46 protein-coding genes, 1 other RNA gene and 3 pseudogenes (1 of these 50 running past the window's edge) are annotated in these 57,671 nt (G+C 38.3%); 22 read left to right on the top strand and 28 right to left on the bottom strand.

Features of this window, described 5'->3' with window-relative positions:
* Together pnp and rpsO are read right to left on the bottom strand one after the other, a co-directional pair.
* Window positions 1-1,000: the start of a polyribonucleotide nucleotidyltransferase gene (pnp, locus tag ACFIK4_RS08405; RefSeq protein ID WP_375638359.1), read on the bottom strand. The gene continues 1,193 nt to the left of window position 1, outside the view; only the first 1,000 of its 2,193 coding nucleotides appear in the window; it begins with the start codon at window positions 998-1,000; its stop codon lies off the left edge, out of view.
* A 248-nt stretch (window positions 1,001-1,248) separates the two neighbouring features.
* Complete coding sequence (gene rpsO, locus ACFIK4_RS08400) at window positions 1,249-1,518, bottom strand: 30S ribosomal protein S15 (RefSeq protein WP_375611819.1); 270 nt, start codon at window positions 1,516-1,518, stop codon at window positions 1,249-1,251.
* Between the two features lie 312 nt (window positions 1,519-1,830).
* Here rpsO and ACFIK4_RS08395 point away from each other — a divergent pair, with 312 nt between their 5' ends.
* Window positions 1,831-3,459: an MFS transporter gene (locus ACFIK4_RS08395; RefSeq protein ID WP_375675748.1), complete on the top strand. Its 1,629-nt coding sequence runs from the start codon at window positions 1,831-1,833 to the stop codon at window positions 3,457-3,459.
* A 458-nt stretch (window positions 3,460-3,917) separates the two neighbouring features.
* Here ACFIK4_RS08395 and truB read toward each other — a convergent pair whose 3' ends face one another.
* The 24 genes from truB to ACFIK4_RS08275 all read right to left on the bottom strand — a co-directional run bounded on the left by truB (window position 3,918) and on the right by ACFIK4_RS08275 (window position 29,897).
* Window positions 3,918-4,880, bottom strand: coding sequence for a tRNA pseudouridine(55) synthase TruB (gene truB / locus ACFIK4_RS08390; RefSeq protein WP_375675747.1), 963 nt, complete (start codon window positions 4,878-4,880; stop codon window positions 3,918-3,920).
* A 4-nt stretch (window positions 4,881-4,884) separates the two neighbouring features.
* Window positions 4,885-5,292 (bottom strand): 30S ribosome-binding factor RbfA, encoded by a 408-nt coding sequence (rbfA, locus tag ACFIK4_RS08385; protein WP_375613309.1) that lies wholly within the window; start codon window positions 5,290-5,292, stop codon window positions 4,885-4,887.
* 121 nt (window positions 5,293-5,413) lie between these two features.
* Window positions 5,414-7,933 carry a translation initiation factor IF-2 gene (gene infB, locus ACFIK4_RS08380; protein WP_375611815.1) on the bottom strand — a complete coding sequence of 840 codons (2,520 nt, stop codon included), beginning with the start codon at window positions 7,931-7,933 and terminating at the stop codon, window positions 5,414-5,416.
* Window positions 7,930-8,565: an RNA-binding protein gene (locus tag ACFIK4_RS08375; RefSeq protein WP_375611814.1), complete on the bottom strand. Its 636-nt coding sequence runs from the start codon at window positions 8,563-8,565 to the stop codon at window positions 7,930-7,932. Before ACFIK4_RS08375 ends, infB begins: the two co-directional genes overlap by 4 nt.
* Window positions 8,566-10,179, bottom strand: a complete 1,614-nt coding sequence (gene nusA, locus ACFIK4_RS08370; protein WP_375675746.1) for a transcription termination factor NusA — start codon at window positions 10,177-10,179, stop codon at window positions 8,566-8,568.
* A gap of 68 nt (window positions 10,180-10,247) precedes the next feature.
* Window positions 10,248-10,877: a ribosome maturation factor RimP gene (gene rimP, locus ACFIK4_RS08365; protein WP_375675762.1), complete on the bottom strand. Its 630-nt coding sequence runs from the start codon at window positions 10,875-10,877 to the stop codon at window positions 10,248-10,250.
* Between the two features lie 127 nt (window positions 10,878-11,004).
* The gene (locus ACFIK4_RS08360) at window positions 11,005-11,706 is read right to left on the bottom strand and encodes a tRNA (guanine(46)-N(7))-methyltransferase TrmB (RefSeq protein WP_375675745.1); all 702 of its coding nucleotides are present in this window, start codon (window positions 11,704-11,706) and stop codon (window positions 11,005-11,007) included.
* A complete protein-coding gene (gene metK / locus ACFIK4_RS08355) occupies window positions 11,703-12,971 on the bottom strand; it encodes a methionine adenosyltransferase (protein ID WP_375613312.1) in 1,269 nt (422 codons plus the stop codon). Before metK ends, ACFIK4_RS08360 begins: the two co-directional genes overlap by 4 nt.
* A 130-nt stretch (window positions 12,972-13,101) precedes the next feature.
* Window positions 13,102-13,515 (bottom strand): helix-turn-helix domain-containing protein, encoded by a 414-nt coding sequence (locus ACFIK4_RS08350; RefSeq protein ID WP_375611810.1) that lies wholly within the window; start codon window positions 13,513-13,515, stop codon window positions 13,102-13,104.
* Window positions 13,516-13,663: 148 nt separating this feature from the next.
* Complete coding sequence (lnt, locus tag ACFIK4_RS08345) at window positions 13,664-15,298, bottom strand: apolipoprotein N-acyltransferase (RefSeq protein WP_375613313.1); 1,635 nt, start codon at window positions 15,296-15,298, stop codon at window positions 13,664-13,666.
* Window positions 15,261-16,286, bottom strand: a complete 1,026-nt coding sequence (locus ACFIK4_RS08340) for a hemolysin family protein (RefSeq protein WP_375675744.1) — start codon at window positions 16,284-16,286, stop codon at window positions 15,261-15,263. The genes lnt and ACFIK4_RS08340 overlap by 38 nt, the downstream gene beginning before the upstream one ends.
* Before the next feature lie 109 nt (window positions 16,287-16,395).
* Window positions 16,396-16,863, bottom strand: coding sequence for an rRNA maturation RNase YbeY (gene ybeY / locus ACFIK4_RS08335; RefSeq protein WP_375611807.1), 468 nt, complete (start codon window positions 16,861-16,863; stop codon window positions 16,396-16,398).
* Window positions 16,860-17,984, bottom strand: a complete 1,125-nt coding sequence (locus tag ACFIK4_RS08330) for a PhoH family protein (protein ID WP_375675761.1) — start codon at window positions 17,982-17,984, stop codon at window positions 16,860-16,862. The genes ybeY and ACFIK4_RS08330 overlap by 4 nt, the downstream gene beginning before the upstream one ends.
* A 159-nt stretch (window positions 17,985-18,143) precedes the next feature.
* Window positions 18,144-19,520: a tRNA (N6-isopentenyl adenosine(37)-C2)-methylthiotransferase MiaB gene (gene miaB / locus ACFIK4_RS08325; protein WP_375611806.1), complete on the bottom strand. Its 1,377-nt coding sequence runs from the start codon at window positions 19,518-19,520 to the stop codon at window positions 18,144-18,146.
* Window positions 19,521-19,551: 31 nt separating this feature from the next.
* The gene (gene rimI, locus ACFIK4_RS08320; protein WP_375611805.1) at window positions 19,552-20,043 is read right to left on the bottom strand and encodes a ribosomal protein S18-alanine N-acetyltransferase; all 492 of its coding nucleotides are present in this window, start codon (window positions 20,041-20,043) and stop codon (window positions 19,552-19,554) included.
* Window positions 20,043-20,729, bottom strand: coding sequence for a tRNA (adenosine(37)-N6)-threonylcarbamoyltransferase complex dimerization subunit type 1 TsaB (tsaB, locus tag ACFIK4_RS08315; RefSeq protein WP_375675743.1), 687 nt, complete (start codon window positions 20,727-20,729; stop codon window positions 20,043-20,045). Before tsaB ends, rimI begins: the two co-directional genes overlap by 1 nt.
* A gap of 736 nt (window positions 20,730-21,465) precedes the next feature.
* Window positions 21,466-22,494 carry a YeiH family protein gene (locus tag ACFIK4_RS08310; RefSeq protein ID WP_375675742.1) on the bottom strand — a complete coding sequence of 343 codons (1,029 nt, stop codon included), beginning with the start codon at window positions 22,492-22,494 and terminating at the stop codon, window positions 21,466-21,468.
* A 49-nt stretch (window positions 22,495-22,543) separates the two neighbouring features.
* Entirely contained in the window at window positions 22,544-23,149 is a 606-nt protein-coding gene (recR, locus tag ACFIK4_RS08305; RefSeq protein WP_273790577.1) for a recombination mediator RecR, read from the bottom strand.
* A gap of 30 nt (window positions 23,150-23,179) precedes the next feature.
* Window positions 23,180-23,503, bottom strand: coding sequence for a YbaB/EbfC family nucleoid-associated protein (locus tag ACFIK4_RS08300; protein ID WP_375606797.1), 324 nt, complete (start codon window positions 23,501-23,503; stop codon window positions 23,180-23,182).
* A gap of 14 nt (window positions 23,504-23,517) precedes the next feature.
* Window positions 23,518-25,458, bottom strand: coding sequence for a DNA polymerase III subunit gamma/tau (locus ACFIK4_RS08295; RefSeq protein WP_375675741.1), 1,941 nt, complete (start codon window positions 25,456-25,458; stop codon window positions 23,518-23,520).
* A 223-nt stretch (window positions 25,459-25,681) separates the two neighbouring features.
* An RNA gene (gene ffs, locus ACFIK4_RS08290) (signal recognition particle sRNA small type) lies at window positions 25,682-25,779 on the bottom strand.
* 1,581 nt (window positions 25,780-27,360) lie between these two features.
* A complete protein-coding gene (locus ACFIK4_RS08285; RefSeq protein ID WP_375675740.1) occupies window positions 27,361-27,768 on the bottom strand; it encodes a hypothetical protein in 408 nt (135 codons plus the stop codon).
* A gap of 537 nt (window positions 27,769-28,305) precedes the next feature.
* Window positions 28,306-29,169 carry a prephenate dehydratase gene (locus ACFIK4_RS08280; RefSeq protein ID WP_273790573.1) on the bottom strand — a complete coding sequence of 288 codons (864 nt, stop codon included), beginning with the start codon at window positions 29,167-29,169 and terminating at the stop codon, window positions 28,306-28,308.
* Entirely contained in the window at window positions 29,166-29,897 is a 732-nt protein-coding gene (locus ACFIK4_RS08275) for a 3-deoxy-manno-octulosonate cytidylyltransferase (protein ID WP_375632301.1), read from the bottom strand. Before ACFIK4_RS08275 ends, ACFIK4_RS08280 begins: the two co-directional genes overlap by 4 nt.
* Window positions 29,898-30,001: 104 nt before the next feature.
* Here ACFIK4_RS08275 and ACFIK4_RS08270 point away from each other — a divergent pair, with 104 nt between their 5' ends.
* Window positions 30,002-30,565 carry a c-type cytochrome gene (locus tag ACFIK4_RS08270; protein WP_375634582.1) on the top strand — a complete coding sequence of 188 codons (564 nt, stop codon included), beginning with the start codon at window positions 30,002-30,004 and terminating at the stop codon, window positions 30,563-30,565.
* A gap of 926 nt (window positions 30,566-31,491) precedes the next feature.
* Here the strand turns inward: ACFIK4_RS08270 and ACFIK4_RS08265 are convergent.
* Complete coding sequence (locus tag ACFIK4_RS08265; RefSeq protein ID WP_375638369.1) at window positions 31,492-32,286, bottom strand: molybdopterin-synthase adenylyltransferase MoeB; 795 nt, start codon at window positions 32,284-32,286, stop codon at window positions 31,492-31,494.
* A gap of 87 nt (window positions 32,287-32,373) precedes the next feature.
* Between ACFIK4_RS08265 and gshB the strand changes: the two genes are divergently transcribed.
* The 11 genes from gshB (at window position 32,374) to ACFIK4_RS08210 (ending at window position 44,925) form a co-directional block, all read left to right on the top strand.
* Entirely contained in the window at window positions 32,374-33,321 is a 948-nt protein-coding gene (gene gshB / locus ACFIK4_RS08260) for a glutathione synthase (protein WP_375611796.1), read from the top strand.
* A 133-nt stretch (window positions 33,322-33,454) separates the two neighbouring features.
* Window positions 33,455-34,501, top strand: coding sequence for a PstS family phosphate ABC transporter substrate-binding protein (locus tag ACFIK4_RS08255; RefSeq protein WP_375611795.1), 1,047 nt, complete (start codon window positions 33,455-33,457; stop codon window positions 34,499-34,501).
* A gap of 75 nt (window positions 34,502-34,576) precedes the next feature.
* A complete protein-coding gene (pstC, locus tag ACFIK4_RS08250) occupies window positions 34,577-36,037 on the top strand; it encodes a phosphate ABC transporter permease subunit PstC (RefSeq protein ID WP_375611794.1) in 1,461 nt (486 codons plus the stop codon).
* Complete coding sequence (gene pstA, locus ACFIK4_RS08245; protein ID WP_375611793.1) at window positions 36,034-37,323, top strand: phosphate ABC transporter permease PstA; 1,290 nt, start codon at window positions 36,034-36,036, stop codon at window positions 37,321-37,323. Before pstC ends, pstA begins: the two co-directional genes overlap by 4 nt.
* A gap of 51 nt (window positions 37,324-37,374) precedes the next feature.
* Window positions 37,375-38,133, top strand: coding sequence for a phosphate ABC transporter ATP-binding protein PstB (pstB, locus tag ACFIK4_RS08240; RefSeq protein WP_375611792.1), 759 nt, complete (start codon window positions 37,375-37,377; stop codon window positions 38,131-38,133).
* Between the two features lie 21 nt (window positions 38,134-38,154).
* Entirely contained in the window at window positions 38,155-38,877 is a 723-nt protein-coding gene (gene phoU / locus ACFIK4_RS08235; protein ID WP_375638370.1) for a phosphate signaling complex protein PhoU, read from the top strand.
* A 549-nt stretch (window positions 38,878-39,426) separates the two neighbouring features.
* Complete coding sequence (locus ACFIK4_RS08230) at window positions 39,427-40,260, top strand: cell wall hydrolase (protein ID WP_375613326.1); 834 nt, start codon at window positions 39,427-39,429, stop codon at window positions 40,258-40,260.
* Between the two features lie 177 nt (window positions 40,261-40,437).
* On the top strand, window positions 40,438-41,685 hold the full coding sequence (locus tag ACFIK4_RS08225; protein ID WP_375613327.1) for an aminopeptidase: 1,248 nt from the start codon (window positions 40,438-40,440) through the stop codon (window positions 41,683-41,685).
* Between the two features lie 271 nt (window positions 41,686-41,956).
* Window positions 41,957-42,832: a bifunctional DNA-formamidopyrimidine glycosylase/DNA-(apurinic or apyrimidinic site) lyase gene (mutM, locus tag ACFIK4_RS08220; protein WP_375675736.1), complete on the top strand. Its 876-nt coding sequence runs from the start codon at window positions 41,957-41,959 to the stop codon at window positions 42,830-42,832.
* Window positions 42,833-42,917: 85 nt separating this feature from the next.
* Window positions 42,918-44,312: a M20/M25/M40 family metallo-hydrolase gene (locus ACFIK4_RS08215; RefSeq protein ID WP_375611787.1), complete on the top strand. Its 1,395-nt coding sequence runs from the start codon at window positions 42,918-42,920 to the stop codon at window positions 44,310-44,312.
* Window positions 44,305-44,925, top strand: a complete 621-nt coding sequence (locus ACFIK4_RS08210) for a ribonuclease D (protein WP_375632307.1) — start codon at window positions 44,305-44,307, stop codon at window positions 44,923-44,925. The genes ACFIK4_RS08215 and ACFIK4_RS08210 overlap by 8 nt, the downstream gene beginning before the upstream one ends.
* Before the next feature lie 250 nt (window positions 44,926-45,175).
* On the opposite strand, the pseudogene ACFIK4_RS08205 reads toward ACFIK4_RS08210, so the two are convergent.
* Window positions 45,176-45,618, bottom strand: a pseudogene (locus ACFIK4_RS08205) (integrase); the annotation flags it as partial.
* Window positions 45,619-46,032: 414 nt separating this feature from the next.
* Between ACFIK4_RS08205 and ACFIK4_RS08200 the strand changes: the two are divergent.
* The 9 genes and pseudogenes from ACFIK4_RS08200 to ACFIK4_RS08160 all read left to right on the top strand — a co-directional run.
* Complete coding sequence (locus ACFIK4_RS08200) at window positions 46,033-46,362, top strand: hypothetical protein (RefSeq protein WP_375638372.1); 330 nt, start codon at window positions 46,033-46,035, stop codon at window positions 46,360-46,362.
* 1,028 nt (window positions 46,363-47,390) lie between these two features.
* The gene (locus ACFIK4_RS08195) at window positions 47,391-48,224 is read left to right on the top strand and encodes an outer membrane protein (RefSeq protein WP_375621215.1); all 834 of its coding nucleotides are present in this window, start codon (window positions 47,391-47,393) and stop codon (window positions 48,222-48,224) included.
* A gap of 335 nt (window positions 48,225-48,559) precedes the next feature.
* Window positions 48,560-49,393: an outer membrane protein gene (locus ACFIK4_RS08190; RefSeq protein WP_375675732.1), complete on the top strand. Its 834-nt coding sequence runs from the start codon at window positions 48,560-48,562 to the stop codon at window positions 49,391-49,393.
* Window positions 49,394-49,873: 480 nt separating this feature from the next.
* The gene (locus tag ACFIK4_RS08185; protein WP_375675730.1) at window positions 49,874-50,332 is read left to right on the top strand and encodes a hypothetical protein; all 459 of its coding nucleotides are present in this window, start codon (window positions 49,874-49,876) and stop codon (window positions 50,330-50,332) included.
* A 431-nt stretch (window positions 50,333-50,763) separates the two neighbouring features.
* The gene (locus ACFIK4_RS08180) at window positions 50,764-51,645 is read left to right on the top strand and encodes an outer membrane protein (protein ID WP_375621217.1); all 882 of its coding nucleotides are present in this window, start codon (window positions 50,764-50,766) and stop codon (window positions 51,643-51,645) included.
* A 221-nt stretch (window positions 51,646-51,866) separates the two neighbouring features.
* Window positions 51,867-53,549: pseudogene (locus tag ACFIK4_RS08175) on the top strand (hemagglutinin repeat-containing protein); the annotation flags it as partial.
* 20 nt (window positions 53,550-53,569) lie between these two features.
* Window positions 53,570-53,974: a hypothetical protein gene (locus tag ACFIK4_RS08170; protein WP_375675728.1), complete on the top strand. Its 405-nt coding sequence runs from the start codon at window positions 53,570-53,572 to the stop codon at window positions 53,972-53,974.
* A gap of 172 nt (window positions 53,975-54,146) precedes the next feature.
* Window positions 54,147-54,623, top strand: coding sequence for a hypothetical protein (locus ACFIK4_RS08165; RefSeq protein WP_375675726.1), 477 nt, complete (start codon window positions 54,147-54,149; stop codon window positions 54,621-54,623).
* Window positions 54,624-54,750: 127 nt separating this feature from the next.
* Window positions 54,751-57,671: pseudogene (locus tag ACFIK4_RS08160) on the top strand (hemagglutinin repeat-containing protein); the annotation flags it as partial.

Genomic DNA, 57,671 nt, shown 5'->3' with positions numbered 1-57,671 from the left:
TTACTTCTGATTGGATAGGGCGTACGGTAGAAAGATTGCGTCCATCAATCCGCTTTTGGGTATCAAGAATGTTTCCGCGAACAATTTTTGCTTGCAACTGTTTAAATACGGTTGCAATTTGATCTGCACTAAATTGACAGTCTTTTTCTGGTTCTGGCATAAATTTATTGAGGATTTCTGTCTTTAGTGCATCAATTGCAGCATAACGTTCTTGCTTATCAGTAATTGTGTAAGCCTTTCGTATATCCTGTTCTGCCATTTTCTGCATCGCTTTTTCAAGCTCAGAAAGATCTTCAGGAACAAAATCACGAGGATCTTTTGCAGCAACTTCAGCAAGCTTTATAATGGCATCAAGGACAGGTTGAAGGCCTTTGTGACCAAACATTACGGCCCCCAACATGATATCTTCCGGTAATTCTTGTGCTTCTGATTCAACCATCAAAACAGCACTTTCTGTTCCAGCAACAACAAGATCAAGTTTTGATTCAGGCATTTCATCGATATGAGGATTAAGAATATATTGTCCATTACAATAGCCAACGCGGGCACCGGCTATAGGCCCCATGAAAGGAACACCTGACAGGGTCAATGCCGCAGAAGATGCAATCATCGCAAGGATATCGGGATTGTTTTCGAGATCATGCTGTATAACGGAAACAATAACTTGTGTATCATTTTTATATCCCTCAACGAAAAGGGGACGAATTGGGCGATCAATCAAACGTGAAACCAAAGTTTCATTTTCACTTGGTCGACTTTCACGTTTTAAATAGCCCCCAGGTATTCGACCAACAGCATAGGATTTTTCTTGATAATTAACGGTGAGTGGAAAAAAGTCCTGGTCTGGTTTTGGGATTTTGGCCGATACAACGGTAGCTAAGACAATCGTTTCTCCATAGGTAGCAATCACTGCACCATCAGCTTGACGCGCTATTTTCCCTGTTTCAAGGGTGAGCGGACGCCCGGCCCATTCAATTTCTATCTTGTGCGTTTTGAACATTTTTTATCCTTAATGACCAGTGTTTAAATCTTTGATTGCTCACATTCTGGTTTTGCGTAGCATACTTCCAAGATCTGGGGTGGACAACATACTTTTTATCTTTGTTGCAAGAAAAGAGAAGTAAACTGCTTAAATGCGAAACGATGAGCAGTTCTATCCCATAATAACTTATCAGTTTTTAAAATTTTTAATTAAAAGCAACACGTTGAAAAAATGGGTGTTTTTTAAATATCACTTCCATTTTTCTTTTAGCGACGCAAACCTAACTTCTTTATAAGTGTCTGATAACGATTTTGGTCAACTCCTTTAAGATAATCAAGAAGACGCCGACGTTGAGATACCATCTTCAAAAGACCACGACGAGAATGATTATCTTTTTTGTGAGATTTAAAGTGGTTTGTTAAATTAGAAATACGTTCAGAAAGTACAGCAATTTGCACTTCTGGTGATCCTGTATCACCAACTTTGTTTGCGTATTCTGCGACAAGAGCTTTTTTACGTTCAGCTGTAATCGACATCGTATTATCCTTTCCAAAAACGAAGAAACATAAAGCCACCCATAGCCGAGATGTCGTTCAGCTAGGGTCTGTGAGAAAACAGGAAAAGTCGAAGACTCTTACCTAATTTCGTTCTTATATAGGAAAGAAGATTAAAATACTAGTCCTTGACAGCATTTTGAAGTCTTTCTTTAAATAAAAGCTTTTGTTTTGAAATATTGATTTAAATAGAGTTTTATGAGAAGTGTTTTAAACAATTATGCATCCTTTTGATACAAAAATTATTGTGTGTGTATGGTAAAAAAATGATAAATACCGATTTGGAGGGAAAAGATGCAGAGCATTTCAACGTTAAAACTTTTTCGTAATTCGGTATTTCGAAATTTATGGTCATCGACTCTTATTTCTAATTTAGGGGGATTGATACAGGCTGTTGGAGCAGGGTGGTTAATGGCGTTGATTAGTTCCTCGCATTCCATGGTTGGGCTTGTTCAAAGTGCGACAACATTACCACTTGTTATGTTTTCTTTGATGGCAGGGGCCTTAGCCGATAATTTTAATCGGCGTCAAATTATGTTGTGCGCGCAAATTATGATGATGGTCATATCCATGAGTTTAGCTGTTTTAGCCTATTTGGGATTTCTCACACCTTGGCTTTTGTTATGTTTTACGTTTTTGATTGGATGTGGCACAGCTTTTTATAATCCTTCTTGGCAAGCAACGATAGGAGATATTGTGAGCAGGGAAAATATTCCTGCTGCTGTTAGTTTGAATAGTGTTGGCTTTAATTTGATGCGGAGTGTTGGTCCTGCTATTGGTGGTGCCATCATTGCAACTTTAGGGGCATCGGCTGCTTTTTTGTTTAATGCTATAAGCTATATTCCTCTTATTGGTGCGTTGTTTTTCTGGAAGTTGAATTATGAAAACAACTCATTACCACGAGAAAGGCTATTAGGAGCTGTCTCAGATGGTTTGCGTTATGTTGCGATGTCACCTAATCTGCTGAGTATTATGGTTCGAGCGTTCCTTTTTGGTATAGGAGCAATTTCTATTTTAGCACTTTTGCCAATTGTTGCGCATAAAGTTCTTGGAGGAAGTGCCCTTCTTTATGGTACATTGCTCGGTTGTTTTGGGTTAGGAGCCATGACCGCAGGTATTATTAATGCAGTTGTACGGCATCATTTTCGTTCAGAAACAATTATTGCAAGTGCATTTATTGGTTTTGCCTTTTCTTGCTTTTTATTGGGAATCAGCCGTTCACTGATTATAAGCCATATTGCTTTATTTCCTGCAGGGTTATGTTGGGTTTTGGCCTTATCATTGTTTAATACATCTGTACAACTCTCTACACCACGCTGGGTTGTTGCACGTTCTTTAGCACTTTATCAAACGGCATCTTATGGGGGGATGGCTATTGGAAGTGCAATCTGGGGAGTTTTGGCTGATGGTTATTCTCCAACAATTGCTTTGAGCGTTTGTTCTCTATTCTTGATTTTTGGTGCTCTTGCAGGGGTAAAATTTAGAATTCAAGAAATTCCTCAGATAGATTTAAATCCTCTTGATCATTTTAGAGAGCCGGAATTATTACTCGACCTCAAAGCAAGAAGTGGCCCGATTATGATAATGATCGATTATAAAATTCATGAAAATGATCTTGAAGAGTTTCTCAAAGTGATGTCGCGTCGACGCCATATTCGATTACGTGATGGTGCGCGTCAGTGGGTTCTTTTACGAGATCTTGAAAGACCTGAATATTGGACAGAGGCTTATCATATGCCAACATGGGTAGATTATTTACGCCATAATCATCGTCGCACAAAAGCGGATGCAGAAGTCAATAAGCGTCTGCGTCATTTAAATTGTGCTCCTAACGGTATAAGAGTGCACCGCATGATTGAACGCCAAACAATACCTCAAGCCAATGAGATGCTTTTAAAAGTTTCCTCTGATCATCTTCCTTAGGGTTAAAACAGTTTTTGTAAATATTACATATATTAATATTATTTCGATCAATTTGTTAGCATAATCATAAAAAATTGCTATTTCAATATTTAATGAATTGATTTATAATGGTTATTTGTCATTTTTCATGTTGAGTGATAGTTCTGAAAATCTTAAGCTTTTCTCGTTTCAAATCTATTTAGAGTAAATCAGTCCATATCTTTGCTTGTACATTATAAACGAGGACTAAAGTATGAGTAAAAAACGATTGAAAAAGAAATAAAAAGCCTCTTATGAATCCTTTAAATGCAAGGATTGTTGCGACATTAAGAGGAAAAAGTGTGTGGTGGTGTTAGCTTATAGCACTGACTTAAATTTTGATATGAATACGGTAAATATAGACAATGAAAAGCACCATATTTTTCTTAATTGATAGAGAAAAATATCTTTCCGCAAAAGGTGGTTGGGAAAAGAATCGATTAAATTGTGAAAATCCGCTTTGGTTTAAATAGACCTTTGTCGAGAGTGCCAATAGCAAGAAGTTGTTCCTTATAGAGGACACAAATTTCCTCTTCATCAAGAGGTGCTTTGTGATGATTCAAGAGGATAGAATGGCCTCTTATAATTCTCTGTGCTTGAGTTTCATTAAGGATATAGTGAGGGAGGCAATCCAATGCGGCGCTTGTGTCAATTAAGAGCCCATCGAGTGTTGAGAAGTTTTTTTCAAAAGAACGATTATTCTCATCTGTAGTGTTTTTATTTGGCGGAATGGCCGCTTTTAGTTCCTCCCATGTAATGAGATCTTCTTCATCAAAAGGTGCGACGGCAATACGTCTTAAATCAGCAATATGCCCATAGCAACCGAGATCACGTCCCATATCGCGTGCTAAAGAGCGCACATAAGTTCCTTTTCCGCAGGTTATTTCAAAGACAGAATGCTCTTTGGTAGGCATTTCTAATAACTTGAAAGTTTCTATTTCCACTTCACGGGGCGGAATTTCAACAACTTCCCCTTCACGCGCTAAATCATAGGCACGATTTCCAGCAATTTTGATTGCTGAAAATTGTGGAGGTGTTTGCAAAATAACACCTGTATATTGAGGAAGAAGAGCAAGTATTTCTTTTTGTGTTGGACGTATGAGAGAAGTTTTCGTTATTTCTCCTTCTAAATCATCTGTTGAGCGCTCTTGCCCCCAAGCAATATGAAAACGGTAAGTTTTTTTGCCTTGCATCACGTAAGGGACGGTTTTGGTTGCTTCGCCCAATGCAATGGGAAGGAGACCAGAAGCAAGAGGATCAAGTGTACCCGCATGTCCTGCCTTTTGAGCATGGAAGAGCCATTTGATTTGTGAGACAGCTTCTGTTGATTTCATTCCTTTTGGTTTATCAAATATGACCCAGCCAGAAACAGGACGCCCTTTTTTCTTGTGTTGCCGCGCCATATCTTTAATCCTCATCTGTATCACTATGGTGAAGATCGCGTGCAACCTCAGGCGAGCGAAGGAGGGCATCAATTTTTGAAAAATTATCAAAACTATTATCAAGTCGGAAACGCAGTTCTGGCATATATTTCATTTGTCGCAACGCATGACTGATTTCTCCACGGAGAAAACGACTATGTTTATTGAGGGTATCAACAACATCGGTATGAGAAGCATTTTTAAGAGTGCTGAGAGGTGATACAAAGCAAGTAGCAATTTTTAAATCTGGTGACATGCGTACTTCAGAGACAGAAATAACAATATCTTTTAAGATATCATCAAGCAAAATATCACGCTGTAATATATGCGCTATTGCATGACGTACTTGCTCTGCTACTCTAAGTTGCCGTTGTGATGGCCCTGCATTTTTCATCAAAGTTTTATCCTTGCTACAAGATCTCTTTTTTGACCATTTAGATAAGGAAAAAGAGATATTGTGTATAAAACCTAATAACTTTTCTCATTTCACAACAGAGTAAAGTTATTGGATTATTTTATAATGTGCGATTAATATGTTCGATACGGAAGGTCTCAATGATGTCTCCTGCACGCATGTCTTCATAATTTTCAAAGGCTATCCCACATTCTTGACCACTTTGCACTTCATTGACTTCATCCTTAAAGCGTTTGAGTGTTTTCAGCTTTCCTTCGTGAATAACGATATTATCGCGGATAAGGCGAACACCGGCTCCTCGTTCTATTTTACCTTCTGTAACACGACATCCTGCAACTTTTCCAATTTTTGTAATGTTAAAGACTTCTAGAATTTCAGCATTACCAAGGAAAGTTTCACGCTGTTCTGGTGAGAGTAATCCAGACATAGCAGCCTTGATATCGTCAACAAGATCATAAATGATGTTGTAATAACGAATTTCAATTCCTTGTGTTTTAGCAAAATCACGTGCCTGCTTATTAGCTCGAACATTAAAGCCAATTACAGCAGAGTTAGAAGCTTCTGCAAGAGAAATATCACTTTCGGTAATTCCTCCAGCACCAGAATGTACAATACGCGCACGAACCTCGTCATTTCCGAGTTTTTCCAATGCTGAAGCGATTGCTTCAATTGATCCTTGCACATCTCCTTTTATAATAAGAGAAAATTCCTTAACACCAGTCGTTTGCAATTTTGTCATCATCTGTTCAAGAGAACCACGCGAACCAGTTTGCCGCGCAACAGCTTTATCACGTGCTAATCGTTGCCGATATTCAGAAATTTCACGTGCTTTTGCTTCATGTGTGACAACAGCAAAACGGTCTCCGGCTTGTGGTGTTCCTTGCATGCCTAAAATTTCAATTGGTGTAGAGGGAACGGCCTCTTTGACATGGCGGCCATGGTCGTCAATCAAAGCACGTACACGACCCCATTCATTTCCAGCAACGATAATATCAGAAGGGTGTAATGTACCTTTTTGAACAAGAACTGTTGCAACAGACCCACGTCCGCGATCCAATTTGGCTTCAATGATAACGCCCTCTGCAGTTCGTTGAGGATCTGCTTTCAGATCAAGCATTTCAGCTTGAAGAAGGATAGCTTCGAGAAGTTTATCAAGATTTTGACCAGTTTTAGCAGAAACTTCAACGTCCAAAGTTTCTCCACCCATAGTTTCAACAAACACTTCATGTTGTAGAAGTTCTGTACGCACTTTTTGTGCATTCGCAGCTGGTTTATCAATTTTGTTGATAGCAACAATGATAGGTACACCAGCAGCTTTCGCATGATTGATTGATTCAATCGTTTGAGGCATAACACTATCATCAGCGGCTACAACGAGAACAGCAATATCAGTAACACGAGCTCCGCGTGCACGCATAGCGGTAAATGCAGCATGACCTGGTGTATCAATAAAGGTAATTTTTTGACCATTTTGTTCTACTTGATAGGCACCAATATGCTGCGTAATACCTCCTGCTTCGCCAGAAACAACATTTGCTTTACGAATAGCATCCAAAAGCGAAGTTTTTCCGTGGTCAACATGGCCCATAATGGTTACAACAGGGGCGCGCTGCTGCATGTTTTGAGGATTATCTGTTATATTAAAGATACCTTCTTCTACGTCAGATTCTAAAACACGTTTAACAGTATGGCCAAATTCAACAGCGATGAGTTCGGCAACATCTGCATCAATAACATCGCCAGGTTTCATCATTTGTCCTTGTTTCATCAAGAATTTAATCACATCAACAGAACGCTCAGTCATACGTTGTGCGAGCTCTTGAATAGTAATCGTTTCAGGAAGAACAACTTCGCGAGAAATTTTTTCTCTTGGTTCTTGATTTTGTGCACGCTTAAACTTTTCCTGTCTACGCCGCATTGCAGCCATTGAGCGCCCACGTGCGCTTCCTTCTTCATCCAGTGCACTATTCAGAGTTAACTTTCCGCGTCTCCGCTCATCAGCTCCTTTGACAACTTTGGGTACACGTATTTCTGATTTAGCAGGATTAGCACGTCGACTATGCCGTTCTTCCTCTTTATTGTCATCTATTTTGCGTTTTTCAACCACGGTTGTCTGTTTAGGGGCAATAGGAATATCTGTCTGTTCAATGAGAGGGGGAACAGGTGGAGTCTGTACTGGCGATATTTCTTCTTCTTGTTGGAGATGTATTTCTTTTTCTTTAATTTCTTGCTGTAAAATTTCTTCACGCTCTTTAGCGCGTCTTGCTTCTTCTTCGGCTTGTTCTCGCGTTATTTTTTCTTGGATATGTGCTTCTTCTAACGCGCGAAGTCTCGCTTCCATTTCAGTTGATGAAAGATTGCTTTTGGTCACAGATTCTTGAGGCTTTTTTCCCTCAAAACGCGGTTTAGAACGCTGGGGGGCCACATGCGGCTTTGTAATGGGCTGTAGGGTTTCAGCTTTTTCATCAGGTCGCGTAATTTTACGCCGTTTGGTTTCGACAACGACAGCCTTCGTACGGCCATGACTAAAATTTTGTTTAACCGTACTCGTTTCCAAGACAGACCTCTTGAGAGTTAGTGTCTTCTTGACGGTTGTTTTGTCGTTGTTATTTTCACTCATTGTACTTCCTTCACGGCTTGGGCCGTCATCTCACTAGACTTACTATGCTTGTCGTCACGATAGCTGATCAATTTACATGTTGTTTTGAGAAATCCTTCAGCAGCTTTTGTGTCCAGTAAGGCCGCGTGCATTACAGGATTAGAGCCAAAAGCCACTCGCATTTCATCACTTGTAAATAAAGATATGGTTTTTATAGTCCGATTTGTTTGTTGTTGTATTGAATGGATGGCCTGAGCAATTTTTCGTTTCCCATCTTCTGTTGTTTCTTTAGCATGAAGTACAAGAATAACTTTACCAGAGCGGATAGCAGCGTCAACCTTTGTTGCTCCCATAACAATTGCTCCCGCTTTTCGTGCCATGGAAAGGCTTGAAAGAGCGGCTTTTAGTAAAAGCGTATCAACAACATGCACAAGATTTGGTGCAACCTCAACATCTGTTTTAAAATTTCTATGAAAAGCTTTCTGTTTGATTGCTTTCTCAATAACAGCGTGATGGGCAGAAATCCAAACGCCACGCCCTGGTAAATTCGCTTTAAGATCAGGAACAATTTGGTTGTTTGGTCCAATAACAAAACGGATCAGCGTTTGTGCTGAAGCATTTTTTCGGGTCACAATGCAAGTCCGTTCATTCATTTAAAGTGTATCCACATCCAAATCATCTGTTTTTTCATCTTCTACAGGATTTTCTGTAACAAGATCAGCTTGGTCTATCCAGCCTGCTTGTACACGTGCGGCTAAAACCATAGCTTCTGCATCTGCGCGTGTAATGTCAAAAGGGGTTAAAATACCAGAAAAATTCTGTGTTTGACCTTCTTTACGTTCTCTCCAACCAGCTAAATCATCAACGGCATAGCCAGCAAAGTCTTCTATTGTTTTTACACCATCCTCACCTACAGCAACCAACATAGCACTTGTCATTCCAGGAAGTGTTCGCAATTCGTCAGAAACTCCGAGCTTTTTGCGTTTTTCATCGAGTTCTTTTTCTTGATGATCAAGATATTCGCGGGCACGACTTTGGATTTCAGCGGCGGTATCATGGTCAAAACCATCAATAGAAGCGATTTCTTCAAGATCAATATAGGCGATTTCTTCAATAGAAGAAAAACCCTCTGATGCCATAACCTGTCCGATCATTTCGTCAACCTCTAAGGCTTCCATAAACAATTTACTTCGTTCAGTAAATTCTTTTTGACGATTTTCAGATTCTTCCTTTTCCGTTAAAATATCAATGTTCCATCCTGTTAGTTGCGAAGCCAAGCGAACATTTTGCCCACGTCGTCCAATAGCAAGGCTAAGTTGATCATCTGGCACAATAACTTCAATCCGTTCAGCATCTTCATCAAGGATGATTTTAGAAACTTCAGCAGGTTGCAGTGCATTAACGACAAATGTTGCCGCATCAGGCGACCAAGGAATAATATCAATTTTTTCGCCTTGTAATTCAGCAACAACAGCTTGTACACGACTTCCTCGCATTCCAACACATGCTCCAACAGGATCAATGGAACCATCACGTGAAACAACGGCGATTTTAGCCCGTGAACCTGGATCACGAGCAACAGATTTGATTTCTATAATACCATCATAAATTTCTGGTACTTCCATAGTGAAAAGTTTTACCATAAATTGGGGATGTGTGCGTGAAAGGAAAATTTGCGGACCACGCGTTTCACGGTGTACATCATTGACAAAAGCACGAATGCGATCTCCATAGCGGAATGATTCACGAGGAATTAATTCATCACGGCGAACAATAGCTTCACCGCGCCCTAGATCAACGATGACGTTACCATATTCCACACGCTTAACTGTACCAGAAATAATTTCACCAACTTTATTTTTGAATTCTTCATATTGCTGATCGCGCTCTGCATCGCGTACTTTTTGTACAATAACCTGTTTAGCAGATTGTGCTGCGATACGTCCAAAATCCATAGGAGGTAAAAGATCAGCAAAAAAATCACCAATTTTTGCTTCTGCTTGACGTTTGAGAGCATCAGACAAAGTAATTTCCGTTGTATAGTCTTCAACGACATCAACGATTTTAAGCAGGCGCTGTAATTTAATTTCACCTGTTTTAGAATTGATTTCAGCACGAATATTGGTTTCTTGACCATAACGAGAACGTGCTGCTTTTTGAATAGCATCAGCCATCGCAGAAATGACAATTTCACGGTCGATTGACTTTTCACGTGCAACAGCATCTGCAATTTGCAGAATCTCAAGCCTGTTAGCGCTTGTAGCCATCAATTTTCTCCTTCTTTGTGCCACACGATGGGTATTTCCCAGTGATATTATTTTTTGAAATTGAGCGTCTATATAGAGTCGTTAGCGTTCTCTTCGGCAATGAATTGTTGACTTAAATCTTTATTTTGTTTCAATGCATCGCGAATAAGCTCATCGGTAAGCACTAAATGCGCATTTATGATATCACAAAAGGAAATAGGGGTATACATGGCTTCTCCATAAGCAGCTTTATCAGTGTTTAAAATAAATCCATCTTGCGTGATATTTGTAAGTGTCCCACGAAATTTTCGGCGCCCATCAATTGTTATTTTGGTTTCAATTTTTGCAAGATGCCCTTGCCAATGAAAAAAATCAGATTTTCTTACCAATGGACGATCAATTCCAGGTGATGAGATTTCTAAATGATATTTGCGTTCAATAACATTTTGTACATCAAGGAGGGGAGAAACAGTTCGACTAACAGTTTCACAATCTTCTATGGTCATAGAACCATCGGCACGTTCAACCATAATTTGAAGTGTTAAACCATTTTGACCAAGAAGTTTTACACGAACCAAACGAAAACCTAAAGGTTTAAACAATGGTATGACAAGAGCAGCAACCTGTGCTTCGATACCATCTTCTTCAAACAGGCGCGGTTCGTCAAGATTGCTTATTTTTTCAGCTTCGTTCATACATTTTATCCAAGTTGGTTTCATCAGTTTTATGATATTAAAAAAGAGCGGGTCCAACGGCCCACTCTTCATCATAAGACCAAGAATTTAACTATTAATACTCTTAAATTCAAAATTTTTCAAGTTGTTTATGAGAAAAGCGCTTGATCATTTATTTCTTGATAAAGGTAAGATAGGCAGGCGTTCGTCCTTCGCGTAAAGCTTTTGCTTCATAGCGGGTTCCACTCCATAGTGGATAAGGGAGTTTCCAGTCTTGAGGGCTTTCTGCTTTCCATTCAAAGTGATCATGTTGTGCACAATGGTACAAAGTCCAGTTTACATAACTGTCTATATCGCTAGCAAAGCGAAAAAATTTTCCTATTTTAAGAACACGAGCAAAACGGTTAAGATTTTTTATATTGATGAAGCGTCGTTTCCAGTGTTTCTTTTTCGGCCAAGGATCAGGATAGAAGAGGTCTATTCCATCAAGCGAGTTATCAGGGAGCCAATCAAGAAGGCGTGTAGCATCATCATTATAGAGGCGAAGACGATTTTGATGGTTTTGATGCTGTTCAAGAGACGATAATATTTTTGCCATGCCATTGATAAAGGGCTCGATGCCGATAAAACCGGTTTTTGGAAAATATGCCATTTCATGAAGTAAATGTTCACCTCCACCAAAACCGATTTCAAGTCGAATTTCTCTTACTTTGCTTGAAAATAAGGATGTAAGGTTTAAGGGAGGAGGGACATTTAAATCAATATTCAAACTGGGGAGAAGCATTTGTATACGTGTAAGCTGACTGTCTCGAAGTTGTTTTCCTTGTCGGCGTCCAAAAAATGCTTCACTCTTACGTATATTATGTTTAATCATGGGATTTGGATCATTGTTTGAAGCGTTTTCACGAGATCAGTTTTTTCCCATGAAAACGAACCATCGTGTTTTGGTTTACGACCAAAGTGACCATAGGCAGCTGTTTTCGCATAAATAGGTTTATTGAGGTCAAGATGTTTTCGAATGCCGGTAGGTGAAAGGTCCATTATTTTGCGGATGGCTTCTTCAATAACCTTTTCATCGACTTTTCCTGTTCCATGAAGATTAAGATAAATAGATAAAGGTTGTGCAATACCAATTGCATAGGAGAGTTGAATGGTGCATCTCTCTGCTAAATGAGCAGCAACAATATTCTTAGCCAGATAGCGTGCCGCATAGGCAGCAGAACGATCAACTTTTGTTGTATCTTTTCCTGAAAAAGCACCGCCTCCATGGGGTGCTGCACCTCCGTAAGTATCCACAATAATTTTGCGTCCCGTTAATCCGGCATCGCTTTGAGGGCCTCCAATGACAAATTTTCCTGTTGGGTTAATATACCAACTACATTGAGCTGCAATGGGAATGTCATGTAAAGCTTGGCGAATGTAAGGTTCAACCACTGTACGTACTTTATTGGAATCCCAGCTTTCATCAAGGTGCTGCGTTGAAAGAACAATGGATGTGACCTCTATCGGTTTTCCATTTTTATAACGTATGGTTATTTGGCTTTTAGCATCTGGTCCTAATTTTCCAGTTTCTCCCTCTCCTTTATGACGAGCTGCGGCAAGAAGTTTGAGAATTTTATGCGCATAATAAATTGGCGCAGGCATGAGATCAGGTGTTTCACGGCAAGCATATCCAAACATGATACCTTGATCACCCGCTCCTTCTTCACCATGCCGATCCGTAGCATTATCAACCCCTCTTGCTATATCAGCTGATTGTGGGCGCAAAAGAACATCAATTTTAACAGTTTTCCAATGGAAGCCTGCTTGTTCATAGCCAATGGTACGAATAGCACGGCGCGCTGCTGTACGAAAACGTGTAGGATTAATGAGTGGAAAGCTAGTTTCATCATAGATGAATTCTTTATTTTTATCTTTTTTTAATAGCGTATCGGGAACACGTACTTCACCAGCGATAACAACACGGTTGACACTGACGAGAGTTTCACAGGCAACGCGTACTAACCATGGATCAGTACCAGTCTTTTCAGCTTCTTTATAGATCATATCAACGATTTCATCGGAAATACGATCACAAATTTTATCAGGATGTCCTTCCGATACCGATTCGCTCGTAAAAAGATAATCTTGATGCGGCATAGGAACTCCTTCAAAAAAGAAAACCAACGATTTAATCAATTGCTTACTAAAGTCGTCACCATTTGCTAATTCTACAGCAAATAGTCAATGCAAATGTATATGAATAAAAGAGAAAAAATATAATTTTAATTTATAACTTATTTGTCAAATCTTCCTCAGAAAGTGCTTTTGCCAAGTCAATAATTTTTCGACGCACTTTAGCATCAGATATATTTGTAAAAGCGCGCATGAGCTGAATCCCTTCGCTGCTAGAACAAAAGTCTATAAAATTGTGTTCACTTTCAGCAAAACCCTCTACTTGTTGGGAGGTAATACCTTTATCAAAAAAGTAAGAAACAGGAACATCCATAATTTCCGCTATCGCTTGAAGACGGCTGGCACCAATACGGTTTGTTCCTTTTTCATATTTTTGGATTTGCTGAAAAGTAATTCCTAATTTTTCACCTAGTTTCTCTTGAGTGAGTCCTAAAATATTACGACGTAAACGGATACGAGTTCCAACATAGATATCTATAGGGTCAGGTTTTTTTCTAGTTTCGGTCATAATGCAACTCTTTATTTCCAGCATTTTTCTTCTAAACCAACATCATATTTATGCGCAGTTGATTTATCATATAATTAAAACAATATGTAATATTTTTTCCCAATATCACTGGTACACACAACACAATACCGTACAAAGGGCACTTGAATCATTTAAGCTGTTTTGTAAAACCAAAACCAATACGACACAATAGCATAAGGATGAATAAGATAAAAGTAGAGAAAGTTCTGTATTCATTGCTTCCTATAGGGGTAATGGATGATGGAACTTGTGAATCAATAATGCCCACAGCATTTTGTCGAAGAGCTACAACGATTCGTCCATAAGAATCAATAACAGCTGATATGCCATTATTGGCGGCCCGTATGAGGGGGATTCCCAGTTCAACGGCACGAAGCTGTGCTTGTTGAAGATGTTGATAGGGTCCAGGTGTTACACCAAACCATGCATCATTTGTAATATTAATAATTGCTTGAGGTGGGGAGCCTTTAAAAGTCATTTCATGGGGAAATATTGCTTCATAACAAATTAAGGGTAGATAAGAAAATCCGTTTGGCATTGTAACAATTTTGCGCACACTTGCAGCACTATATCCACCAATATTATCAGCAAGGGTACGCAATCCAATTTTTTTCAATAAATTCTGATAAGGAAGATACTCACCAAAAGGAACCAAATGAAGTTTATCGGAAGTATTTAAAATATTACCTTGAGCATTAATGACTGCAATTGTATTAAAATATTGTGTTTGGGAATGAGGTAGATCATTGCTGGCGCGTATTGCTCCAACAATAGCCCATTGTTTAGGTTTTAAAAGAGAGGCAATGCGCATTGTGATAGATGAATTATCATAGAGAAGGTAAGGAACGGAAGCTTCAGGCCATACGATAAAATCGGGTTCTGAATTTTGATCGGTTGTTGGCGTTGCACTTAGCTTCATATGTGCTTCCAACATAGATTCTCGTGTATTATCACGCAATTTTATATTTTGTTGGATGGACGGTTGAACAATGCGCACCCAATAAGCACTTTTTTGATCTTCAGTTGTGTTTTCTATAGTATGAAGACGATAAAACCCAAAACCACAGTGAATGAATATAAGTGATAAGCAAAGAGAAAGTGCCACTTTCTTTTTTTCATCCGTTAATAAAACAGTTGGCAAACTGTAGGCTAAGACAGCAAGAATATTCATTCCGTAAAGTCCTACGATTGCATCAGATTGCATGAACATTGGGGTTGGCATGGCTGTATAGCCAAGAGAATTCCATGGAAATCCTGTGAATAAAAACGCACGCAACCACTCGGATAATCCTAATGCAAAGGCTAAAACAAAAAAGCGTGCTATTCCTTTTGTCCATAATAAACCGACAATGAAACCAGAAAAAAACCAATAAAGAGAAAGGTAGAGTGGAGGGAATAAAATGGCTAATGGAACTGCCCAACCAAAAGAATCTGGATCTGTTAACAAAGCATTGCATAGCCACCAAAGGCCGCAAATAAAATAACTAAAACCAAATGTTCCACAGCTTAAAGCGTAAGTAAAAAAATGTTTTTTATTGTTTTTGGTGGCCCGTATTGAGTCAAGTAAAACAATAAAGAGAGGGAAAGTTAAAAAGCAAAGAGGCGTTAAATAAAAGGGTGGAAGTGCAAAAGAAGTAAGAGCACCACACAGAAATATCCATGCTTGGCGCTTCCAGCCTGTAACAGAGAACAAAAAAACGATGAAATTGTTTAAAAATACTGGACTATTCTTTAGGGATGGCATTGTTCTCAAGATTCTCATTTTTGGGAATGCGAAAAATGCGCAATCGTTTAATCCGGCGTTTATCAGCTTCTAAAATACGAAATCTATAGCCAGGTACAGCTTCGACAATTTCACCTTTAGCAGGAATGCGATCAAGAATTGAGACGATCAAACCACCAATAGTATCAACTTCATCACCATATTCCCCTACGATAAAATCAGGACCAAGAGCTTTCTCCACATCTTCTAGTTCAGTTCTTGCATCAACGAGCCATTTATTATTTGGTTCACGTACGATAGCATTGTCGACATTATCATGTTCATCTTCGATATCCCCAACGACTAACTCAACAATATCTTCCATTGAAACGAGACCATCTGTTCCTCCATGTTCATCAATAACTAAAGCCATTTGAGTTCGTGTAGTTTGCATCCGTGTTAATAATTTGCTTGCAAGCATAGAACTGGGAACAAAGAGAACTGTTCGGATCAAATCCAATTCACCGATTGGAGTATGCAAGTCTGTATGGTTTAATTGAAGCAAATCAGATTTTTGTTCGGTTTTTGTTGGGTTGATAATAAAGCGAGTGATGTAGTTAAGAATATCGCGGATATGGATCATGCCGCGCGGATCATCTAAAGTTTCAGCATAAACGGGGATACGAGAATGACCAATTTTTGCAAAACATTTAAGGGTTTCTCCAAGAGAGGTGTTTATTTCTAATGCTTCGATTTCAGAACGAGGTATCATAACATCATCCACGCGTGCTTCACGTAAGCGTAAAATGTTATGCAGCATAGTACGTTCTTCAGGTGAGAAGAGGGCGGGATCTTTTTCATTGTTAGTCGTGAGTGCAACGGTAAGATCATCGCGCAGTGACGTAGATGCACAATTACGACCCCGTAAGAATGAAAATAAATGATTCATCAGGGAATATTTCTCTGTATGATTCGTCTGCTGAGAGGGGTCTTTTTCATTATTAGAAGATGCTTGACTATTATTTTGTGCATTTATTTTGTTTGCCATGGTTTTGAAATCTTCTAGACTTTCTTTTTTATAATAGATAAATAAGAGGCTTTAAATGGTATGCTGGTAATATTGATTTTAAAAGTTAAATTTTATCATTGATAGACAATTATGCGTAAGGATCTTTTATGGAAAGCTTTTGAAGAATTTCTCTTTCGAGCTTTTCCATTTTATATGCTTCATCATCAGTTTCATGGTCATAACCAAGCAGATGCAAGATACCATGAACAATCATATGTGTTAAATGGTCTTGAAATGTTTTTCCTTCTTTCTCTGCTTCGAAAACAACAGTTTCTCGGGCAATAATAATATCACCGAGTATGGGACCAGGTCGATTTCCAGCTTTAAGTGGAAAAGCAGGAAAGGATAATACATTAGTAGATTTGTTTTTGTTGCGCCATTGTGCATTGATTTGTGCCATATGTTCATCATCCGTAAAAAGCAGGCTAATCTCGCTTACAACATTTGCCAATGAAACATGATGCATAGTTGCCATTAATGCTTTTTCAGTGATATTATAAAGCATTTTCTCATCATTCCACCCTGCGCTTTTAATCATTATATCAATAATAATCATGATGAATCAAATTCATTTTTTAATGCATCGCATGCGAATGATTTTTTTTTATTTTGTATTTCGGAATCACGATCATAAGCACGAACGATAGCAGCAACAAGTGGGTGGCGTACAACATCTTTTTCATCAAAATGCACAATTGCAATATTTTCTACATTTGAAAGAATGCGAATTGCTTCAATGAGACCTGATTTTTGCCCTGTAGGCAAATCAATTTGGCTTACGTCACCGGTAACAATCATACGTGTTCCTTCTCCAAGACGTGTGAGGAACATTTTCATTTGCATGGGCGTAGTATTTTGTGCCTCATCAAGAATAACAGCAGCATGGGCAAGTGTTCGTCCGCGCATAAAGGCGAGAGGAGCAATTTCTATGACACCAGAGGCTAAAATGCGTTCTATTTTTTCAGCGGGCATCATATCATAAAGAGCATCATAAAGTGGTCGTAAATATGGGTCGACTTTTTCTTTGAGATCACCGGGAAGAAAACCAAGATGTTCTCCAGCTTCAACAGCCGGACGTGAGAGAATAATTCGCTCAATGATACCACGTTCTAGAAGCATTGCAGCATGAGCAACAGCAAGATACGTTTTTCCTGTTCCTGCTGGTCCTACACCAAACACAAGTTCAGTATGCTCCATAGCACTTATGTAAGCGTCTTGTGTTGGAGTTCTTGCATGAATTATTTTTTTATGGGTACTCAACCGAGCTGCTATACGTTTCGTTGCAGATTTGTGTGTTATTGTGTCTTCTTTCTGCTTCTTTGGTATATTTGCCATAGCAATCGCTCCTTTTATATCTGATAAAGTGAGCTCTTGATGTGTTTTGGCACGTTCATAAAGCTGCTGCAATGCATATTGCGCACGTTTTATAACAGAAATATTTCCACGGATTAAGACTTCATTACCATGCGGATGAATACTAAGTTCGAGTTTTTTTTCGATATAAGCGAGATTTTCGTCAAATTTACCAAAAACTGCTTTTGCATATTTATTATTTTCGAAAATCAAAACAACTTGGCTCACATCTGAAGCGCTTGTTTGTTTCAAGGTATCAGCCTTTTCAAGGGACATATTTACTTTTTCTTTAATACGCTTTATTTTTTCGGTTGAAGCTTTCAGCCTATTCTCCATATTTACATAAATATTGCACATTTTGTTAAGTAAACTTTATAAAAGACAATTTTTACAAAAAGTGCACGCTTTAGATGTAATCATTTGCTTTTAAAATAAAAGAGTTTTCCAAAATATTTATTTTTGAACAAGGTATTAGAGGCATGTTTATCTATTTGTCACTTCACCAACAAAACTGTTTGAGCTTGCATTTTTAATATGAATTTCTATCACGCTACCTGTAGAGGCTTCTGTATCGACAACAACAGGTAAAAGCCAAGGGGAACGCCCTACCATTTGCCCTGAGTGACGTCCAGGTTTTTCGATGAGAACGTTCGTTTTTTGATCAATTTTAGAACGCAAAAACGCATTTTGTTGCTCAAGGAGAAGGGCTTGTAAATGTTGAAGTCGGGCATCTTTTACAGATTCATCAACATGATTTTTCATTGTGGCTCCCACTGTTCCAGGACGGGGGGAATATTTAAAAGAATAAGCTGAACTGTACTGTACTTGTTGAATAAGTTTAATGGTTTCTTCAAAGTCTTCATCTGTTTCTCCTGGAAACCCTACAATAAAATCACCTGAAAAGGCAATATCGGGTCGTGCCGTCCGAATTTTTTCGATAAGATGAAGATAATGAGAGCTTTTGTGTTGGCGATTCATGGCTTTTAAGATGCGATCTGAACCTGATTGAACAGGCAGATGGAGGTAAGGCATTAACATATCAAGATCTCGATGTGCGGCGATAAGGCTATCATCCATATCACGCGGGTGGCTGGTTGTGTAACGCAAACGCTTTAAACCATCGAGTTTTGCAAGATGATAAAGAAGATCGCCAAGACGCCAAGTTTTGCCATCAGCACTTTGTCCATGCCAACCATTGACATTTTGTCCAAGCAGCGTAATTTCTTTGACACCCGCTTCGATGAGTTGAAGGGCTTCCTCGGTAATTTGCTCGACAGACCGTGATATTTCAGCACCGCGTGTGTAAGGAACAACACAAAAAGTGCAAAATTTATCGCAACCTTCCTGTACTGTTAAAAATGCGCTAACACCTCGTTTTCTTACTGCATGTTTATTATGGGGCGGCAAATGAGCAAATTTATCTTCAACAGCATAGTCTGTTTCGATAATTTTTTTCCCTTGTTTGGCTTTTTCTAACAATTCTGGCAAGCGATGATACATTTGCGGACCAATAACAAGATCCACTGTTGGCGCACGGCGCAAGATTTCACTTCCCTCAGCTTGTGCAACACAACCTGTTACACCAACCATCAGGGGTTTATCAGGTGTGCGCTCTTGACGCATAACGCGCAAACGACCAAGATCAGAATAAAGTTTTTCTGCTGCTTTTTCACGAATATGACAGGTATTAACAAGAATAAGATCGGCATCATTGGGAATTTGTGTTGTCACATAGCCTTGCGAACTGAGGCTATCAGTCATCCGTTGGCTATCATAAACGTTCATTTGACATCCATAGGTTTTGATAAAAACCTTTTTAGGAGCAACAGGAGGCGTATTTTTAGGATTTACTTTATTCATAGCGCATGTGTAAATGTTTTTTACACAAATCTCAATCTATTTGCTTAAAAGTTTTTTGCATGATAATTGCATCACCACGACCATTTTTTGACGCGTAATAGGCAAGACGTTCAGAAATTTTTTGAAATTCAAAGCGTTGATAAAGGTTCAAAGCAGAAAGATTTGTGGCTTCTACTTCCAAGAATAATTTTATAGCGCCCTTGTCGTGAAGATGGTGAACTGTACGATCGATAAGAAAGGTACCAATTCCTTTTTGACGATAATGAGGATGAACAGCAATTGTGATGATTTCTGCTTCATCAAGGATGAGACGGCATAGGCAAAAGCCTAAAATTTGATCAGAGTGATCAATGAGAAAAGCTTTGTATCCGAAGATAGAGTGATCTGTTAAGAAATTATCAAAAGCTTGTTTTTCCCAAGAAGGGGTAAAACAATGCTGATGAATTTGATGAAGAGAAGCACTATCATTAACTTGTAGCGGAGCAATTCCAAAATTCTTTTTTGTCAATGAAAATTTGGGCATTATTTTTTTTGTGGTAAAGCAAAATTGGTTTGTTGTTTTGCATCAGCGCTGCGTAGATAGAGTGGGCGAGGTGAATTTTTTGATTGTTTGTTTGCAGCAAGATAAGCATAGTTTACAATATCGGCCGCTTCGCAGGGGATTTTTTCTAGGACAATTTTTTCGTATATTTTATGGTTTTTAATATGCTCCACAACGATATCAGCAGCTGGGCCAGTCAGTCGGGTTTTTTTGGGCAAATCTTCGAGGATATTTTCAATTGTTTTTAATCCCGGCTCTCCCAAAGGTGTGAGATCATTATGAAAATTTTGATGGTAGAACATCCCTCTCCCTGCTTCAATGACAACAGTAATTGCCGATGCTGTACTTTTATTGTTTATGACTTGTGCTGCTAACGCTTCAAGAGCACTCACTCCAACAGCAGGTATTTCAAGTGCTAATGCCAAAGCGCGCGCTGTTGCAACACCGACACGTACACCAGTAAATGATCCAGGTCCAATATTGACAGCAATACGCTCAACTTGATCAAGCGTCATATTGGCTTGTTTCATTATTTGTGTAATCTGCCCAATAAGTTTTTCAGCATGTCCTTTGTTCATGCGCTCATTGATACGCGCAATAACAGATTTATGACGAATAAGCGCAACAGCACAATAAATTGAAGCAGTATCTATAGCAAGGATAAGCATAAAAATATTTTAGTTGAATAAAACGATAAATAAAAGTCCTGCTGTATTTTTAATCTTTTCATTATCGTATATTTCATTTGTAAGAAAGTTACTAGTGCCAATAAGCAACAATATCTTTTTATGGGATAGAACGAGATGTTGATTTAATCCTTATTTTTATCACTTTTTGAATGAGTATCTTGAGTATTGTAAGATTCTCTTATTTTAAATCTACTTATGGTGAAACAATTAAAGTTATTAGCTTGTATATTACAAGCGGAGTTAGCGTATGAATCAAAACTGTTGAAGAAAAGAATAAAAACTCCTTTCACGAATCGTTTAAATGTAAGGATTGTCACAACTTTTAAGCTATCAAATAGTACGATGATGCCACTTGTATTACATAGTAAGTAAAAGTAATTTAAAAGAGGAAAAGTTATGACCCCACATTTTTTCCAAATAAGAATATATTTTATCCGTCTTTATATAAAAACCTCAGCGTAATGAGAGCAGATGAAAGAAATGGCATTGTTTTGCATGAGTTACGTATTTCGATACTACCCCGTTGCAAATCATTATGGACTGAAAAGCAAATTTAACAGTTTTCACTTAAAATATCAGCTCTTTCAATTTTTTGTATAGAATAATGAGCAGTATTTTAGAATTTTTTCTGGTTTATGAAAGAACTGATTTTAATAATAATAAGGACTTTGGGTTGATTGCATACTACGTTGAAAAAATAATAATCAATGTACATTTAAAATGTTATATGATTTAAATCATTCAATTGTATCATGATAAGGCTACAAATACCGAGAATAATTATGGAGCAGGTTGAAGCCAAAATGACGCGCCATCCTGCTTTTTTTAGTGATCGGATATCAACACCTAATCCTAGTGCAGCCATTGAGATAACAGTAAACAATTGGGCAATAAATTTGATGGGATTGATAGCCTTTTCAGGGATAAGACCACTTGAGCGAACAAGCATCATGATAATAAAGCCAATGATAAACCATGGGACGAGGGTATGTAAACGTAAGCGTGTTTGTGCTGATCGGCGATAAATGATTGATAGAGTAAAAATAACAGGGCCTAACATGAGAACCCGTACTAATTTGACAATTGTTGCAATTTGAACACTCAGAAAAGAGATAGGTGCTGTTGCTGCTAAAACCTGTGGTACAGCATAAACAACCATGCCAGCAAGCACACCATATTGGCTAAATGACAAATTCAGAGATGGATGTAAAAAGGGTAGAAATAAAATAATAAGAATTCCTAAAAGAGCAGTGAAGGCAATTGACGCGGCTACATCGTCATGTTTTGCTTTTATGACAGGTGCAACGGCGACAATAGCTGAATTGCCACAAATAGCATTCCCACAAGCGACCAGCATTGCTAAATGTGTAGAAAGCCCGAAAAGTCGGCCGATGGCAAAGCTCAGGATAATCGTTACGAATATCACGAAAATGATACTAGCAAGCAAATTCCAACCAGCTGAAAGGACTGCGTTAATGCTAATGCTTGCTCCTAGAAGAACGATAGCAATTTCGAGAAGTGTTTTTGCACAAAAGGTGATACCTTTTTGAAAATATGTTGGCAAAGGAAAACAACTACGGATAATCGATCCTAAAAGAATTGCCAAAACAAGGCTTTCAAGCCATGATTGTCCAAAAAGCTGTTTTTCTACGACTTCTAAGCCATAAGCTAAGGCTGATATGAGTAAACATACTAAAACACCAGGACCAAAGTCGTTTAAAAGTGAGAGATTTTTCTTTATCATTTTAATATTCCCCCGTCATTAAAGAGCTAAAGGTTAAGAAGAAAAAGCTTTAAAGATTTGTTCTTGCTTGTACAGCTGCTGCTAAAGTTCCGTCATCAAGATAATCAAGCTCGCCTCCTACAGGGACACCATGAGCAAGTCGCGTAATTTTAACTGGAAAATTGGAAAGCTGATCGGTGATATAGTGAGCAGTTGTTTGACCTTCGACAGTCGCATTGACAGCAAGAATAATTTCCGTAATAGGGTTTTGTACAACACGCTGTATTAAGGTGGCAATGTTGAGTTCGTCAGGACCTATTCCATCTAAGGGGGAGAGTCGTCCACCCAACACATGGTAACGTGCGGCTAAAGTTTTTGCGCGTTCAAGAGCCCACAGATCAGCAATATCCTCAACAACGATGATTGTTGTATCATCGCGGCGCAAATCTGTACAAATTGAACAAGGATCAATGGTATCGACATTTCCACAAACAGAACAAATGCCGACTTTTTCTATAGCTGCTTGTATAGCCGCTCCCAAAGGCTCCAGCAATGTCTCTTTTTTTTTGATAAGATGAAGCGCAGCACGACGTGCTGAACGTGGACCAAGACCTGGTAACCGTGATAAAATCTGAATGAGACGTTCAATCTCAGGTCCTGCAATGTATTTAGACATATTTTTGTCCCACGGAAAAAATCCGTTTCATTAAAATGGAAGCTTGAAACCTGATGGGAGTGGTAGCCCTGCCGTCATACTTTTGGTTTTTTCTTCTATTGCGACTTCGATTTTTGTTCTTGCTTCATTATAAGCTGCCATAATGAGATCTTCAAGAATTTCAGCTTCCTCAGGTTTGAGTAATGAAGGATCAATTTGAATTGCTGTTATAATATTTTTGCCATTTAAAGTGATATTGACGAGACCACCCCCTGCAGTGCCCACAGCTTGCAGATTAGCTATTTCCTCCTGAATCTTCTGCATTTTTTCTTGCATTTCTTTGGCTTTTTTCATCATGCTCATCATTTCACGCATAGGAATAGGTATCCTTATTCATCATTGATATCATTTTTATTTTTAAAAATATCAGCATTTTTAAAGGTATTGGAGAGTAAATCAAGATCATTTTCTTCTTTATTGAGTCGAATATCGACAATTTTTGCTTCTGGGAAATGATTGAGGATTTTCGCGATATCAGGATCTGTTTCTGCATTGGAAAAAAGAGTCTTTTGAATCGCTATACTTTCCTCCTGTAAGGTTGGGCCACCTCCTTCATTAACAAAAGTTATTGTCCAGCGTTTTTCAGTCCATTGAGATATCTTTTTTTCTATATCATGAGCAAGAAATTGTGGGGTATTTTCAGAAAGTCTCAAGGTAATATGCCCAGCTTCAAAAGAAACAGGATGAACAAATTCTTTAACAAGGAGTTTGAAAGGAACGTCATTATGCTGTTCGGCTAATTGAACAATATCGTGCAAAGAATTAATCACGAGAGTTTTAGGTTCAGTAATCTTTTCTGTTGTTTGCGTGACAGAATGCGATAAATTTGCAATCTTTTCAGAAAGATCAGTAGATTGAGAAGTTTCTAGAATTTCTGTTACTTCTTGGGCGCTGATTTTGTCATGGTTTTGATTTTTAACTAAATTTTCTGGTTGTAAGGAATGATCTAATTGGTTTTTCAAAGAGCTTTTTAAATCTGATTGATCGAGTAATGTATTTGAAACGCTCGAGGAAGCATGGGCTCCGACCATTGTTTCTTTTGTTATATTATTTGCATTTGTAGATTCTTGATGAGAAGAGTTTTTAACCAGTGTGAGAGGCGTTTTTTCTTGCGTAAGCTTTTTTAAAGCCTCATCAAGAGTTGGTAAGTCAGCCGTGTGAGCAAGACGAATTAAAAGCATTTCAGCGGCTTGAAGAGGACGTGCAGTTTGATTAACTTCCTGTAAACCTTTGAGTAACATTTGCCAGTTTCGGGATAAAATAGGAACGGAAAGTTTTTTTGAAAAGTCTAAACTTCTTAAACGTTGTTCTTCAGTCAGAGAGAAATCTTCCACTATTTCTGGTGTAAAACGTAAACGTGTGACCAGATGATTAAAATCGGCTAGTTCTGTCAATATAGTAAGAGGATCAGCACCTGCTTCATATTGACTGCGTAATTCATGTAACGCATTGACAACATCGCCCTTCATGATAAATTCAAAAAGATCAATAATACGTGCTTGATCCGCTAATCCTAACATTGTACGCACCGCAATAGCATTAACATTGCCATTGCTATGGGCGATTGCTTGATCAAAAATGGATAATGCATCACGTGCAGATCCTTCTGCAGCACGGGCAATCATAGAGAGTGCTTGATCTTCTACTTCTACCTTTTCATATTTCGCAATTTGACGCAAATGTGCACTCAAAGCTTTTGAGTCAATACGTCGTAAATCAAAACGTTGGCAACGCGAAAGAATTGTAATAGGAACTTTGCGAATTTCTGTTGTGGCAAAAATAAATTTCACATGGGAAGGTGGTTCTTCAAGAGTTTTCAATAAACCATTAAAGGCTTGTGTTGAGAGCATATGTACTTCATCGATAATATAAACCTTATAGCGTGCAGAAACAGGACGATAGCGTATTTGTTCAATAATTTCACGAATATCATCAATGCCCGTATGAGAAGCGGCATCCATTTCTATAACATCAATATGGCGTCCTTCGATAATTTGTGTGCAATGTTCTCCAAGAGTGTCCAATACAGTTGTTGGTTGATCAATATCTTTTGTTTTATAATTAAGCGCACGTGCCAAAATACGTGCTGTTGTGGTTTTACCTACGCCACGAATCCCTGTTAACATCCACGCTTGTGCAATACGACCTTTTTCAAAGGCGTTGGTGAGAGTACGCACCATAGCTTCCTGACCAATGAGGTCAGAGAAGTTTTGGGGTCGATATTTACGAGCAAGAACACGATAGGCTGTTTCTACCGGTAAATTTTCCATGAGTATTTCCAACTTCGAAGTTCTTTATGCGTACATTTTGATAATACAAAAGCATAGATCAATACTGTAGTCTCATATAAAAGGATTTTTTCTTAATCAAATTATTTATGGGACAATTTGTTTAAAAATAACAAAACCCCTTTATTTGCTGCATACAAATGCTGCTCTGAAGATTAAAAATACCTCGCTAAAAGACAGCATAAAAAATAATTTCTTCAGCAAAATAGGAGGTTGGAACGATGACCCGTACCAGAACTCGTTGGGGCTGCTTCTTTCCAGACCTGACCCAGTTGGCGAGTAGTCCGTCCACCACCAACCTCCCAAGCTCATATTGTCGATTTGGAATGAAAAATCAAGATCAGAAACGAAAAATATCCTAAGAACGACGAAGAATTTTCCTTTGCGTTTAATTTATTGACATATAAACAACAAAGAGATTGTGGATTTACCAGTTTTTATAGCAGTAGCTCTTCATATTTATTTGGTATGAAAATATTTTTTCGCTTAAGATAGTCTGAATGTATAATTATTCTCATTCGCTGAAACATGTAAGAGTTTTAGGATAGACACGTCTGTTCTAAAACTACGAAATTGAATCATCAAAAATTTACAACAGTCAAAGAAGCAAATAAAGCAGATAGATCATGTAATTGGCTAACATTCGAAAGTCAGGGGGAAGAGTGCTATTTAAATAATTATAAAATATTGCTTTAATGGTGTTGCTCCTCTATACAAAAAATCCCAAACAGAATACATTTAATGTTGTACATTCACAGGCTTTTTAAAGAGCGATTGCTCAATACTCTTAACTATATTTCAAACTCTACTCGTAAATAGTATACATACTCTCCTTGAGATATAAGTCCATTGTGCACTATCCTTTTTATGCTTAATAAAAGTATAAATTTTAGCCCTCATACTACTTAACAACTCCCAATGTTGCGATCCCTTGCACTTGAAAGGCTTTATAAGAAGCATTTTTATTCCTTTTTTAATCGTTTTTACTCACACACCACTCTCATTTGTAACTTTCAAGGAAACGATTTTAATGGATTCAATATGAGATTTAAGATGGGAGGATCTTACTTTATTTGTGGTTGTAATTCAGTGTAAGAAAATCAAAGTCTTATAATGATAAGTCAATATATTAAATATCTTATAAGAGAACCACCTCATTTCTATAGTGAATGAGAATATCAAATATGTAATATTTTTTCTTTTAACGTATATAAATACTGAGTAGATGTTATCGCTCTTTTTTTGCGTGCTTGTTCTTTTAATTAAAAAACATTGATGTTTATCACAAGATGGATCAATATATGAATTTTCATTATTTGAGAAAAGGTTTCATATATTTTTAAGGGACTGTACTCATGCAAGAGAAGATGCAACATTAAACGCTATAGAAATAAGGGGGTACTGATTTTATAAGCATAAAAATGGTTCTTATTCGATATAAGCGACATTTTATAGTTTCAAATAATTATATCCTTTAATAAGGAGGGAAAAGCGAGATGAATTTTTACAAAAGCTGAATGAGTATGATTTAAAATGCAGCGAGGAATGCATCTGTAGAGCAAATTTTACTTTTCTGTTTATCTAAGTGATTTGGGTACGATGTGCTTTATAGTACTTAAAATAAAGCAGTTGCGAAGATAGAAGTTATATTCTTATTAAAAAAATAGCTCTGATAGTAGAAAATACAGAACAATTTAATTTTAGTCATTTAGTTTTCGCAAAAGTTCTTTAATATCTAACCTTATAAGCAGCTTAAGGTTTGCCATATTAGGATAAAAATAAGCTTTTCAGCGATTAGTTTTAATGGCTCATTATGCCCTATTTTGAAAAAAATACCTAAAAAAAGAATAACTCTACTCAAATTTAGATGTTATAGAAATATTGTTAATCATAACCTCCTGTGTCACAATCTGTTCCAACAACTTTTTTGTTCGTAATATTTTTAAAAATATAATGTCCTGACCAAGGAAAACTTATATGAAGAGATTTTATATTTTTTAGGGTAAAGATTTTCTTTTCTTTATCATGGGTTATTTTCTTTTCATCATCAACAAAAATTCTCAATTTGTTTAAATCAGAAGGGGCAGAGTATGATAAAGTAAAGGATACTTTCTTCGGTTCAAAGATACTACAAGAGTATTCAGCTCCTTGATGGATTGTATCGGATGGGATGATCACAACACTTTCATCCAGCCCAAAATTCCATTTTCTCTCACCAAAGCCAGCAAACGCACCACTAGAGTAGGCGAGAATATTTGCGGCTAATAATCCTTGCATGAAGATTTTTTTCATTATCCTCTCCTTTTTCTAAAGTGAGGTGAATCATAAATCAATTTTTATAAAGATAAAAGCTCAAACTTAACGCTAAAATCAGGGCTAAGTTGCATTTTCTAGTTTTAAACCATGTTTAGAATGACATTAATCTAAGAGATTCGAATGCTCTATTATGTATAATAATTTGAATTGTTTTGAGAGCTAATTTAGAAGTTCGTTATCTTTATTGGAATATTGTCAGAGGAAATGACTTTTCTCAAGAGGCTCTCTTTGAATATATCAAAGGGAAATAGATGGTACAAGCGTTTTTATTTTTGGTTACTGTGTTTTTTTACACTGTTTTTTATACAAGTTGAAGTGCGGTTTATCATGATATAATTTGTGAGAAAATATTATGAAAATAATTTATATATTCTATTACGAGCTGTTTTTTCTTCTTCAGTGTTTATGAAGGGTGTTGAGTAGAAAAAAACGAGCCCTTTCAAGATGGGTTACATTATGAAATTTTTATGATGTTTTTTGATATCAATAAAAATGATGGCAGCTTAATTGCTTTTATATATACGATGTTCGATCGTTTTGTGCTGGATAAGTACCGATAATACGCAGTTCTGCAGAAAAGAAAGATAATTCTTCTAAGGCAAGTTTCATCATCGGGTCTTCAGGATGTCCTTCAATATCAACAAAGAATTGTGTTGCATTGAAATTTCCACCAATTTGATAGCTTTCTAATTTTGTCATATTGATACCATTCGTTGCAAATCCTCCCATAGCTTTATAGAGAGCAGCGGGGACATTGCGCACTCGAAAAAGAAGACTGGTGATGATTTTTTCGCCATTTTGAGGTTTGGGGACATGCCGTTTGGAGCGTGAAAGGATGACAAAACGGGTAATATTATGAGGGTTATCTTCAACATCTCTTTCAAGAATATCAAGTCCATAGAGTTCTGCTGCGATTAAAGGTGCTAAGGCAGCCTGTGAACGTTTAGCATTTTTTTTAATAAATTTTGCAGCTCCAGCGGTGTCAGCAGAAACAACAGGTTTCCAACCGTTGTTTCGTATGATTTTTCGGCATTGTGCAAGGGCATGCGTATGGCTGTGGACGGTTTTAATTTCGTCATGTGTAACGCCGGGCAAAACCATGAGTTGAAAATGGATAGGTAAAAAATATTCATCAATAATATAAAGAGATGACTGTGGTAAAAGATGATGAATGTCTGCAACGCGTCCCGCAAGGGTATTTTCAATAGGGATCATAGCAAGATCAGCTTTCCCGCTTTCCACTAAATTAAGGGCGTCTTCGAAAGTAGCAGAGGGAACAGCATCCATATTGGGGAACATATTGGAGCAAGCAATATGGGAATTAGCGCCGTATTCTCCTTGGAAAGAAATTTTATTGGTTTTTTTAAGTATTTTCATGCTAAAATCTCACAAACTCTATCGAGATCATGTTGTGTGTCTACACCTAAGGGAATTGTATCGACTATTTCCACATCGATACGCATATTGTTTTCTAATGCACGTAATTGTTCAAGTTTTTCACGTTTCTCAAGTGGTGAGGGTTTGAATGATACAAATTTCTCAAGTGCTTCGCGCCTATAGGCGTATATTCCAATATGGTGATAAAGAGGACCCTCTCCATAAGGTGCTTTGGCGCGCGTAAAATAAAGAGCACGAAGGCGATTTTGAGAAAGCGGTGTACCAATGATTTTGACAACATTGGGATCTCTTGTTTCATTTTCTTCAATGATTTTGGCACCCAAGGTTGCAATATCAGTAAAGCTATTTTCTAGAGGGCGTAGCGCACGAATGATTTCACGAGGCATGATTGTTGGTAAGTCACCTTGTATATTTAAAATGGCGTTGTAGCGTTGTTCAGGATCAATGCGCACTAAAGCTTCATAAATACGATCAGATCCAGACTTATGATCACCTCGTGTTATGATATATTCATGCCCATAATCTGCAACAGCTTTAGCGATATCATTATGATCTGTTGCAACGATTGTACGTCCTATTCCAGCTTTTTTGGCTTGTTCTACGACATGAACAATCATCGGTTTTCCGCCAATTTCAGCGAGAGCTTTTTGAGGAAGACGGGTTGAGCCCATACGGGCAGGAATAAGAATAATTGGTTCAAGAGCCATTGTAAGATTCCCAATGTCATCTGTGATGCATTTATGATATTGTGTGTTATAAAGAAAAAGCTTAAACTAAAAATGGTAATAAAACCGTGAACATTTGAGTTTTTATGAATCGCTCGAGATTTATTTATTTTATTTGTGCTTGTTTATGTGTGCTGGTCGCTATTGTGGGGATTTCCACACTCAGCAATATAGTTTATGATCATCCTACATCAGTCCAATATCATCATACAGTTGCCAAGAATGATATATTTCAAGAAAAACAAAAAGCACCTGATGTTTCCCTATCACTAAATAGCCGCCTTCAACAAGGCAATTTTGAAAATGGCCGTAAAGTTTTTCGCCAATGTGCCATATGCCACACATCTGGACGCAATGAAGCAGGGCGTGTTGGTCCAGTTCTCTGGGAGATTGTTAACCGCCCTTTGGCATCAGCAGCAGGTTTTGCTTATTCACGGGCATTACGTGCTCATTCTGATCAAAAATGGGATTTTGTAACGTTAGATCGTTATTTACATTCTCCACGTGAAGCTTTTCCTGGGACCATTATGTCTTTTCGTGGAATTAAAAATGACCAAGATCGTGCCGATCTCTTGCTTTATTTACGCAGTTTATCCGATCATCCTGTTCCTTTACCAATGGATAATAATAAAGCGAACGAGCCAAATTAACTTATACCATAGATGTTAATTTTAGAAAGAAGTCTGATTTTTTTGTAATTTTAGTTTCACAGTTTTATAAAAAGAGCTCTTATTGATGTTTTGTTAGGGGGGAACGCCCCTCACGCAAAACAGAACATATTTAACATTGCATATTTACTCGCTTATTTTAAAGAGATCTTTTATAAAAATGCACTCTTTACGCTGTCGTCTGTGGATTGGTTTTCAAGATTTGTGTGCTTCACTTTTTCTACATATACTTGTCTGTGAAATTATTGCTGAAGGATTATCAATTCATGAGCCGCAGCTTTCTGCTTCTGAATGCAATAATTATGTAATTAAAGCTCTCCATGAGGTTTATCTCAATCCTTCTATACACATCAATCCCTATGTACTTTTACATCAAGTCCCATGTATTTTTCTTATGAACAGAGACAATTGATTGTTCTTATACGTGCAATAATCCTAAGCTGCATTTTATGATGCTCGATGAATAGACGTTTTCTCTTGAGGTTAGAGATGTACGGACAGATCATTGACCTTTTATAGTATCGATCACTAAAATATGACTTAAATTATTTATTTATAGGTTATGGTTTGAAGTAAGCACTTTCATGTGAAACAATTTTTATGTGTGAATAGTAAAATAGTTGAATAGAGTTCTGCTGATTGTATTTTTATCTACGTCGAAAATTTTTTACACAAGAATACTGATAGCAGCTGCGTTCCCACGAGTCTCTGTCCATTTATAGACGATGACATGAAATTATGCTGATAATCCATTATAGAGAATTATTTTTTCACAAAAGGTTTGCCATATTTGTGATAAATTTAATAGGTTTCATTGGTTACAATGTTTCGATGACTTGCGATAAAATTAATTAGTATTTCAATACATATTGCGAGAGTGCTAAAAATTAGTGGAAGAGAGGACATAATCATGATTCTCCAAGCTTCTTAATAACTATGGTATTTTCTTTATAATTTGAGCGTTTATAAGTAATAATATTAAATTGCGCTAATAATCCATTATAGAGAAGAATCTTTCCTACTAATGGCTCTCCGATGTTTGTGATCATTTTAATAACTTCCATTGCTTGTAGGGTCCCAATAACGCCAGGTAAAACACCGATGATTCCAGTTTCAGCGCATGTTGGGATAGTCCCGTGAGCTGGAGTGGTGGGAAATAAATCGCGATAGTGAGGATTATTGTCTTTATACGGCATAAGGACCGTTAATGAGCCATTAAAACGTTCTACAGCACCGCTTATTAGAGGTTTTTTGCATTGGGCAGCGTGATCAGCGAGAAGATAGCGTGTGGTAAAATTATCACTTCCATCAACAATGATGTGGTAAGCATTGAGCAGTTTATCCACATTACTTTTATCTAAGCGTAGGGTGTGTTTTTCAACTACAACATGGGGATTTATTGCTTTTATAGTGGTTTCAGCACTGTCTGTTTTGCTTTTGTTGATTGCATTTGTTTTATGAATAACTTGGCGTTGTAAATTGGAAAGTGAAACGATGTCGTTATCGACAATTCCAAGGGTTCCAACACCTGCGGCAGCCAAATAGGTTAAGACAGGAGCACCAAGACCACCCGCGCCTACAACAAGAACACGTGCTGTTTTTAGCTTTTGTTGCCCTGCACCACCAATCTCAGGCAAAATGATGTGGCGTGCATAGCGTTCGATTTCTTTGTTGTTTAATTTTATATCTGTTTCTTGTGTCATAAATTTTCTCTTGTCATAGTTCTTTTATTGTTTACTAAGTTTATGATGCATAGACCAGTCTGCTTTTAGGATAGAGAGGATTTATTTATGAAAATTGCCATTCAGATGGATCATATTTCAACAGTTCGGATTCAAGGAGATACGACATTTGCACTCGCTTTAGCAGCCCAAGAACGTGGACACTCTCTCTTCCATTATACACCAGATCGTTTATCTCTATACGATGGTTGTGTGATTGCACGACTAGAGCCATTGATTGTACATGATAAAGAGGGAAGCCACTATCGATTAGAAAAGCCTGTTCGTACGGAATTAACAGATATGGATGTGGTTCTTTTACGCCAAGATCCACCTTTTAATCTCAATTATATCACAACAACTCATTTGTTAGAGCGTATTCATCCTAAAACACTCGTTGTGAATGATCCTGCATGGGTACGCAACAGTCCAGAAAAAATTTTTGTTACTGAATTTTCTGATCTGATGCCAGAAACATTAATTACCAAAGATATTGAAGAAATAACAGCTTTTAGAGAGACATTTGGCGATATTATTGTTAAACCACTTTATGGGAATGGGGGCGCTGGTATTTTTTATTTAAGACAAGATGATCGCAATTTAGCATCATTGTTAGAAATGTTTGCAGAAATTTATCACGAACCTTTTATTGTTCAGCGCTATTTAGAGGCAGTACGAAAAGGAGATAAAAGGATTATTTTGCTTGATGGTACACCTGTTGGAGCTATTAATCGAATTCCGACAGAAACAGATGTGCGCTCTAATATGCATGCTGGAGGTCGCGCGGAAAATGTGGAGTTAACAAAACGTGATTATGAAATTTGTGAACGCATTGGTCCAGCCTTAAAGGAACGCGGTCTTCTTTTTGTGGGGATTGATGTGATCGGAGATTATATAACAGAAATTAATGTGACGTCTCCTACGGGAATTCGTGAAATTAAACGCTTCTGCGGTACGGATGTTGCTCATTTGTTTTGGGATGTTATTGAGTTCAAGCGTTCAAATGAATTTATTTGACAGAGGACAAAAACATGGTTTTAAAAAAATGATCCATGTTGTTTTTTATATTTGTTATGTTGCAAATGTGAACTAGAATGACCGTATAATATAAATTAAGAGGCTTTGTTTTCAATTTTTAGGGAGTTTATAGATGAACAAAGTATTATCAATTGGAGTGGGATTGATTTTTGCGCTACTGCTGTCAGCAAATGGAGGCAATGCGCGCGATCAAATACAGATTACTGGTTCATCTACAGTTTTACCTTATCAAAAGATTGTTGCTGAAACATTTGGAGAAATTTATCCCCATTTTAAGGTTCCTGTTATCGAATCGGGAGGAACAGGAGCTGGTATTAAGGAATTCTGCCGTGGTATTGGGGAGAACACTGTTGATATTGTTAATGCTTCGCGAGCAATGAAACCGAGTGAATTACAGTCTTGTTTTGATGCTGGTGTAAAAGATGTTGAGGAAATACGTATTGGGTATGATGGCATTGTTTTTGCAACTGATATTAAGGGACCTGATTGGAAATTACAGCCAGTAGATGTTTATAAAGCCCTTGCTGCTCGAATTATTATAGACGGAAAGTTGCAACCGAATAATGTTTTGAAATGGAGTGCAGTCAATAGTGCTCTTCCTGATTGGACGATAGCAGCGTATATTCCTGGGGAGAAGCATGGGACACGTGAAGTTTTTGAGGAAAAATTACTTACTGAGGGGTGTAAAGAGAGTGGGGCAGTTGAGGTGATGAAGTCTTTAGGAATGGATGATAAGGAGATACACACTGCTTGTATTGCGGTACGTAAGGATGGAAAAGCGGTTGATATTGATGGTGATTATTCTGAAACATTTGCGCGTCTAATTTCTAATAAAACAGGGGTTGGTATTTTTGGTTTGTCTTTTTATCAAAATAATGCTGATAGGCTAAAGGTTGCCGATATTAACGGTTTTGCGCCAACAGTTGAGACGATTTCTAGTGGACAATATCCGGTTTCTCGTCCGCTTTTTTTCTATATTAAGAAAGCACATTTAGGTATTATTTCAGGTTTGCGAGAGTATGTTGATTTTTTTCTTTCTGATCAAATGATTGGTCCAGAGGGTCCTTTGGCTGAATATGGTTTGATTGTTTCTCCTGAAAAGGAACGTCAAGCACAGCGTTCTGATTTTTCTGCTGGTCGAGTAATGACATTGAAATAATTTGCAGGGAAAATTTGTTGGATTTCTGAGATAGGAAATTTGGGTGCTATTTTTTTATAAAAACTGAAAGATAAAATGCGCATTTCCTTCATTGTTTTGCTATTATTGATTTTTGGATTTTGTGGCTTTTGTATTTCTTATATGCGAGCACGCATTCTTGAATACAGACAACATAAAATGCATTCTCGTGCGTATTATTATGGCTGGTGGACATTTTTGATTACTGTTATTCCAGCTTTTATTTTTTTAATTGTTTGGGATGCTGGGAGTACAATTTATTTAGAATATAATGCCTCTCGAGAGCTGGGGGCGTATAGTGCGCATGTAACAGAGCCTGTAAATCACGATCTACTTTGGGAGACACTTCGAAGTCTCGTCAAAAAGATTCATCGCTTTGAGGGGAATCTTTCTACCGCTTCCTATAAGGAAGTGCAGGCACAATTACTCGCGAAGGGATTGATTTTATCCGATGAAGCATCGGATGATGTGTTCAAAATAGCACAGTCGTGGGTATTCTCTTCTGAAAAGCTTAAGTTTATAGGTTATGTTTTTCTTTTTGCTATTGCGTCCTTTGGTTTTATCTGTGGAATGATGCAAATTGCGCCTCATCAACGTGCCCGTAATAAGGTTGAATCTTTTATTATTATTGGATTGATTTGTGCATCTATTGTTGCAGTCTTGACAACAATAGCCATTGCGCTTTCTATGCTTTTTCAGACAGTAAGCTTTTTTCAGTCTGTATCCTTTTCAAATTTCTTTTTAGGAACAGTTTGGGATCCGCGTTTTTCCGCGAGCGGTTCCAGCGATGAAGTAGGACAATTTGGTCTAATACCGCTTCTTGCTGGTACGCTTTATATTGCATTTGTTGCCATGCTTTTTGCTGTACCTATAGGACTATTTTCAGCTCTTTATATGGCGGAGTATGCTTCTGCGCGATTGCGAGCAATTGTGAAGCCATTGTTAGAAGTTCTTGCTGGCATTCCAACGATTGTTTATGGCTTTTTTGCTTTGAAGGTTGTGGGACCATTTTTACGAGATCTCTCTGCTTCTCTCTCAGACGGGGTTAGTTTTATTATGGCACAAAGTGTTTTGACTGCTGGAGTTGTGATGGGAATTATGTTGATACCTTTTGTTTCCTCTTTATCGGATGATGTTATTACGGCTGTTCCACGCATTTTACGTGAAGGTTCTTATGGTTTAGGCGCAACGCAATCTGAAACAATTAAAAAAGTTGTTATACCAGCAGCGCTTCCAGGGATTATGGGGGCTATTTTGTTGACGGCATCGCGTGCAATTGGAGAAACAATGATTGTGGTTTTGGCGGCAGGTGTTGCAGCAAATTTAACACTCAATCCTTTCGAAGCAATGACTACGATGACTGTTAAGATTGTTAATCAATTGACCGGTGATTTTGAGTTTAATTCTCCACAAACTCTGGTGGCTTTTGCCTTAGGGATGACGCTCTTTGTTATGACACTTTTGATGAATATTCTAGCTCTTTATATTGTGCGTAAATATCGGGAACAATATGAATGAATGAAGATTTTTTTCCTCGTCGCAATATTAGTCTCAAGCGTCGGTATTGGGCTGAACGTCGTTTTCGTGCCTATGGTTTGATTGCCATTTTTATTGGTTTATTTTTTTTATTTACGCTTTTATGGTCTATCATTAGTCAGGGTTATACAGCTTTTTTTCAAAGTGAAATGACATTATCGATTTATTTGGATGAAAAGATCATTGATCCAAGTGGTCAACGTAAAACAAAACCACAAGTGCTCATGACGGCGAATTATCCACTTCTTGTACGCAATGCTTTAGCGAAGAAACTTAATATCAATCAAAATGATCGAGCCTCTCTTTTGGACGTTAACCGTATGTTTTCAAATGGTGTCCGTGTTCAACTGCGTGAAATGGTGACAAAAAATCCAAAACTGATTGGCACAATGCAAAAAGTTAAAGTTTTGGCATCTGCGGATATTGATTCTGCTTATAAGGGACAGATTGATCTGCGTGTAGCAGAAAAAAACCGTAAAGTTTCTAATCGACAAATAGAATGGATAAAGCGTTTAGCGCATGATGGTACGCTTTATAAAACATTTAATATTGGTTTTTTTACATTTGGCGCTTCAAGTCGTCCTGAGACTGCGGGATTAGGTGTTGCGATCATTGGTTCTCTTTATATGATAGGCATCGTTTTATTAGTTTCCCTTCCGATAGGCATAGCAACGGCTCTTTATTTAGAAGAATATGCACGCAAAAATAAATTTACAGATTTTATAGAGGTTAATATCAATAATCTTGCAGCTGTTCCTTCAATTGTGTTTGGTCTTTTAGGACTCTCTTTTTTTGTTAATTTTTTAGGATTACCACGTTCAGCCTCTTTTGTTGGTGGTCTTGTTTTAGCGCTCATGACTCTTCCCACGATCATTATTGCAACACGTTCTGCTCTGCGTGCTGTTCCTCTCTCTATTCGTTCTGCAGCTTTGGGGTTGGGAGCATCAAAAACACAAATGATTTTTCATCATGTTGTTCCTTTAGCTGCGCCTGGCATTTTAACAGGCACAATTATTGGAGTCGCTCAGGCTTTGGGTGAAACAGCTCCTTTGCTTTTGATTGGAATGGTTGCTTTTGTTGTTAATATTCCTACGACCCCCATGGATCCAGCAACGGCTTTGCCTGTTCAAATTTTTATGTGGGCGGGTGAAGCAGAGCGTGCTTTTGTTGAAAAGACATCAGGTGCTATTATTGTATTGATGATTTTTCTTGCGATCATGAATATTTCTGCGGTTTTTTTACGTCGACGATTTGAACGCCGCCAGTAATTTTAATAAAACAACAGCTTTGATAAGATTTTTGTAAGGTGAATTTTTGTAATGAAGATTAAAATGCGCGGTCAGGATGTGAAGGTTTCTTACGGAGATAAAGAAGCACTCCACGGTATTACACTTGATATTCCTGAACATCAAGTAACTGCTTTGATTGGTCCATCAGGATGCGGAAAGTCAACTTTTTTGCGTTGTTTTAACCGTATGAATGATACAATTGAAGGCGCTAAAACAACTGGTCTTATTACCTTAGATGGGGAGAATATTTATGACACACGGATTGATGTTGTAGAATTGCGCGCTCGTGTTGGAATGGTTTTTCAAAAGCCCAGCCCTTTTCCAAAATCTATATTTGAGAATGTTGCGTATGGTCCACGCATTCATGGTTTAGTTAAAACACGCTCTGAATTGCATGATGTCGTTGAAAAGAGTTTGAGGCAGGCAGGTTTGTTTGAAGAAGTAAAAGACCGCCTTCATGATCTTGGAACAAGTTTATCAGGGGGACAACAACAGCGTTTGTGTATTGCACGTGCTATTGCGGTTAGTCCTGAAGTTATTTTGATGGATGAGCCCTGTTCAGCTCTTGATCCCATTGCAACAGCACGGATTGAAGAGCTTATCGATGCGTTACGGCAAAATTATACAATTGTTATCGTAACGCATTCCATGCAACAGGCCGCACGTGTTTCTCAATATACGGCTATGTTTCATTTAGGGCATTTGGTAGAAGTTGGTGCGACTGAAATGATCTTTACCTCACCAAAAGAGCAACGGACACAAGATTATATTACGGGGCGTTTTGGATAGGTGAATTGAGGAGTGTAAGATATGTCTATGAAACATACTGTCCGTTCTTATGATGCAGAACTAAAATATTTAAGAGTAAGGATTACAGAAATGGGGAGCCATGCAGAAAGGATGATTGAACGTTCTGTCGCATCGGTTGTGAGTAGTGATCTTCAACTTGCAACGACAGTGATTGCCGATGATGTGTTTTTAGATGAAGCAGAACGTGACATTGATGAAAAAGCGGTTGCTATTATTTGCAAACGCCAACCGATGGCTGTCGATTTGCGTGAAATTATTGGAGCCATTCGTATTTCTTCTGATCTTGAACGGATTGGGGATATGGCAAAAAACATTGCTAAAAGGACTGTTGCACTTTCAGAAATACGTCAATCTGCTTCTGTTTATCATGGGCTTGAAACAATTACAGCTTTAGCACTCAATCAATTAAAAGAAGTCTTAAATGCTTATACGAGTCGCCTATTAGAGCGTGTTGACGCGGTGCGTGAGCGTGATGAGAAGATTGATGCTTTGTATACTTTTCTTTTTCGTGAACTTTTGACGTATATGATGGAAGATATGCGCAATATTACGGTTTGTACGCACTTACTGTTTTGTTTAAAGAATATTGAACGAATTGGTGATCATGTTACTAATATTGCTGAAATGCTGCATTATATCATAACGGGTTACCATATGTCCTCTGATCGTCCTCGTGATGACCTTACTTATAAAGTTGGGGTAGGTGAGAAGAAAATAGATTAAAATTTTTCTTATATGTATAAAATAAGTTTGTAGATATATGAGTATTTTCTTACAGTGCAGCTATAAGAAGAATAAGATAACCATTTTATGGCAAAGCACAAAGAAGCAACAAAGAGTTTTTTCAGAGAAGCATGGCAGATTGTTAACTCTTGGTTTGACATATTTGTATATTGGATGATATCATCACTCGTATTGTGGCAGGAGGGGAGTTTTCTAGGGGAATTTCCTTTCAGATCATTTTGTTAAAATTTTATATTAAAGGGGATATCTGTATTATTTTTTCGTATGTAGAAGAAGTGGATAGTGTTACTTTATTGTAATTGAAACGTGTGGGTTATTATAGCCTATATTGAACCATGAAGAATAACAATATCGATCTGTAAATTAAGAGTTTTTTATTTTTTATTTTGCATAGATACTTTTTGATTACCTCTTGTATTAAAATTTTACTGAGTGGTAACAATTAGCTATGTACTTTATTGAGAGATACATTTAAAGCTCATTTCAAGACTTGAATATCTCAGAGATTATAGGAATGTGTTGCATAAGATGAAAAAAAATCGTTGGAATGTTTTTGTTACCTGTTGTGTAGCGCCGTTAGTTGTTGTGGGATGTGCTTCAAGTCATTTAGATGCTGGAAAAATAAATAATAATAAGACAAAAGCGGTTACATATCCATTGACAGAGCGTCAATGTCTTATGCGAGCGATGTATTTTGAATCAAATCGCACAAGCCGTGAAGGAATGATTGCCGTTGGAACGGTTGTTATGAATCGTGTTAATTCAACCGCCTATCCTAAGACGATTTGTGGTGTTGTTGGTCAATATAGGCAATTTGCTCCTGGTGTTTTAACGCGTCCTATGACGGAGAAAGCATCTGTTGCTCGTGTAAGAGAGGCGGCTGATGCCGTTTTACGGGGTGAACGAGATAAGAAAGTTAAACACGCTAAGTTTTTTCATACCGCTGGTTTGTCTTTTCCGTATAAAAACATGCATTATGTTCAGGTTGCAGGGGGAAATGCTTTTTATGAAAAACGATCACGTGATGGAGAGCTTCAAGTTCCTACAAATAATCGCCCTTATGATGTTGCTTATGCTTTTGCTCAAGAACGTTCTGGTCATGCGCCAAGCTTTATAGATGAAGGCTTAGAGAGTAGGGGCGTAAAGGCAGAGAAAAGTACATCTCCTTCGACAGAAGTAGCACAGTCCAAGATGGCACATCCTGCGCCTTTTGCTATGGTACAGCTTGATAAAGTTCCTATCCCTGCCTATGCACCTCAACATCTAGCTAGGAAAGAGGAAAATAAAACGATTATGGTTTTACCTTCATCTGATCAGTTAAATGCAATTGTTGCAATGTTAGAAAAACGACACAGGAACTAGTAAGTTTTTCATGACCAAAGAAGGATGATATACCCATTGCGGTTTATGAATTAAGTGAATTTTAGCGATAATGATACGCATAAATATACGTAGAGAAAGCGAACTCAAAGGATCTGAAAAACAATTTATAATATGACGACATAAAGAACGCATTCTATTTAAAGAAGGGTATTGGTAATGTACTTTGATATTCATGAGACAATTTTGCCTGAAATGCTTAATCGTCTTGCAGAAATTACAGTGAAAGTGGGGTTGAATTTACAAGAGGGGCAGGATCTTGTTTTAACTGCTCCAGTTTCAGCGTTACCTTTTGTTCGGCGTATTGCATATCATGCTTATAAGGTTGGTGCTGGTGTCATTACACCAATTTTTAGTGATGATATGTTATCGCTTACACGGTTTGAAAATGCCCATACAGCTAGTTTTGATTGTGCCCCTTCTTGGCTTTATGAGGGAATGGCAAAGGCTTTTGAAAATGGGGCAGCGCGTTTAGCGATTGTTGGTGATAATCCTTTGCTCCTTTCCAATCAGGATTTTGATAAGGTTTCACGTTTAAATAAAGCCACTTCAATAGCTTACCAGCCGGCACTCAAGCAAATATCAAATTTTGCTATGAATTGGTCGATTGTTGCTTATCCAACAGCAGGATGGGCTGAGGCAATGTTTCCTTCTTTACCACTTAATGAGGCGATTAAAAAATTAGCCGATGCAATTTTTTCTGCTTCACGTGTTACAGGAGAAGATCCGGTGCAGGCGTGGACTGTTCATAATGCACATTTGAAGAAACGGTCATCTTGGCTTAATGAGCAGCGTTTTTCTGCCTTACACTTTACAGGGCCAGGGACTGATTTAACTGTTGGTTTGGCAGATGATCATGAATGGCATGGTGGTGCATCCGTTGCTCAAAATGGTGTTATTTGCAATCCGAATATTCCGACAGAAGAAGTTTTCACGACTCCTCATGCTCATAAGGTTGAAGGTTTCGTTCGCTCAACAAAGCCCCTTTCCTATCAAGGAACTCTGATTGATAATATTGAAGTACGTTTTGAAGCCGGGCGTATTGTTGAGGCTCGTGCATCAACAGGCCAAGAAGTTTTACAGCAGGTTTTGCAAAGTGATGAGGGTGCAAGCCGGTTGGGCGAAGTTGCCCTTGTGCCCCATTCTTCACCAATTTCTAAGAGTGGCCTCCTTTTTTATAATACCTTATTTGATGAAAATGCTGCATGTCATATTGCTTTAGGGCAGTGTTATTCCAAATGCTTTTTAGATGGGGCATCATTGACGTCAGAAGAGATTGCAGCACGTGGTGGGAATAAAAGTGTCATTCATATTGACTGGATGATTGGTTCTGGTGAAATTGACATAGATGGCATTACCCAAGATGGTGTAAGAGTTCCTGTATTTCGTAAGGGTGAATGGGCTTAATTTTGTTACCATAAAACGCGGTCATTTGAGGTGGGGTGGGATGTAAGCTTTATTGATACGTTAAGTATTTTAGAGTGTGTGGTATATATTCAAGGCAGGGTTTGTCCATAAAGCCTTTAGTTAAATGATTCACATGAGTAGGAATCCAAGTAAAATCGACTCATCAAGAATTTGTTTAGTAGATGTAGAGGAAGTCTTCGTTTTTTGAGGGGGGAAGAAGTCAATTTATCAGTGATACGATTGGAAAGTGTATAATTATTAAAGAAGAGTAATGCCTGAGCTTCCTGAAGTAGAGACAGTTCGTCGTGGACTTGAGTCCGTTGTAACTGATGCAAAGATAGTATCTGTCAAACTTAATCGTAGAGATTTGCGCTTTCCTTTTCCTGAGGCTTTTTCTGAGCGCCTTATTGGCAGAACAATTATAGAACTTGGTCGGCGTGCGAAATATTTATTATTTCATCTTTCTCAGGATGAAACGATTTTAAGCCATTTAGGAATGTCTGGTTCATGGCGTATAGAGAATGATTTTTTAAGAAAAGCTTGTTCAGCGTCAAGTAAATTAGTTAAACATGATCATTTTGTCATGGATATTCAGACAAAGAATGGTGACGTTGATCGTCTTATTTATAATGATGTGCGTCGCTTTGGGTTTATGCTTTTAGTCGATACGGATAAGCTTTATGAACATCCACTTTTAAATAAGCTAGGTCTTGAACCTATAAGTAATTCGTTTTCTGGTCGTTATTTACAAAAGGCTTTTGTTAATAAAAAAATGTCTCTCAAGGGTGTTTTACTTGATCAGTCTATTGTTGCAGGTCTTGGGAATATTTATGTTTGTGAAGCACTTTGGCGGAGTCGTTTGTCTCCACAACGTGGTGCATTTACATTAGCATCAAAAACGGCACGTGCACGTGAATTTGCAGATTCTTTAGCACAAAATATACGCAATGTGATTTCTGAAGCCATTTTGTCTGGTGGCTCTTCTTTACGTGATTATATGCATATAGATGGTTCGCTTGGTTATTTTCAGCATGCTTTTTCAGTTTATGGACGAGAAGGCAAGCAATGTTTGGAATGTGGAGCGCCTATTATGCGCATTTTACAGGCTGGACGTTCAAGTTTTTACTGCTCACAATGTCAAAAATGAATAAGGTGTCTTGCAAAATCTTACAAGAGGCTTAAAGTCATCGCATCTATAATATAATTACACAAGGCTTGAAAGGTTTTTTTTTATGCTGAATAAAGTACTAACACATCTTGATGGAAATATAGAGAAGAGCCTTGAACGCCTTTTTTCTCTTTTACGTTTTCAATCGATTTCTACAGACTCGGCTTACAAGGATGCATGTCGTAAAGCAGCTGATTGGTTAGTGGAGGATTTAAAAAGCATCGGTTTTGAGGCTTCACGCCGTGATACGCCGGGGCATCCAATGGTTGTTGGGCATCATCCTGGACCTTCAGATGATTGTTTGCATGTGCTGTTTTACGGACATTATGATGTTCAACCTGTTGATCCATTGAGTTTATGGGAGGATGATCCATTTACACCTTCTTTAAAAGAGAGAGATGGAGAGAAAGTTATTTGTGCTCGTGGAGCTTCAGATGACAAAGGTCAGTTGATGACTTTTATTGAAGCATGTCGTGCATTTAAGAAAGAAACAGGGCAGCTTCCTATTAAAGTTACTGTTTTATTTGAGGGAGAAGAAGAATGTGCTTCTCCTTCCCTTATTCCTTTTTTAAAAGCAAATACAGATGAACTTAAGGCAGATTATGCATTGGTTTGTGACACGTCAATGTGGGATGCGGATACACCATCTATTGCTCTTTCTCTTCGGGGAATTATGGCAGAAGAGATTATTATCACAGCAGCGAATCGTGATTTACATTCTGGTTATTTTGGAGGAGTAGCAGCTAATCCCATTCGTATTTTAACGAAAATCTTAGCAGGACTTCACGATGAAAATAATAGGGCAACACTTCCTGGTTTTTATGATGGCGTAGAAGAAACACCTCCACAGATTTTACAATCATGGAATGCACTTAATTGTACTGCTGAAAATTTTCTTGGTCCTATAGGACTTTCCGTTCCAGCTGGTGAAAAAGGGCGGAGCATTTTAGAGCTTGTATGGGCACGTCCTACCATGGAAATTAATGGTATTAGTGGCGGCTATGAAGGGGAGGGGATGAAAACAGTTATTGCTTCTCAAGCGAGTGCAAAAGTATCGTGTCGTTTGGTGCATAAGCAAGATCCAGAGAAAATACGCCAAGCGTTGCGTGATTATGTACGTAGCTCAATTCCTGCTGATTGTAAGGTTGAATTTAAGAATCACGGTTCTTCTCCGGCACTTCAGATTTCTGATGATTCATCTTTTATCAAGGAGGCGAAGGATGCCTTATCACAAGAGTGGGAAGTGCCCGCTGTCTTGACAGCCATGGGGGGCTCGATCCCAATTGTAGCAGATTTTCGGTCAATTCTTGGTATGGAAACTCTTTTGGTTGGTTTTGGATTGGCTGATGACCGTATTCATTCTCCTAATGAAAAGTATAATTTAAAATCGTTTCATAAGGGGCAGCGGTCTTGGGCGCGTATTCTTGCTGCTTTAGCAAGTAGGAGGGTAAATGGCTGAGATTCGCGTTCATCAAGGTGATTTACCAAACTTAGACAATTATAAAACTGATGCCATTGCGATTGATACCGAGACTTTAGGATTACAACCCTATCGTGATCGTTTATGCGTTGTTCAGCTTTCTTCTGGAGATGGTACTGCTGACGTTATTCAGATTGCTAAAGAACAAAAGAGTGCACCAAATTTGATAAAATTGCTTGAGGATAACGCAATAACCAAAATATTTCATTTTGGGCGTTTTGATCTTGCTATTTTAGCGCATACATTTGGTGTTATGCCAGAGGCTATTTTTTGTACAAAGATTGCTTCGAAACTCACGCGCACTTATACGGATCGTCATGGCTTGAAAGAAATTTGTAATGAATTGCTGAATGTGAATATTTCTAAACAGCAACAATCTTCGGATTGGGCGGCAGAAACGTTATCACAGGCACAAATTGAATATGCTGCGTCGGATGTGTTATATTTACATCGTTTAAAGGTTATATTTGAAGAACGTTTAAGACGTGAAGAGCGAGAAAATGTTGCCAAGGCATGCTTTCAATTTTTGCCTATGAGAGCTAGGCTTGATCTTTTAGGATGGGCGGAAGTTGATATTTTTGCGCATAGCTAACTTTAAAATTGGCTTTTAAATAGAGTTAATTATTGATGTGAGAGGACAAAATGCTTGTACATTATGGGCGTTTTATCCTCTCATCTTTTCTGATAAGAATTATAATAAATTCTTAAGTGCTATTTCATTTGAAGTTTAGGCAATAAAAATACTTTTGCGAATCCATATTTTTTATTTTTGTAACAGCTTTTATTTGAAACAAAGCAATTTTGAGGAGAGGCTGGAAACATACGGTAGGTTGGAAGACTTAAATCTCTGAAACCGGTATACAGCCTAATTGGGGGAGAATATGAATGTGTAAATGTAAAAACCAAATCTCATCTTTACCATCATTTTTAATTCTGCTTTACGACTTTCAAAAGTATTTAAAGCAATGTCTGTTAAATAATAGAGATTACGCATTGCCTCATGTTTTTAATGGATTTACGTTCTTCGTGTAAAACAGAACGCCCTAAACGGAATATATTTGTGTTGCTAATTCATGTGCTTTTTGTAAAGAAACCGACACCCAAGTTCATTTTACGGTGGCGCTCATAAAAGATATAACAATAAAGCTTCCAATACCAATATAAAATCTATTGAACACTACCATCTTTATGCTTATGGAGTAACAAGCCGCTACCATCCACACAACTGTACCAATTCCCAATGTTGTGTAAGTCCTTAGCACTTGAGACGGTTCATAAGAGGCATTTTTAGTCTTTTTTTAGTGTTTTTTATCCACACAGCTCTCTCAACTTGTAACGTGCAAACAAATGGTTTTGATTGATTCAACATGAAAAAGATTTGGAATGAGAGAATCTTATGGTATTTAGGATTCTCAGTCAATATGGATAACGCTATATTATCATTATAAATCAGTATATTATATGAAGTTCGTATAGTTTATTATTTTCAGATGATACTTCGTGCCTTTATTTATTACTCAATAAGTAATTTCTATGTTGGCAGAGCAGGGCAATTTTCTTTTATTTTAAAATTAAAATGCTCCAAAGCTTTATTTTTAAAGATTCTCACTTTTTATCTATAAACATGCTATTTTTTCTGGAAATTTGCAATGAAGGCACTAGATAAAATCCATTATGAATATTTGATGAGGTTAAATTTATGAACATAAAATATTTTATTACAGCTTTTGCTACTTTTGCTTCAATCTCTATGGCTCAAGGTGCAAGTTTTTTAGCGTCTCAAAACCTTATACAGAGAGCATCTTCGGCTGTTCCTCCAATAGGTTTTTTTACTGGTGAACAGCTTCGCAAGTTATTATCTGAAGTTTTTCAGATAGAACTTTCTTGCACAAATAACAGCGAAAGCATAACAGCAGCTAAGTTAGTACCTGTGTTACATTCTGGTAAAAAAAGAGATCATTATCCTAAAAGAAGACTAGGGAAAAAAGGACGGCCAAACCTATTTGCACGAGGTCCAATGAGTTTTTAAAAAGTGAAAAAACAACATCAAGAAGTATAATATATGCTTTGAAGTTGAAAAAGAGGGATATTTTTTCTGCCAAATTCATGATTTTTAAAGCAAGGGGTGGGTTGAAAACTTTCAGAAAGATTTCTCATTTTTTCAGCTTTAAGGAGATTTCTATATAAGTTTTAATGTTTATCATACCGGTTGTCTGTCTTTAGGTATTTTTTTCAATTTCGTCTTGTAAAGGAGTATGAAATGATAGCCTACAAATAAGGCTGAATCTCTGAAAAAGACTTTACTATAAGGTTGAGAGAAGAAAAAAATGGTAAATATGTCAAAAAGGAATAAATGCCTAAATAAAAACAAAGAGCAAGCGTGATGAAATTGCATGTAATCTTGTTGCAGTCCATAGGGTAGTGGAGATCTTTTTCATGTGCGCTACAAGCGTTCTTTACAATGATGAAAAAATAATCAAAGTGCTATTCACATTTGGTTATGCGAAGGATGAAGCTAAAAACGTTGTTTGTATGAATTTAAATGGAACAGTTAGATTTAGCTGCCCTCAATATTGTAACGGTCTTCACTATTACAATATTGAGAGTATTAATAGGAAGCATTTTAGCTTTTAAATAGTTTTATTTATTCACACACTTGCTTGTTTGTGAGGTGCAGAGGGATGGTTTTGGTTTCTTTAATATAAAAAAGCTTAAGATAAGAGCATCGTCAATATTGCAGACGAATTAATATAAAAGATATTTTTTCATTATAAATCAATATATTATATTTTTATGTCAATAGCACACGCTTTACACGGAGGGTACTGTGACGCAGTTTTTTTATCAAAATGATAAAGGAGAGAAAACGTGAGGAAAAGAGACCATTTGTGCATGGGCATAGTTTTATTCTCATTTATTACAGATCAAGCAATTAAGGGTACTTTGATTGGCTTTTTGTTTTTTTTATAAGTGTATCATTTTTGCTACAGATATCTGAAGATGGTGCTCTATATGAAACGGTGTGTTCAAATAAATATTCAGCTATGGAGAGAAAATATGAATATGAAATGGTTAATAACAGCTTCTGCTTTCGCTTTTGTTTCAGCTTCAGCAGCACAAGCAGCAGATGTTATTGTTCCCCCAAGACCAACACCTGTTGCTCCCGTTATTGTTGCTCCAACTTTTTCTTGGACAGGTTTTTATGTTGGGGGCCAGATTGGTGGTTTTTCGGGTAAAACGAAAATGGATATTCTCAGTAATGGAAACAAGATTCCAGCGCCTGATGACCTTTTGCCTAAACTATCTGGTTTCATGGGTGGTCTTTATGCAGGTTCCAACGTTGATCTTGGTAATGGCCTTATTCTAGGTGTTGATACAGATATCATGTGGTCTAATAAAGATGACACGAAGACAGGAAAAACATATGTCATTGCCCCAGAACACATCAATTATATTAACAAGGTATTAAAAGACGCTGCAATTAATATTGGTAAAGATGCGCTTAAACCTGGTGCTAAACGAACCCACAGTTTCACTTTTAAAGAAAAGTGGGCTGGTGCAACGCGCGTGCGTATTGGTTTTGCAGCTGAACGCATTATGCCTTATGTGGCTGGTGGTATCGCTTATACACAGCTTCAAGATAGTGCGTTGATTTCAATAACAGATAAAGATTCAGACAAAGTAATCGCTTCTGGTACTCTGTCTGATGAAACAAAGACCCTTGTTGGTTACACGCTTGGTGCTGGTGTTGATTTAGCAATGACCAATAATATTATTGTACGTGCGGAATATCGTTACTCAGATTTTGGGAAAAAGAAATTCTCAAATGATAAATATGAGACTTCTTACAAAACCAATGATTTCCGTGTTGGTGTTGCTTACAAATTTTAACAGATGATAAGTTAAATAACAGAGGCTCTGTCTTTGACAGAGCCTCTGTTATTTTCTGTTGCCATATTATCACACAATACATAATTTATTGTGGATGTGAAAAGATATTATTCAGATTTTCTTAAAAAAAATCATAGACAATAAACAAGAATTACATTTAAAAACCAATAAGTTATTTATATATATATCTTTAGGTTTCTCGTACAAAATCAAGCTATGAAGCGATTTTGTCTGGGATGTGCCCTCCATTTTCTGTGACTGTATCATTTTTACTACAGCTTTTCTTTCTGTAATCTTGTAGCACTGTGCTCATAAATAAATTAGGAGCAAAGTTTATGAATATAAAATCTTTAGTAACAACTTCTGTTATCGCTATAGCGGCAGCTTCTGCAGCACAAGCTGCTGATGTTGTCATCCCTCGTGAAACAGCCCCAGCAGTCATCTCAGCAGCCCCTGCCTATTCTTGGACAGGTTTTTATCTTGGTGCTCAGATTGGTGGTCGTTCAATGAAATCTGACAACTTTTCAAACGATTTTAAGTTTTCCGGTATGATCGGTGGTCTATACACAGGTTACAATATTGATCTCGGCAGTGGTGTAGTCTTTGGCTTGGATACAGATGTCTCTTTTGTTGGTAAAAAAGATACAGTTAATTACGGTGAACATACGGTTGGAGGATTATTAAATAAAACTGCTGAAGATATTACTAAAATCCTTACAGAAGCTAAGATTCCAGTGAAAGATGGTCTAAGAGTTGTATCTGGAGATGCATACACCGAAAGTGTTACTCTGAAAGAAAAGTGGTCTGGTGCTACACGCGTTCGCATTGGTTTTGCTGCTGATCGTATCATGCCTTATATCGCTGGTGGTGTTGCTTATACGCAAATACAAGGAATTTCCGCAATTGAAGTGAAAAAAGCTGTTGATACTTCTGCTAATCCTTCTGCTGATTCTGGTAAATTGGTTGCTTCTGGTAACGTATATGATGAAACAAAGACCCTTGTTGGTTTCACCCTTGGTGCTGGTGTTGACTTCGCAATGACAGACAATGTTCTGTTGCGTGCAGAATACCGTTACTCAGACTACGGTAAAAAGAAATACTTTAAAGACACAGCTGAACTTCAATACAGAGTCAATGATTTCCGTGTTGGCGTTGCATATAAATTCTAATTTCGTAAAAAACGAAATAAACTTCCAAGAGGCTCTGTCTTTGACAGGGCCTCTATTATTTTCTGTTGTTATATTATCACATACCCTATATTTATTAGGGGAGTAAAAGATATTATTTAGATTTTCTTAAAAAGATTTTTATAAATGACAGATAACAATTATGCCATAAAATCAATAATTTACACATACTTGTAACTTACAATTTCTTATGAAACGTGAAGTTATGAAATGACTTTATCTTGCGTCAGCTTTCGTTTCCTATGATTGTATCATTTTACTACAGCGTTTTTTTGTAGTCGTATAATACTGTGCTCGTAAATAAATGAGGAGCAAAGTTTACGAATATAAAATCTTTAGTAACAACTTTTGTTATCGCTATGACTACAGCTTCTGCGGCACAAGCTGCTGATATTGTCATTCCTCGTAAAACAGCTCCAACAGTTATCACAGCTCTTTCGTTTTCTTAGACAGGTTTTTATCTTGGTAGTTAAGTTGGCAACTTTTCAAGTCAAAGTTTATGTATTTGATTTTGAGACAAAAGAAAAAACTTCAGATAAAGATGCACTACCTATGCCTTCCGGTTTCATCGGTGGTATTTATTTAGGTTCCAACGTAGATCTTGGAAATGTTCTCATTCTAGGTGTTGAAACCGATGCAGTCTGGGCAGACCGAGGAGAGACGAAGACGGTCTCAAAGATTCTTGTGGTTGATGAATTTAATGATTTTAATGATGAATTTGAAGATGCTGGTGTTGCATTGCTGGTGTTACATTGGATGAAAATAAAAAGTTTCAAAAGGGTGACACAGCAGTGTATCGCATTGGTTTCAAAGAAAAAAGGTCTGGTGCAACACGGGTTTGTGTTGGTTTTTCTGTCGCTGACAGTATTATGCCTTATCTTGCGATGGTATTGCTTATGCGCAAATACAAGGTGTTGGTAAAGTTTCAGGAACAAAAAAGTTGGCAAATGGGTAAGCCAAGTAAAGAGTTTCTGCTACAGTATTTAATAAAACAAAAACGATGGAGGGTTTTATCCTTGGTGGTGGTATAGATTTCGCGATGACAGATCAATTCTGCTTCGTGCGGAATACTGTTACTCAGACTTTGGTAAGAAGGAATGTAAAAAGGATTATCTTAAACTAGGCTACACAACCAATGACTTTCGTGTAAGTATCGCTTACAAGTTCTAATTTCATCAAAAGTGCAATTATGAATAAAAAAGTATTAATAAAAAGTTAAATTTTCAAGAGATCTTGACTTTTACAAAACCGCTGTTTTCTAGGGTTTATTTGTGTGATTGTGATATTTTTACTACAGCTTTTCTATCTGTAATCTTGTAAGGTCGTTTGATAGTTAATTTAGGAGCAAAATTATGAATACAAAATCTTTAATAGCAACTTCTATTGCCGCTTTAATTTCAGCTTCTGCAGCACAAGCTGCTGATATTATCATCCCTCGTGAAACAGCCCCAGCAGTTATCGCAGCAGCCCCTTCGTTTTCTTGGACAGGCTTTTATCTTGGTGGTCAAGTTGGTAACTTTTCGAGTAAAACTAAAGTAACTATTCCAGGAGAAGATAAAGAACTTTTCAAAAAAGATAACACACCTAGTCCTTCTGGTTTCATGGGTGGTATTTATGCCGGATCTAACGTAGACCTTGGAAATGGTCTCATTCTCGGTGTTGAAACCGATGCAGTTTGGGCAGACCGTGAAGAATCAAAAACAGCCCGTGAATTGACTCTTACTGAAAAAAATGCAGCAGATTTTAATGCTGCCCTTGAAAAAGCTAAGGTTGAATTAAAAGGTCAGCAACAGTTTGAAAAAGGCGACAAGGTAACGGAAAAGCACAGTTACAAAGAAAAATGGTCTGGTGCTACACGCGTTCGTATCGGTTTTGCTGCTGTTGACCGCATTATGCCTTATGTTGCTGGTGGTATTGCCTATGCGCAGGTACAGGGTATTCAATCAGTTACAGGAAAAGGAGAGAGAGTTAAAGTTGAACAGAAAGCTGGTGTGGTTGAAAACCCATCAGTTAAGCAAAATGTAGATTTGACTGGTGGTACTTGGGCTGATGACACGAAGACAATGGTTGGTTTCACTATTGGCGGCGGTGTTGACTTTGCAATGACCGACAACGTTCTTTTACGTGCAGAATACCGTTACTCCGATTTTGGTAAAAAGAAATTCGCCAACGATACACGTGAATTCAACTACAAAACCAATGACTTCCGTGTAGGTGTCGCTTACAAATTCTAATTTCGTAAAAATGAAATTATCAGCACAAAAAATACTAAGGCCTCGTTTAACGGGGCCTTTATTTTATTATCTCTCTATTTTATTCCTCTTAATCTCTTCATTTTTAATGGGATCATACTCCTCATGCAAAACAGAACGCCCTAAACGGAATACACTTGTTGTTGTGTATTCACACATTTTTTTTAAATAAATATTTTTCAAAGTACATCAAGCCCACTTATGTCTCTGGAAAAGATTTGAATATTTTAGGCTCTGATGTTCAAGCAACGGATAAACTCCTCTTGCAAGCTGAGAGGAATGTTTCGATTGATGCCACACGCAACAGTGCCAATAGCCATCGCGGGGATCAAACATCTCATGTCGCGGTGCACAATGGCTCTCATTTAAGTTCTGGAAAAGAGACCACTGTTCTATCGGGTGGCGATATCCATATTGCTGCTTCCGATATAGATGCCAAGGGTAATGTTGCTCTTGGCGCCCAAGGGGAGGTAACAATAGGGGTAAGAAACGATGAGATGGAGTATCATCTTCGCACCAAAAACACGAAAGTGGATATGCAAGCCTCTCATGCGGTTGGCTCTTCGATAAAATCGGGAGGTGATAGCACTGTCATTGCAGGACAGGATGGCAAACCGCATGACCTTAGCATCACAGGCNATTTATCTCACATGATACAGAAAACTGTCACGCAAGAATTTTCGCCTACTCGTCAAGGAATGATACAGTCTCACGGCAATCTTATTATTAACGCTGATACCATTGACAACCATTATAGCATTATAGAAGCAGGGGGAAACGCCGATATCCACGCCAATGTGCTGACCAATTTAGGTGCAACAGCTTATAAAAACACCTATATGGGTTGTCAGGCTAATACGGATGCTTATTGTTATGCTTATAACGCTGATGGAAGCCGAAATGTTGCTTTAGATATAATAAATAATGATGGTTTTCGCCATATCAATTCAGAAGTTCTCGATACTGTTCCTGGTCTTGTTCAAGCGGGTGGCATTTTGAATTTGGTGGTCGATCAACTCCACAACGAGGCAGCGGAAGGTTCGATTACAGGGGATGCGCATTTTGAGGCAAAAACCGTTGGAGGCAATCCACTGGAGTCCTTAAGTGGTTTGCCTGGAGCTGGCGCTCTCTTTACACCAAAAGTCGATCTCAATAATGCGGGGGAACTTGCTGAGGGGCTCCCTTTACCAAAGCCCCAATCGGGGGGTGTTGGGGGCACGCTGCCCAATCAAAATTTCATTTATGAAACGCGGGCAGAATTCCTTGATGTCGGCAAGTTTTATGGCTCAGCCTATTATTTGAACAGAATTGGTTATAATCCTGACAGAGAGATTTTTTTCTTAGGTGATGCCTATTTTGAAAAGCAGCTGATTGAGAAACAAATGCGTGATCTTGTTGGTCAAGGTTTGGGCAAAGGTTCCTTTATTCCTGGAAGTGATGCCATTGAACAAGTCAAAACTTTGCTAGATGGTGGGGCAGATTATGCAAAAGCCCACAATCTCCCTTTTGGTGAGGCTTTGAGTGAAGAACAATTGGCGTCCCTAGAAGCCCCGATGGTGATTTATGTGCGCCAACAGGTCAAGGGCATGGATGTTTATNATTTCTATGGACCAGCCTTTAATGTTTTAGTTGCATCCGGTCTGTTAGGTTATGTGAGTGATGGCAAACAAACCACTGTTGGTTTTGATGGGCATAGATTTGACTTTGTAAGCAGAGTTATTGGCGGCAATGACTATACTTACGGGACACTCCCTGCCGGTAGTAACTGGTGGAAAGAATGGTGGAGAGTGATCATGAATCCCATAAGCTCCCATACTTGTCTTGGAGATGCGAGTCCACAATGTAGATATAATTATGGCACATCTCATCTAGAACAAAAACCTTGAATTAGATCATGGAGGAAAAAATGAAACAAACCTTAAAATTATTAAGCGCTGTAACTTTGTTCAGTATAGCCGGATGTCAATTTAACAAACCTCCTCTAGGAGAGGTGGCAGCGTGGAAGAAACCAGGAGCAGATTTTACAGAGGTAGGAAAAGCCTTGTTAGAATGTGGAATGCCAACTCCTTATTATACCGATCCAGAAAGCAGAAAGCTGAGTAACAATGCATGGGCAACAATTCATGCTTGTATGGTTCAATCAGGTTTCCATTATGAAAATGAACATGAGGGAGGATGGTGTTATACTTTTAGAGCCGAAAATCTCCCGATTTGTCGTCCAGGTGCTGTGATCCCGAGGCCCAGTGTCAAGAAGCGCTTAAACAGCCCTTTTTGTAAAAAATATAAAAACAGTCGTAAATGCCAGCCTTAATTTTGCTGCTGATGGTAATCAACCCCCATCCTTGTTTTTGCTTGGAATGGGGGATTGTTTTCTCAATCCACTATCTCAATATTGTTCACCGCTGTTTAAACAGTGGTGACAGAAAATATCACCAGGCTTACGGGCCTTCTTATCGCAAATAAATCCACTGAAAGAGGGGAAAATGAAGAAAATCTTAAAACTATTGAGTTGCATGGCTCTGTTAAGTATCGCTGGATGTATTAACCAACCTCCTCCATCAACTTTAGCATTATGGGAAAAGCCAGGTGTCGATAAAGCGATGATCCAACAATCCTTATCAAAATGTGGCTGGAAACCGGTTTATGCTTCTTCCAGTAATATGAATTCGTATGTCAATGAATTTGTCTCAGTGTATGAATGCATGAAAAAAGCAGGCTTCCGGTATAAATTGCAGGATTCAAGGGGGATTTATTTTACACAACCTCCGAAAAGTGACTCGTTCCTAACCGATCTCATGATAGCTGGATATCAGCAATTTATGGATAATGACACTTTTGGTCTCAGCAATACGAGCAAGAAGGAACGGGCCATGATAGCGCATTTTGAGAATGAAAGAAAACGTCAACAAACAAAAAAAGCTTTACAAAAGCGACCATCCAAGCGTCCTATCCATCCTTAAAAAGAGAGTTGGACAAAAGCACGAATGATGTAGGGTGCCAAAGCATTGCCCTCCTTTATCCACGCGGGTGGCAGTTTAAATCTGGTGGTCAATCAACTCAACAACACGGCAAATGAAGGTTCGATTACAGGATATGACTGTGCTATCTGGTCAAGATATCCATATGGCTGCTTCCGATATAGATGCCAAGGGCAATGTTGCTCTTGGCGCCCAAGGGGAGATAGCGATAGGGGTAAGAAACGATGAAATGGAGTATCATCTTCGCACCAAAAACACGAAAGTGGATATGCAAGCCTCTCATGCCGTTGGCTCTTCGATAAAATCGGGAGGTGACACCACGGTCATTGCAGGGCAGGATGGCAAACCGCATGATCTTAGCATCACAGGCAGTTCCATTGCGGCTGATGGCAAGGTAGGGCTGAAAGCCAGCAACGATGTCCTGATCAATAATGCAGAGGATAGCTTACATTATGAGATGTCGTATCACAAAGAGNCGCAGGGCGCACAACGGTTGACGGCGTGGAGACCGTATTAAACACCGAGGCGCTTTCTGCTGGGGGTAATGCAACGGTGATTGCTAAACAAGATATTACCGCCTCAGGGGTGGGGATCAGCACCGGAGGTGATCTTGCCATGGCTACAGAAGAAGGCAACTTGACGATAGGCTCAGCTGCAACGCATCACCATAAACAGTATAGTGACTCCATTATGCACCATAAATCTGTGTTAAACTCTGGAGGCTCGACGACACTTCTCTCTGGAAAAGATTTGAATATTTTAGGCTCTGATGTTCAAGCGCATGATGATCTTTACTTACAAGCAAAAGAAAATGTTTCGATTGATGCTACACGCAACAGCATGGACAATCATCGCGGGAGTGAAACCTCCCATGTCGCCTTGCACAATGGCTCTCATTTAAGTTCTGGAAAAGATACCACTGTCATCTCGGGTCAAGATATCCATATTGCTGCTTCCGATATAGATGCGAAGGACAATGTTGCTCTTGGCGCACAAGGGGAGATAACAATAGGGGTGAGAAACGATGAAAGAGATTATCATTTTCAGAGCAGCGACTTTAGTGTTGATAGGCAAGAGTCTATTTCTCGGGGTTCTTCGATAAAATCTGGGGGTGATACCACTGTTGTTGCAGGGCAGGATGGGAAACCGCATGACCTTAGCATCACAGGCAGTTCCGTTGCGGCTGAGGGCAAGGTAGGGCTGAAAGCCAGCAACGATGTCCTGATCACCAATGCAGAGGATAGTTCACACCGTGAGATATCTAGCTACACAGATGGCGGTTTTTTTGGGGGAAGCTCATCCTATCATGAAACTTTTGGAGCTACCCAAGTGGTAGGTTCAAGTATAGCAGGAGAAAAAGGCGTTGCCATTGAATCTGGAAACAACACGGAAGTTGTCGCCTCGACGCTCGTAGCCGGTAAGGCAGAGGAAACGTCAGGAGAGAAAGCACCAGGAGAACAGAAACAAGCGGATATTACCATTCACTCTGGGGGAAAGATTACTATCAAAGGCGCCCAAGAACACTTGGATCAGCAAGCACAATCGTCATCAAGTGGCTTTTTGCATGAGAAATCGTCCGATACATCTCAATCGCATACCACAACGGTTTCCTCTATCCTTGGGGCGACGGGAAACATCGTGTTAGACGCACAAGGAGAAGCCAAGATTTCTGCTTCTCATCTTCTTTCCGGTCAAGATATCAATGTGAGCGGAGAAAGTGTGACGATTGATGGCATGACAGATCATCATAAAAGCCATTCAGAGGAGCATGAAACAGGTTTTGGTGTGGGATCAGGTAAGGGCTTTGTGTCGATATACGGGAGTGAGGGAAAGACAGAAAATGAAGAGAGCTTTGAGCATCAAGGCTCTTCTCTCAATGCGGATGGCAATATCACCATCACTGCCAAGAAAAAAGATGTGACAATTGTTGGCTCTGATCTTGCAGGTGAGAATATTAACCTTTCGGCAGCGCATGATGTGAATGTGCTTGTTGGTCATAATAGCCATAAGTCAAACTCTGTAGAAGAACGCACAGGTTTTGGCATTCAGTTTGGAAAGAGCAAAAGTGGAGCTTCTGTAGGTATTGGGATTGCAAGCGCCAAAGATACGGGCGATCAATGGGAAACCACTTCCACACAATCACACATCACGGCACGCCAAGATGTGCAGATTACTGCTGACAATGATGTGAATTTACAAGCAGCCATTGTTTCGGCGGATCGTGATGTCAACATTGATGCCGGCAATAATATCACCCTATCAGAAAGCTATGATACCTCTAACGGCAAAGAGACACATGAAAAGTCTTTTGCTGGTGTGACAGGCTCTGTCAATGTGGGCATTCTTGGTGCTGTACAAGATGTAAGGGATGCAGTCAAACGTTTTGGTCATGGGGATACAAAACACAAAATCGGCAATGGTCTTATTGCTGGTCTAAAAGGCTATGATCTCTATAGCAAAGGCAAAGGTCTTTATAATGGGATGAAAGGTGGAAACAAACAGTCTATTCGTGATATTGCTGATGTTTCTGCTAGCGTAACCGTGGGCTTTAAGACAGAGAAGGCAGAAGCCTCTGTTCAGACCTCTACCGCGGTAACAGGTACAATAGAAGCAGGACGCGCTGTTAATATGCAAGCCCACAAAGGTAGCATCCATGGTGTTGGAGCCGATATTATTGCTGGTACAAACCCGATACAAAGCAATGATGAACAGAGCGGGAATATCACCATGGGAGCAGGTAAAGATATCATCTTTGAAAGTGCGCAAAACACGCAGAGCACAGAAAACCACACGCAAAGCGCTTCAATGAATGTTGGGTATAGTTATGGTACCGGTGGTACAGGGTGGATGGGGAATGCTTCTTTTGGTAAAGGCAAGGGTTCCAGTGAGGAGGTTCACCAGAAGAACAGCCATATTATTGGCACCGGCACAGTTCACACAACGAGTGGTGCAAACACCACATTGGCAGGCGCCGTGGTTTCTGGAGAGCGTGTAGAAATGGAAGTAGGGGGTGATTTTGCCATTACCAGC

Origin of the sequence: Bartonella sp. AP9QHHD, from assembly GCF_042195625.1 — a bacterium.
Taxonomy (GTDB): domain Bacteria; phylum Pseudomonadota; class Alphaproteobacteria; order Rhizobiales; family Rhizobiaceae; genus Bartonella.
This window is presented reverse-complemented; position numbering and strand designations above follow the sequence as displayed.

Bases quoted from the DNA above. Each gene is read 5' to 3' on its own strand.
- rpsO (WP_375611819.1), bottom strand. From the start codon at position 1,518: ATGTCGATTACAGCTGAACGTAAAAAAGCTCTTGTCGCAGAATACGCA.
- ACFIK4_RS08395 (WP_375675748.1), top strand. From the start codon at position 1,831: ATGCAGAGCATTTCAACGTTAAAACTTTTTCGTAATTCGGTATTTCGA.
- truB (WP_375675747.1), bottom strand. From the start codon at position 4,880: ATGGCGCGGCAACACAAGAAAAAAGGGCGTCCTGTTTCTGGCTGGGTC.
- rbfA (WP_375613309.1), bottom strand. From the start codon at position 5,292: ATGAAAAATGCAGGGCCATCACAACGGCAACTTAGAGTAGCAGAGCAA.
- infB (WP_375611815.1), bottom strand. From the start codon at position 7,933: ATGAGTGAAAATAACAACGACAAAACAACCGTCAAGAAGACACTAACT.
- ACFIK4_RS08375 (WP_375611814.1), bottom strand. From the start codon at position 8,565: ATGAATGAACGGACTTGCATTGTGACCCGAAAAAATGCTTCAGCACAA.
- nusA (WP_375675746.1), bottom strand. From the start codon at position 10,179: ATGGCTACAAGCGCTAACAGGCTTGAGATTCTGCAAATTGCAGATGCT.
- rimP (WP_375675762.1), bottom strand. From the start codon at position 10,877: ATGAAACCAACTTGGATAAAATGTATGAACGAAGCTGAAAAAATAAGC.
- ACFIK4_RS08360 (WP_375675745.1), bottom strand. From the start codon at position 11,706: ATGATTAAACATAATATACGTAAGAGTGAAGCATTTTTTGGACGCCGA.
- metK (WP_375613312.1), bottom strand. From the start codon at position 12,971: ATGCCGCATCAAGATTATCTTTTTACGAGCGAATCGGTATCGGAAGGA.
- ACFIK4_RS08350 (WP_375611810.1), bottom strand. From the start codon at position 13,515: ATGACCGAAACTAGAAAAAAACCTGACCCTATAGATATCTATGTTGGA.
- lnt (WP_375613313.1), bottom strand. From the start codon at position 15,298: ATGAGAATCTTGAGAACAATGCCATCCCTAAAGAATAGTCCAGTATTT.
- ACFIK4_RS08340 (WP_375675744.1), bottom strand. From the start codon at position 16,286: ATGGCAAACAAAATAAATGCACAAAATAATAGTCAAGCATCTTCTAAT.
- ybeY (WP_375611807.1), bottom strand. From the start codon at position 16,863: ATGATTATTATTGATATAATGATTAAAAGCGCAGGGTGGAATGATGAG.
- miaB (WP_375611806.1), bottom strand. From the start codon at position 19,520: ATGAATAAAGTAAATCCTAAAAATACGCCTCCTGTTGCTCCTAAAAAG.
- rimI (WP_375611805.1), bottom strand. From the start codon at position 20,043: ATGCCCAAATTTTCATTGACAAAAAAGAATTTTGGAATTGCTCCGCTA.
- tsaB (WP_375675743.1), bottom strand. From the start codon at position 20,729: ATGCTTATCCTTGCTATAGATACTGCTTCAATTTATTGTGCTGTTGCG.
- ACFIK4_RS08310 (WP_375675742.1), bottom strand. From the start codon at position 22,494: ATGATAAAGAAAAATCTCTCACTTTTAAACGACTTTGGTCCTGGTGTT.
- recR (WP_273790577.1), bottom strand. From the start codon at position 23,149: ATGTCTAAATACATTGCAGGACCTGAGATTGAACGTCTCATTCAGATT.
- ACFIK4_RS08300 (WP_375606797.1), bottom strand. From the start codon at position 23,503: ATGCGTGAAATGATGAGCATGATGAAAAAAGCCAAAGAAATGCAAGAA.
- ACFIK4_RS08295 (WP_375675741.1), bottom strand. From the start codon at position 25,458: ATGGAAAATTTACCGGTAGAAACAGCCTATCGTGTTCTTGCTCGTAAA.
- ACFIK4_RS08285 (WP_375675740.1), bottom strand. From the start codon at position 27,768: ATGAAAAAAATCTTCATGCAAGGATTATTAGCCGCAAATATTCTCGCC.
- ACFIK4_RS08280 (WP_273790573.1), bottom strand. From the start codon at position 29,169: ATGAAAATACTTAAAAAAACCAATAAAATTTCTTTCCAAGGAGAATAC.
- ACFIK4_RS08275 (WP_375632301.1), bottom strand. From the start codon at position 29,897: ATGGCTCTTGAACCAATTATTCTTATTCCTGCCCGTATGGGCTCAACC.
- ACFIK4_RS08270 (WP_375634582.1), top strand. From the start codon at position 30,002: ATGAATCGCTCGAGATTTATTTATTTTATTTGTGCTTGTTTATGTGTG.
- ACFIK4_RS08265 (WP_375638369.1), bottom strand. From the start codon at position 32,286: ATGACACAAGAAACAGATATAAAATTAAACAACAAAGAAATCGAACGC.
- gshB (WP_375611796.1), top strand. From the start codon at position 32,374: ATGAAAATTGCCATTCAGATGGATCATATTTCAACAGTTCGGATTCAA.
- ACFIK4_RS08255 (WP_375611795.1), top strand. From the start codon at position 33,455: ATGAACAAAGTATTATCAATTGGAGTGGGATTGATTTTTGCGCTACTG.
- pstC (WP_375611794.1), top strand. From the start codon at position 34,577: ATGCGCATTTCCTTCATTGTTTTGCTATTATTGATTTTTGGATTTTGT.
- pstA (WP_375611793.1), top strand. From the start codon at position 36,034: ATGAATGAAGATTTTTTTCCTCGTCGCAATATTAGTCTCAAGCGTCGG.
- pstB (WP_375611792.1), top strand. From the start codon at position 37,375: ATGAAGATTAAAATGCGCGGTCAGGATGTGAAGGTTTCTTACGGAGAT.
- phoU (WP_375638370.1), top strand. From the start codon at position 38,155: ATGTCTATGAAACATACTGTCCGTTCTTATGATGCAGAACTAAAATAT.
- ACFIK4_RS08230 (WP_375613326.1), top strand. From the start codon at position 39,427: ATGAAAAAAAATCGTTGGAATGTTTTTGTTACCTGTTGTGTAGCGCCG.
- ACFIK4_RS08225 (WP_375613327.1), top strand. From the start codon at position 40,438: ATGTACTTTGATATTCATGAGACAATTTTGCCTGAAATGCTTAATCGT.
- mutM (WP_375675736.1), top strand. From the start codon at position 41,957: ATGCCTGAGCTTCCTGAAGTAGAGACAGTTCGTCGTGGACTTGAGTCC.
- ACFIK4_RS08215 (WP_375611787.1), top strand. From the start codon at position 42,918: ATGCTGAATAAAGTACTAACACATCTTGATGGAAATATAGAGAAGAGC.
- ACFIK4_RS08210 (WP_375632307.1), top strand. From the start codon at position 44,305: ATGGCTGAGATTCGCGTTCATCAAGGTGATTTACCAAACTTAGACAAT.
- ACFIK4_RS08200 (WP_375638372.1), top strand. From the start codon at position 46,033: ATGAACATAAAATATTTTATTACAGCTTTTGCTACTTTTGCTTCAATC.
- ACFIK4_RS08195 (WP_375621215.1), top strand. From the start codon at position 47,391: ATGAATATGAAATGGTTAATAACAGCTTCTGCTTTCGCTTTTGTTTCA.
- ACFIK4_RS08190 (WP_375675732.1), top strand. From the start codon at position 48,560: ATGAATATAAAATCTTTAGTAACAACTTCTGTTATCGCTATAGCGGCA.
- ACFIK4_RS08180 (WP_375621217.1), top strand. From the start codon at position 50,764: ATGAATACAAAATCTTTAATAGCAACTTCTATTGCCGCTTTAATTTCA.
- ACFIK4_RS08170 (WP_375675728.1), top strand. From the start codon at position 53,570: ATGAAACAAACCTTAAAATTATTAAGCGCTGTAACTTTGTTCAGTATA.
- ACFIK4_RS08165 (WP_375675726.1), top strand. From the start codon at position 54,147: ATGAAGAAAATCTTAAAACTATTGAGTTGCATGGCTCTGTTAAGTATC.